Annotated in this window: 51 protein-coding genes (1 of these 51 running past the window's edge); 20 read left to right on the top strand and 31 right to left on the bottom strand. The window is 64.2% G+C overall.

Going from position 1 to position 56,695, the window contains the following annotated elements; all coding sequences use genetic code 11:
- Positions 1-81: 81 nt before the first annotated feature.
- From BLV60_RS21545 to BLV60_RS21535, 3 genes are all read left to right on the top strand, one after another.
- Positions 82-1,068 carry a nucleoside hydrolase gene (locus BLV60_RS21545; protein ID WP_371127393.1) on the top strand — a complete coding sequence of 329 codons (987 nt, stop codon included), beginning with the start codon at positions 82-84 and terminating at the stop codon, positions 1,066-1,068.
- Between the two features lie 158 nt (positions 1,069-1,226).
- Positions 1,227-2,042: a class I SAM-dependent methyltransferase gene (locus tag BLV60_RS21540; protein WP_093057311.1), complete on the top strand. Its 816-nt coding sequence runs from the start codon at positions 1,227-1,229 to the stop codon at positions 2,040-2,042.
- A 145-nt stretch (positions 2,043-2,187) separates the two neighbouring features.
- Entirely contained in the window at positions 2,188-3,231 is a 1,044-nt protein-coding gene (locus BLV60_RS21535) for an alpha/beta hydrolase family protein (protein ID WP_093057310.1), read from the top strand.
- Between the two features lie 58 nt (positions 3,232-3,289).
- On the opposite strand, the gene BLV60_RS21530 is transcribed toward BLV60_RS21535, so the two are convergent.
- The 6 genes from BLV60_RS21530 to BLV60_RS21505 form a co-directional block, all read right to left on the bottom strand.
- A complete protein-coding gene (locus BLV60_RS21530) occupies positions 3,290-4,027 on the bottom strand; it encodes an amino acid ABC transporter ATP-binding protein (protein ID WP_093057334.1) in 738 nt (245 codons plus the stop codon).
- Positions 4,028-4,070: 43 nt separating this feature from the next.
- Positions 4,071-4,760, bottom strand: coding sequence for an amino acid ABC transporter permease (locus BLV60_RS21525; protein WP_093057309.1), 690 nt, complete (start codon positions 4,758-4,760; stop codon positions 4,071-4,073).
- 1 nt (position 4,761) lies between these two features.
- Positions 4,762-5,493: an amino acid ABC transporter permease gene (locus BLV60_RS21520; RefSeq protein WP_093057308.1), complete on the bottom strand. Its 732-nt coding sequence runs from the start codon at positions 5,491-5,493 to the stop codon at positions 4,762-4,764.
- Positions 5,494-5,591: 98 nt separating this feature from the next.
- Positions 5,592-6,491: an amino acid ABC transporter substrate-binding protein gene (locus BLV60_RS21515; protein ID WP_093057307.1), complete on the bottom strand. Its 900-nt coding sequence runs from the start codon at positions 6,489-6,491 to the stop codon at positions 5,592-5,594.
- A gap of 168 nt (positions 6,492-6,659) precedes the next feature.
- Positions 6,660-8,126, bottom strand: coding sequence for an aspartate ammonia-lyase (locus BLV60_RS21510; protein WP_093057306.1), 1,467 nt, complete (start codon positions 8,124-8,126; stop codon positions 6,660-6,662).
- Positions 8,127-8,300: 174 nt separating this feature from the next.
- Positions 8,301-9,290 carry a LysR substrate-binding domain-containing protein gene (locus BLV60_RS21505; protein ID WP_093057305.1) on the bottom strand — a complete coding sequence of 330 codons (990 nt, stop codon included), beginning with the start codon at positions 9,288-9,290 and terminating at the stop codon, positions 8,301-8,303.
- Positions 9,291-9,351: 61 nt separating this feature from the next.
- Here BLV60_RS21505 and BLV60_RS21500 point away from each other — a divergent pair, with 61 nt between their 5' ends.
- Entirely contained in the window at positions 9,352-10,794 is a 1,443-nt protein-coding gene (locus BLV60_RS21500) for an amidase (protein ID WP_093057304.1), read from the top strand.
- Between the two features lie 4 nt (positions 10,795-10,798).
- On the opposite strand, the gene BLV60_RS21495 is transcribed toward BLV60_RS21500, so the two are convergent.
- Positions 10,799-11,737, bottom strand: a complete 939-nt coding sequence (locus BLV60_RS21495; RefSeq protein WP_093057303.1) for a 2-hydroxyacid dehydrogenase — start codon at positions 11,735-11,737, stop codon at positions 10,799-10,801.
- A 42-nt stretch (positions 11,738-11,779) separates the two neighbouring features.
- Entirely contained in the window at positions 11,780-13,612 is a 1,833-nt protein-coding gene (locus tag BLV60_RS21490; RefSeq protein ID WP_093057302.1) for an ABCB family ABC transporter ATP-binding protein/permease, read from the bottom strand.
- Positions 13,613-13,653: 41 nt separating this feature from the next.
- On the opposite strand from BLV60_RS21490, the gene BLV60_RS21485 reads away from it, so the two are divergent.
- Complete coding sequence (locus tag BLV60_RS21485; RefSeq protein ID WP_093057333.1) at positions 13,654-14,079, top strand: acyl-CoA thioesterase; 426 nt, start codon at positions 13,654-13,656, stop codon at positions 14,077-14,079.
- Positions 14,080-14,094: 15 nt separating this feature from the next.
- Here the strand turns inward: BLV60_RS21485 and BLV60_RS21480 are convergent, their stop codons facing one another.
- From BLV60_RS21480 to BLV60_RS21425, 12 genes are all read right to left on the bottom strand, one after another.
- Positions 14,095-15,201 (bottom strand): ABC transporter substrate-binding protein, encoded by a 1,107-nt coding sequence (locus BLV60_RS21480; protein WP_093057332.1) that lies wholly within the window; start codon positions 15,199-15,201, stop codon positions 14,095-14,097.
- 183 nt (positions 15,202-15,384) lie between these two features.
- The gene (locus BLV60_RS21475) at positions 15,385-16,149 is read right to left on the bottom strand and encodes an enoyl-CoA hydratase (protein ID WP_093057301.1); all 765 of its coding nucleotides are present in this window, start codon (positions 16,147-16,149) and stop codon (positions 15,385-15,387) included.
- A gap of 38 nt (positions 16,150-16,187) precedes the next feature.
- On the bottom strand, positions 16,188-16,781 hold the full coding sequence (locus tag BLV60_RS21470) for a 2-hydroxychromene-2-carboxylate isomerase (protein WP_093057300.1): 594 nt from the start codon (positions 16,779-16,781) through the stop codon (positions 16,188-16,190).
- Between the two features lie 17 nt (positions 16,782-16,798).
- Positions 16,799-17,548, bottom strand: a complete 750-nt coding sequence (locus tag BLV60_RS21465) for an SDR family oxidoreductase (protein WP_093057299.1) — start codon at positions 17,546-17,548, stop codon at positions 16,799-16,801.
- 6 nt (positions 17,549-17,554) lie between these two features.
- On the bottom strand, positions 17,555-18,391 hold the full coding sequence (locus BLV60_RS21460; protein WP_093057298.1) for an acyl-CoA thioesterase: 837 nt from the start codon (positions 18,389-18,391) through the stop codon (positions 17,555-17,557).
- A 29-nt stretch (positions 18,392-18,420) separates the two neighbouring features.
- Entirely contained in the window at positions 18,421-19,332 is a 912-nt protein-coding gene (locus BLV60_RS21455; protein WP_093057297.1) for an alpha/beta hydrolase family protein, read from the bottom strand.
- 13 nt (positions 19,333-19,345) lie between these two features.
- Entirely contained in the window at positions 19,346-20,545 is a 1,200-nt protein-coding gene (locus BLV60_RS21450) for an acetyl-CoA C-acyltransferase (protein WP_093057296.1), read from the bottom strand.
- Positions 20,546-20,556: 11 nt separating this feature from the next.
- On the bottom strand, positions 20,557-22,956 hold the full coding sequence (locus BLV60_RS21445; protein WP_093057295.1) for a 3-hydroxyacyl-CoA dehydrogenase/enoyl-CoA hydratase family protein: 2,400 nt from the start codon (positions 22,954-22,956) through the stop codon (positions 20,557-20,559).
- 39 nt (positions 22,957-22,995) lie between these two features.
- Positions 22,996-23,430 carry a DUF2147 domain-containing protein gene (locus BLV60_RS21440; protein ID WP_093057294.1) on the bottom strand — a complete coding sequence of 145 codons (435 nt, stop codon included), beginning with the start codon at positions 23,428-23,430 and terminating at the stop codon, positions 22,996-22,998.
- 43 nt (positions 23,431-23,473) lie between these two features.
- Positions 23,474-25,270: an acyl-CoA dehydrogenase C-terminal domain-containing protein gene (locus BLV60_RS21435; protein WP_093057293.1), complete on the bottom strand. Its 1,797-nt coding sequence runs from the start codon at positions 25,268-25,270 to the stop codon at positions 23,474-23,476.
- A 75-nt stretch (positions 25,271-25,345) separates the two neighbouring features.
- Complete coding sequence (locus tag BLV60_RS21430) at positions 25,346-26,032, bottom strand: TetR/AcrR family transcriptional regulator (protein WP_093057292.1); 687 nt, start codon at positions 26,030-26,032, stop codon at positions 25,346-25,348.
- A gap of 145 nt (positions 26,033-26,177) precedes the next feature.
- Positions 26,178-26,936, bottom strand: a complete 759-nt coding sequence (locus BLV60_RS21425) for an SDR family oxidoreductase (RefSeq protein WP_093057291.1) — start codon at positions 26,934-26,936, stop codon at positions 26,178-26,180.
- A gap of 114 nt (positions 26,937-27,050) precedes the next feature.
- Between BLV60_RS21425 and BLV60_RS21420 the strand changes: the two genes are divergently transcribed.
- Complete coding sequence (locus BLV60_RS21420; protein WP_093057290.1) at positions 27,051-27,938, top strand: LysR family transcriptional regulator; 888 nt, start codon at positions 27,051-27,053, stop codon at positions 27,936-27,938.
- Between the two features lie 3 nt (positions 27,939-27,941).
- Here BLV60_RS21420 and BLV60_RS21415 read toward each other — a convergent pair whose 3' ends face one another.
- The 4 genes from BLV60_RS21415 to BLV60_RS21400 are packed head-to-tail and all read right to left on the bottom strand — an operon-like array spanning position 27,942 to position 31,175.
- On the bottom strand, positions 27,942-28,772 hold the full coding sequence (locus BLV60_RS21415) for an AraC family transcriptional regulator (protein ID WP_093057289.1): 831 nt from the start codon (positions 28,770-28,772) through the stop codon (positions 27,942-27,944).
- Positions 28,773-28,799: 27 nt separating this feature from the next.
- On the bottom strand, positions 28,800-29,648 hold the full coding sequence (locus tag BLV60_RS21410; RefSeq protein WP_093057288.1) for a fumarylacetoacetate hydrolase family protein: 849 nt from the start codon (positions 29,646-29,648) through the stop codon (positions 28,800-28,802).
- A 31-nt stretch (positions 29,649-29,679) separates the two neighbouring features.
- Positions 29,680-30,444 carry an SDR family NAD(P)-dependent oxidoreductase gene (locus BLV60_RS21405; RefSeq protein WP_093057287.1) on the bottom strand — a complete coding sequence of 255 codons (765 nt, stop codon included), beginning with the start codon at positions 30,442-30,444 and terminating at the stop codon, positions 29,680-29,682.
- Complete coding sequence (locus BLV60_RS21400; RefSeq protein WP_093057286.1) at positions 30,441-31,175, bottom strand: SDR family oxidoreductase; 735 nt, start codon at positions 31,173-31,175, stop codon at positions 30,441-30,443. Before BLV60_RS21400 ends, BLV60_RS21405 begins: the two co-directional genes overlap by 4 nt.
- A 134-nt stretch (positions 31,176-31,309) precedes the next feature.
- Between BLV60_RS21400 and BLV60_RS21395 the strand changes: the two genes are divergently transcribed.
- From BLV60_RS21395 to BLV60_RS21380, 4 genes are read left to right on the top strand one after another with little or no spacing between them, the layout of a single operon-like run.
- Positions 31,310-32,026, top strand: a complete 717-nt coding sequence (locus BLV60_RS21395; RefSeq protein ID WP_093057285.1) for a FadR/GntR family transcriptional regulator — start codon at positions 31,310-31,312, stop codon at positions 32,024-32,026.
- 30 nt (positions 32,027-32,056) lie between these two features.
- Positions 32,057-33,583, top strand: coding sequence for a UxaA family hydrolase (locus tag BLV60_RS21390; protein WP_093057284.1), 1,527 nt, complete (start codon positions 32,057-32,059; stop codon positions 33,581-33,583).
- Between the two features lie 30 nt (positions 33,584-33,613).
- On the top strand, positions 33,614-34,546 hold the full coding sequence (locus BLV60_RS21385) for an SMP-30/gluconolactonase/LRE family protein (protein WP_093057283.1): 933 nt from the start codon (positions 33,614-33,616) through the stop codon (positions 34,544-34,546).
- Positions 34,547-34,549: 3 nt separating this feature from the next.
- Positions 34,550-35,608 (top strand): malate/lactate/ureidoglycolate dehydrogenase, encoded by a 1,059-nt coding sequence (locus BLV60_RS21380; protein WP_093057282.1) that lies wholly within the window; start codon positions 34,550-34,552, stop codon positions 35,606-35,608.
- A gap of 17 nt (positions 35,609-35,625) precedes the next feature.
- Here the strand turns inward: BLV60_RS21380 and BLV60_RS21375 are convergent, their stop codons facing one another.
- From BLV60_RS21375 to BLV60_RS21360, 4 genes are all read right to left on the bottom strand, one after another.
- Positions 35,626-36,513, bottom strand: coding sequence for a DMT family transporter (locus BLV60_RS21375; protein WP_093057281.1), 888 nt, complete (start codon positions 36,511-36,513; stop codon positions 35,626-35,628).
- Positions 36,514-36,644: 131 nt separating this feature from the next.
- A complete protein-coding gene (gene slmA, locus BLV60_RS21370) occupies positions 36,645-37,295 on the bottom strand; it encodes a nucleoid occlusion factor SlmA (protein ID WP_093057280.1) in 651 nt (216 codons plus the stop codon).
- Positions 37,296-37,360: 65 nt separating this feature from the next.
- Positions 37,361-38,254, bottom strand: a complete 894-nt coding sequence (gene argB, locus BLV60_RS21365; protein ID WP_093057279.1) for an acetylglutamate kinase — start codon at positions 38,252-38,254, stop codon at positions 37,361-37,363.
- Between the two features lie 56 nt (positions 38,255-38,310).
- Entirely contained in the window at positions 38,311-39,408 is a 1,098-nt protein-coding gene (locus BLV60_RS21360) for a glycosyltransferase family 4 protein (RefSeq protein ID WP_093057278.1), read from the bottom strand.
- A 45-nt stretch (positions 39,409-39,453) separates the two neighbouring features.
- Between BLV60_RS21360 and BLV60_RS21355 the strand changes: the two genes are divergently transcribed.
- Positions 39,454-40,200, top strand: a complete 747-nt coding sequence (locus tag BLV60_RS21355; RefSeq protein ID WP_093057277.1) for a glycosyltransferase — start codon at positions 39,454-39,456, stop codon at positions 40,198-40,200.
- A gap of 13 nt (positions 40,201-40,213) precedes the next feature.
- Here the strand turns inward: BLV60_RS21355 and BLV60_RS21350 are convergent, their stop codons facing one another.
- Together BLV60_RS21350 and BLV60_RS21345 are read right to left on the bottom strand one after the other, a co-directional pair.
- Positions 40,214-41,197, bottom strand: coding sequence for a glycosyltransferase family 2 protein (locus BLV60_RS21350; protein ID WP_093057276.1), 984 nt, complete (start codon positions 41,195-41,197; stop codon positions 40,214-40,216).
- Complete coding sequence (locus BLV60_RS21345) at positions 41,197-43,059, bottom strand: glycosyltransferase family 2 protein (protein ID WP_256329405.1); 1,863 nt, start codon at positions 43,057-43,059, stop codon at positions 41,197-41,199. Before BLV60_RS21345 ends, BLV60_RS21350 begins: the two co-directional genes overlap by 1 nt.
- Positions 43,060-43,274: 215 nt before the next feature.
- Here BLV60_RS21345 and BLV60_RS21340 point away from each other — a divergent pair, with 215 nt between their 5' ends.
- The 3 genes from BLV60_RS21340 to BLV60_RS21330 are packed head-to-tail and all read left to right on the top strand — an operon-like array spanning position 43,275 to position 46,198.
- On the top strand, positions 43,275-44,693 hold the full coding sequence (locus tag BLV60_RS21340) for a mannose-1-phosphate guanylyltransferase/mannose-6-phosphate isomerase (RefSeq protein WP_093057274.1): 1,419 nt from the start codon (positions 43,275-43,277) through the stop codon (positions 44,691-44,693).
- Entirely contained in the window at positions 44,690-45,493 is an 804-nt protein-coding gene (locus BLV60_RS21335; protein WP_093057273.1) for an ABC transporter permease, read from the top strand. Before BLV60_RS21340 ends, BLV60_RS21335 begins: the two co-directional genes overlap by 4 nt.
- Before the next feature lie 3 nt (positions 45,494-45,496).
- Positions 45,497-46,198 carry an ABC transporter ATP-binding protein gene (locus BLV60_RS21330; RefSeq protein ID WP_093057272.1) on the top strand — a complete coding sequence of 234 codons (702 nt, stop codon included), beginning with the start codon at positions 45,497-45,499 and terminating at the stop codon, positions 46,196-46,198.
- A 20-nt stretch (positions 46,199-46,218) separates the two neighbouring features.
- Here the strand turns inward: BLV60_RS21330 and BLV60_RS21325 are convergent, their stop codons facing one another.
- Positions 46,219-48,306 carry a glycosyltransferase family 4 protein gene (locus BLV60_RS21325; protein WP_256329404.1) on the bottom strand — a complete coding sequence of 696 codons (2,088 nt, stop codon included), beginning with the start codon at positions 48,304-48,306 and terminating at the stop codon, positions 46,219-46,221.
- 229 nt (positions 48,307-48,535) lie between these two features.
- Here BLV60_RS21325 and BLV60_RS21320 point away from each other — a divergent pair, with 229 nt between their 5' ends.
- The 6 genes from BLV60_RS21320 to rfbG form a co-directional block, all read left to right on the top strand.
- The gene (locus tag BLV60_RS21320; RefSeq protein ID WP_093057271.1) at positions 48,536-49,855 is read left to right on the top strand and encodes a class I SAM-dependent methyltransferase; all 1,320 of its coding nucleotides are present in this window, start codon (positions 48,536-48,538) and stop codon (positions 49,853-49,855) included.
- Positions 49,855-53,571, top strand: a complete 3,717-nt coding sequence (locus tag BLV60_RS21315; RefSeq protein ID WP_093057270.1) for a glycosyltransferase — start codon at positions 49,855-49,857, stop codon at positions 53,569-53,571. The genes BLV60_RS21320 and BLV60_RS21315 overlap by 1 nt, the downstream gene beginning before the upstream one ends.
- A 135-nt stretch (positions 53,572-53,706) precedes the next feature.
- Positions 53,707-54,744 (top strand): GDP-mannose 4,6-dehydratase, encoded by a 1,038-nt coding sequence (gene gmd, locus BLV60_RS21310; RefSeq protein WP_093057269.1) that lies wholly within the window; start codon positions 53,707-53,709, stop codon positions 54,742-54,744.
- Positions 54,741-55,610 carry a GDP-mannose 4,6-dehydratase gene (locus BLV60_RS21305; RefSeq protein ID WP_093057268.1) on the top strand — a complete coding sequence of 290 codons (870 nt, stop codon included), beginning with the start codon at positions 54,741-54,743 and terminating at the stop codon, positions 55,608-55,610. Before gmd ends, BLV60_RS21305 begins: the two co-directional genes overlap by 4 nt.
- Positions 55,611-55,831: 221 nt before the next feature.
- The gene (gene rfbF / locus BLV60_RS21300; RefSeq protein WP_093057267.1) at positions 55,832-56,602 is read left to right on the top strand and encodes a glucose-1-phosphate cytidylyltransferase; all 771 of its coding nucleotides are present in this window, start codon (positions 55,832-55,834) and stop codon (positions 56,600-56,602) included.
- Positions 56,602-56,695, top strand: the beginning of a protein-coding gene (gene rfbG, locus BLV60_RS21295; protein ID WP_093057266.1) for a CDP-glucose 4,6-dehydratase. It continues 989 nt past the right edge of the window; only the first 94 of its 1,083 coding nucleotides appear in the window; the start codon lies at positions 56,602-56,604; its stop codon lies off the right edge, out of view. The genes rfbF and rfbG overlap by 1 nt, the downstream gene beginning before the upstream one ends.

Below are 56,695 nucleotides of genomic sequence, written 5' to 3'. Positions count from 1 at the left end.
AGGTCCACCGCATCGACCGTCGCAACAACACGGCCATCGCGCTTCGCGATCTTTTCGGTTCTTCTCGCAGCACTCGTTTTCTTGACCACCAGCTTCATCACCCCGAAGGCACATGCAGCCGACGCCACCGTGCACACGCTGATCATCGACACCGACCCCGGCGCCGACGACGTGATTGCGCTGCTGTTTGCCATGGCCTCGCCCGAGCAGCTGAAGATCCAGGCGCTGACCACCGTGGCCGGCAACGTGCAGCTCGCCAAGACCTCGCGCAATGCGCGCCTTGCGCGCGAGTGGGCGAAGCGGCCCGACATTCCGGTCTACGCCGGCGCGCCGCGCCCCCTGCTGCGCACGCCCATCTATGCAGCCGACATCCACGGCAGCGAAGGCATCACCGGCGTCAAGGTGCACGAGCCGAGCCAGCCGCTGGCTGATGGCAATGCGGTCGACTACCTGATCCGCACGCTGCGCGCGGCGCCCGAGAAAAGCGTGACGCTCGCCATGCTCGGGCCCGAGACCAACCTCGCGCTGGCGCTGACGCAGGCACCCGACATCACGCGCGGCCTGCGCGAGCTGGTGCTCATGGGCGGCGCGCATTTCAATGGCGGCAACATTACGCCGACCGCGGAGTTCAACGTGTTCGCCGATCCGCATGCGGCAGAGATCGTGCTCAAGAGCGGCGTGCCGATCACCATGCTGCCGCTCGACCTGACGCACAAGGTGCTGACCAGCCCCGAGCGCATTGCCAGGCTGCGCGGCATCGGCAACCAGGCAGGCAAGACGGTGGCCGACATCCTCGATGCCTATGTGCAGCACGACATGCAGTACTACGGCCTGCCCGGCGGCCCGGTGCACGACGCCACCGTGATCGCCTACCTGCTGCAGCCCTCGCTGTTCAGGGGCCGGAAGGTGAACGTGGAAGTCGACAGCCGCGAAGGGCTGGGCTTCGGCCAGACGGTGGTCGACTGGTACGGCGGTTTGAAGAAGCCCGCCAACGTGAACTGGATTGCCGAGGGGGATGCGCAGGGGTTCTTCGATCTGCTGACGCAGCGTATTTCCCGCCTGCCTTGAGCTGCATCGCCCCAGAACGACGTTGACGGCGGTGGCATGCGGGGCCACCATGGTGCACCGTCGCCAATGCCCGGCTAGGCGGCGGACTCGTCGGGGAGGCCTGCCCGCTCTGGAATAGGTGATCAAACGCGCCATTTCAGGGCTTCCGAGGAGGTCTCATGGCTGAAAGCGACAAGGTGTTCGCAGGCTCGATCCCGAAGTTCTACGACACGCTGATGGTCCCCCTCATCTTCGAGGCCTACGCCACCGACATGGCAGAGCTTGTTGCGGCTTCCTCGCCCGGCTCGGTGCTTGAAACGGCGGCCGGCAGCGGTGTGGTTACGCGGGCGCTTGCGCCAAAACTCGGCGCCGGCGCGCGCTACGTGGTGACCGACCTCAACCAGCCCATGCTCGACTATGCAGCCACCCGGCAGGGGCCCGATGGCCGTATCGAGTGGCGGCAGGCGGACGCGCTCGCCCTGCCGTTCGAAGATGCATCGTTCGACGTTGTTTGCTGCCAGTTCGGCGCGATGTTTTTCCCCAACCGGGTTGCCGGCTACGCCGAGGCGCGTCGCGTGCTGAGGCCAGGCGGGCGCTTTGTCTTCAGCGTGTGGGACCGCATCGAAGAGAACGCCTTTGCCGACGACGTCACGAACGCCGTCGCCACGGTGTTTCCGCATGACCCTCCGCGATTTCTCGCCCGCACGCCGCACGGCTATCACGACACCGCACTGATCCGCGAGGATCTGAGCCGCGCAGGGTTCACCAACATCGGGATCGAGACGCGCGAGAAGCTGAGCCGCGCCCCCTCGGCACGCGACGTTGCCACCGCCTATTGCCAGGGAACGCCGCTGCGCAATGAAATCGAGACGCGCGACGCCACCCTGCTTCAGCTCGCTACGGAGCGCGCAACGGAGGCGATCGCCAGCCGCCATGGCAAAGAGGGCCCGGTGGCCGGCAAGATTCAGGCACATGTGATCGTGGCGGCGGGATAGCGGGGTAGCGGGATAGCGGAGTCCCGGCGCGCGCTTCATCCGGTCGTCTCGCGCCGCCTTTGGCGCACTTCATCGCATTCGCATGGAAGTTGCGCCGCGGCGCGGCAACCATGCGCACTCCATAACCATGTGATGGAGATCCGCGATGCGCACTGCCTTCTTCTTTCGCCAGACCCTGCTGCTTGCCTCGGGCCTGCTGCTGTCCTTCCAGCTCCTGGCCGCCCAGGCCGGCTGGCGGCAGCTGCGCATTCCGGGCGACACGCCCGACGCCGCACCCACGGTGGTCGCGCTCTACTACCCGACGAAGGCGACCGAGCGCACGACGGCCATGGGCCCATTCACGGTACAGGCGGCCATCCAGGCGCCGCCCGAGGACAAGTTCAAGGGATTGATCGTGCTGAGCCACGGTATCGGCGGCACCGAACTGGGCCACAGCAGCCTCGCCGAGGCCCTCGCGCGGGACGGCTACATGGTCGCGGCCCTTCGCCATCCCGGCGACAACTGGCAGGACGGGTCGCTGCTGCAGAAAGGCGGCAGCGTCTACTTCACCGAACGGCCGCGGCAGGTATCGCGCGTGATCGACGCCTTGCTGCAAGACCCGCAGTGGAAGGATCGCATCGCCAGCGACGCCCAGGGCTTGCGCATTGGCGCGGTGGGGCATTCGGCCGGCGGCTATACCGTGCTGGCACTGGCGGGTGGACAGGTCGACCTGTCGCGCATTCGCAGGCACTGCGAGAGTGAGCGCGAGGCCGATCCGGTTTTTTGCGGCGTGGGCCGGAACGCCCCAACGACGGCTGGCTCGCCTGCTGCATCAGCATCGGTGCTGCCTTCGCTGCGCGACCCGCGGGTGCGTGCAGTCGTGCTGCTGGCGCCGGCGGGTGTTGTCTTCACGGCGTCTTCGCTGGCGGAGATCAGGATCCCGACGCAGATCTATGAGGCGGAGCTGGACCGGTTCCTCGTCCCGCGTTTTCACGCCGAATGGATTGCGCAGAACATGCCCCGCGCCGAACTCCACCGGGTTCCCAACGCCTGGCATTTCGCATTCATGGACACCCCAGCCAGCGCCATTCCAAGCGACGACGGAGACATCAGGAACGACCCGCCGGGCTTCGATCGAAAGGCCTTCCTGGCGCGGCTGGGCCGCGAGATTCCGGCCTTCTTCGACAAGGCATTGCCCGGTCGAGAATGAAAAAAGCCACGCTGCAGAACAGCGTGGCTTTTTGACTTTCTTGCGCGGCAGCAGCGAATCAGTGCTGCAGGATCTTGTTCAGGAAGTCCTTGGTGCGCGGCTGGCGGTTTTCCGGGTGGCTGAAGAACTCGTCCTTCGGGCAGTCTTCCAGGATCTTGCCGCCCACGTCGATGAAGATCACGCGGCTCGCGACCTTGCGGGCGAAAGCCATTTCGTGCGTGACCACCATCATGGTCATGCCTTCCTTGGCCAGGCTCACCATCACGTCGAGCACTTCGCCGACCATCTCGGGGTCGAGCGCCGAGGTGGGTTCGTCGAACAGCATCACGATCGGGTCCATCGACAGCGCACGGGCAATGGCCACGCGCTGCTGCTGGCCGCCCGACAGCTGGCCCGGGAACTTGTCCTTGTGCGCCATCAGGCCCACGCGGTCGAGCATCTTCAGGCCACGGGTCTTGGCTTCATCGGGCGTGCGGCCCAGCACCTTGATCTGCGCGATCGTGAGGTTCTCGGTCACCGACAGGTGCGGGAACAGCTCGAAGTGCTGGAACACCATGCCGACCTTGGAGCGCAGCTTGGGCAGGTTGGTCTTGGGGTCGTGCAGCGGAATGCCGTTGACGGTGATCTCGCCCTTCTGGAAGGGCTCCAGCGCATTCACGGTCTTGATGAGGGTGGACTTGCCCGAGCCCGAGGGCCCGCACACCACCACCACGTCGCCCTTGGAAATGCTCACCGAACAATCGTTGAGCACCTGCACCGGGCCATACCACTTGGATACGTTCTTGATTTCAATCATTTTTTCGGACATTTCTTTCTCTCCGGTTCAGCCACTCAAACAATCAGCGAATGATGGCGATCTTCTTGTGCAGGCGCTTGACCAGCCAAGAAAGGGCGTAGCACATGACGAAGTACACGACGGCCGCGAGCAGGTAGGCCTCGATCGGGCGGCCGAAGTTCTTGCCCGCGGTCTCGAAGCCCTTGAGCATGTCGTAGGCACCGATGGCGTAGACCAGCGACGTATCCTGGAACAGGATGATGGTCTGCGTGAGCAGCACCGGCAGCATGTTGCGGAAGGCCTGCGGCAGCACGATCAGGCGCATGTTCTGGCCGTAGGTCATGCCGACCGCCTGGCCGGCATTCACCTGGCCGCGCGGGATCGACTGGATACCGGCACGCATGATCTCGCTGAAGTACGCGGCCTCGAACGCCACGAAGGTGATCACGGCCGAGATTTCGGAGCGGTAGTTGGAGCCGACCGAACCGAACAGCGAATAGAACGACGCCGGCACGAGCAGGAAGAACCACAGGATCACCATCACCAGCGGGATGCTTCGCATGCCGTTGACGTAGATGGCCGCTGGCGCATCGAGCCACTTCTTGCCCGACAGGCGCATGAGCGCCAGGATCGTGCCGAAGATCACGCCGCCGATCGTGGCGACTATCGTCAGCATGATGCTGAAGTAGAAGCCCTTGACGACGAAGTTGCTGATGACGTCCCAGTTGTAGAAGGACAGGTCGAGATTCATCATGTCAGTGTCCTCCGCCGCCCGCGCTTGCAGACACGATGAAGCCCGGCACGCGGGTCTTCTTCTCGATGAATGCCATGAGGCGGTTGATGATGAGGGCCGAGATCACGTAGCAGCCCGTCACCGCAAGGTAGACCTCGATGCCGCGCGAGGTTTCTTCCTGCGCCTGCATGGCGAACATGGTGAGTTCGGTGACCGACACGGCGAACGCGACGGACGAGTTCTTGAAGATGTTCATCGTCTCGCTCGTGAGCGGCGGGATGATGATGCGGTAGGCCATCGGCAGGATCACGTAGCGGTAGTACTGCACGGTGGTGAAGCCCACCGCCATGCCCGCATAGCGCTGGCCCTTGGGCAGCGCCTGGATGCCCGAGCGCACCTGCTCGGCGATACGCGCGGAAGTGAAGAAGCCCAGCGCCAGCACCACGAGGATGAAGCTCGGCACGCCCTTCATGACGGGGATGAGCGCCGGGATCACGTGGTACCAGAGGAAGATCTGCACCAGCAGCGGAATGTTGCGGAACAGCTCGACCCAGGCATTGCCCAGCCGCACCAGCCACGGGCTGTCGGGCAGCGTGCGGATGATGCCGATGAGCGAGCCCAGCACCAGCGCCACGATCAGCGCCAGCAGCGCGACCGACACGGTCCAGCCCCACGCCGAGAGCATCCATTGAAGGTAGCTCGGATATTCCCCCCCGGGGTCTTGCAGGAATACCTGCCAATCCCAGTTGCCCATTTGTGTTTACTCCTTCTTCACCGTCTCTTCGAAAACCAGTCCCTTGAAAAGAAACGCCCACCGCGAAAGGTGGGCGTCATCACGCAGCGACGCAGCGCTTATTCCTTGGTGACGTAGTCTTCAGCAGGCTTGTCGTTCGGGTTGGCCCAAGCGTTCTTGGTGGCTTCGCCCAGCGGCAGGCCGATGGTCACGCCTGCGGGCGGAATCGGCTTGAGGAACCACTTGTCGTACAGCTTGGCGAGTTCGCCAGACTTGGCCTGTGCCTTGATGCTGTCGTCCACGGCCTTCTTGAAGGCGGCGTCGTCCTTGCGGATCATGATGGCGATGGGCTCGACGGCCAGCACGTCGGACAGGATCTTGTAGTCCTTGGGCGACTTCGACTTGGCGGCCAGTGCAGCCAGGATCGAGCCGTCCATCACGAAGGCGTCGGCGCGGCCGGTTTCGAGCAGCAGGAAGCTGTCGGAGTGGTCCTTGCCGTAGACCTCCTTGAAGGTCAGGTTCTCGGCGCGCTTTTGCTTGCGCACGGTCTGCAGCGGCGTGGTGCCGGTGGTGGTTGCAACCGTCTTGTCCTTCAGGTCGGCCAGCGAGTTGATGCCCGAGTTGGCCTTGACGACGATCTTGGTTTCTTCGACGTAGGTGGTCACGCCGAAAGCCACGTCCTTCTGGCGCGTGGCGTTGTTGGTGGTCGAGCCGCACTCGATGTCCACGGTGCCGTTCTGCACGAGCGGAATGCGGTTCTGCGAGGTCACGGGCTGGTACTTGACTTCGAGCTTCTTGCCGGCGGCCTTCTCGAGGTCCTTGATGATGTTGGCGCAGACGTCGTAGTGGAAGCCCGTGTATTGGCCATTGCCCAGTGTGTACGACAGGCCCGACGATTCACGCACGCCTTCGGTGATGACACCGGAAGCCTTGATCTTGGCCAGCGTGTCATTGGCTTGCGCCATCGCGCCGCCAGCGGCCAGTGCCGCGACTGCCAATGCCAATACTTGTTTTTTCATACGGAAAACTCCTGAGGGTGACTGAAACAGATACAACTAAATTCTAGACATTTACATTTTGCGTGATACCCGGACCAACCCGGTGCATACACACACACGCTGCACCGGGCATGCGCATGGCGGCGCCAGCCTGGTGCGATCCTGCCTCCTGGCATTGTCCGACTTTCACTAAGCAGCCTTTATGCCCGAAGCCTGGCCCGAAGGCTCGGCAGCCGGCGGAACCGGTGCGGCCGACAGGCGCACCGGCTGCGTCAGGTTCTCGGGCACGAGCAGGGCCTCCATCTCGGCGCGCGTCATGATGCCCAGCGATTCGGCCACCAGGTCGATCGGCCCGCCGGTGGCGAGCGCGGTCTTGGCGATGAGCGCGGCCTTTTCGTAGCCGATGAGCGGGTTGAGCGCCGTGACCAGCGTGACCGACTCGCGCACCCTCTTCGCAAGGAACTCGCGGTTGGCCTCGATGCCGTCGACGCAGTTCACCTGCAGCGTGATGCAGGCCCGGCTCAGGTGCTGGATGCTCTTGAACAGGCTCCAGCCCATGATGGGCTCGAAGGCGTTGAGCTGCAGCTGGCCGGCCTCGGAGGCCATCGTCACGGTGACGTCGTTGCCGATGACCTCGAAGGCCACCTGGTTCATGACTTCCGGAATCACCGGATTGACCTTGCCCGGCATGATCGACGAGCCCGCCTGCCGCGCCGGCAGCCGGATTTCGCCGAAGCCGGCCTGCGGGCCGCTGGACAGCAGGCGCAGGTCGTTGCAGGTCTTGCTGAGCTTGGTCGCCACGCGCTTGAGCACGCCCGACAGCTGCACGAAGGCGCCCGTGTCCTGCGTGGCCTCGATGAGGTTGGCGGCCTGCTTGAGCGGCACGCCGGTCTGCTCGGCGAGGTACTGGCAGGCCAGGTTCGCGTAGCCGTGCGGCGCGTTGATGCCGGTGCCGATGGCTGTGGCGCCGAGGTTGATTTCTTCGATGAGCGCGCGGGCCTCGCCAAGGCGGGCCTCGTCTTCCCCGATCATGATCGCGTAGGTCAGGAACTCCTGGCCCAGCGTCATCGGCACGGCGTCTTGCAGCTGGGTGCGGCCGATCTTGAGGATGTCCTTGAACTCGAGCGCCTTGGCCTCGAAGCTGCGACGCAGGGTGGCCATCGATTCGAGCAGCCGGCCGATGGCGAACCACAGCGCCAGCCGCACTGCCGTGGGGTACACGTCGTTGGTGCTCTGCGAGGCGTTGACGTGGTCGTTGGGATGCAGCACGTCGTAGCGCGCCTTCTCGTGGCCCAGCTTTTCGAGCGCGAGGTTGCAGATGACCTCGTTGGCGTTCATGTTGGTCGAGGTGCCCGCGCCGCCCTGGATGACGTCGACCACGAACTCGTCGAGCAGCTTGCCGTCGATGATGTCTTCGCAGGCCAGGATGATGGCCGCCGCGCGGTCTCGATCGATGGCGCCGAGGTCGGCATTGGCGCGCGTGGCGGCCTTCTTCACGTAGGCCAGCGCTCGCACCAGGTCGGGCATGGCCGAGATGCGCGTGCCGGAGATGGGGAAGTTCTCGACCGCACGCGCCGTGTGCACGCCCCAGTAGGCGACGGCAGGGATCTGCTTGTCGCCGAGGAAGTCGTGTTCAGTCCTGAAATTGGGGCTCATACAGGTTCCTCGGCTTAAAAAAAAGCACGCGCAGGGCGCGTGCCGGAGATGTTGCTGTGACAGCGACTAAAAGCAGCCGCGACTGTAGAGGCGCCGGGTTCGGGGCGCCAATGCCGTTTGCGGGGAGTCCTATGCGCGGCATTTATAGATTGTGCGGTGCACAAATCTCCGTTGTCAGCGGTGCGGCTGGGTGCCGACCAGGTAAGACCATAGCGCATCGGCGGTGCGTTTGGGTTGCAGGCTGTCAGCGGCTGCAGCCTTGCTGGCGGCACGGCTGGCGCCAGCCTTGACCGGCACCGGCGCACCGGGCCGCTCGCGGTAGGCGCGGATTTCCATGGTCGCCTCGAGGCTGTCGATTTCGGGCGGCAGCGCGCTCACGAGCTTGCGGGCCTTGATCTCCTTGCGCACCGCGCTCTGCGGCAGGAAGGCGATGCCGTGGCCTTCGAGCGCCATGACCTTCAGGCCTTCGGCCATGTCGGTTTCGTAAACGCGGTCGAGGTGGATGGCAGTGCCCGACTCCTTCAGCAACTGGTCGACCACCCGGCCCAGATAAGCGCCGGGCGCATAGCCCAGGTAGGGCAGCGGCTGGCCGGGACGCCCCGGCAGCCGGTAGCGCGGCGCGCCTTCGGCATCGGCCTTGACCCAGGGGGCCACGGTTTCCTCGCCGAGGCTGACCATCTCGTACTTGTTGGCATCGAGCTGCAGCGGCTGCGAGGGGTGGTGGTAGGCGATCAGCAGGTCGCAGCTGCCTTCGACCAGCCGCAGCACCGCGTCGTGCACGTTGAGCGCGATGAGGCGGCTCTTGATCGGCCCGAAGTGCTCGCGCAGGCTGGTCACCCACGAGGGGAAGAAGGTGAAGGCCAGCGTGTGCGGCACGGCGATCTCGATCACGTCCTGCCCGGCGGCCGAGTGCCCCCGCAGCATGGCCCGGGTGCTCTGCAGCGATTGCAGCATCTCGATGGCCTGGCTGTAGAGCGTCTGGCCCGCTGGCGTGAGTCGTGTGGGGTACGAGCTGCGGTCGACCAGGTCAGTGCCGGCCCAGCCTTCGAGCGCCTGGATGCGGCGGGAAAACGCCGGCTGGGTCACATGCCTCAATTGAGCCGAGCGGCTGAAGCTGCGGGTTTCCGCCAAACTGATGAAGTCTTCGAGCCACTTGGTTTCCATACGCGGCGATTATGCGAGCGCCGCGCCATACTGGGCGCCCCCTCCTTTTCCCGCACTCGCCATGCCTTCAGCCGACCTGCTCGAACTCAGCGCCACCGAACTCTCCCGCCGCATCGCCGCGCGCGACGTGTCCTGCCGCGAGGTGATGCAGGCCTCGCTGGCCCGCATCGAGGCGCTGAACCCGCGCTTCAACGCCATCGTGTCGCTGCGCGATCCGGCGCAGTTGCTGGCCGAGGCCGATGAGCGCGACGCCGAACTGGCGCGCGGCGAACGGCGCGGCTGGATGCATGGCTTTCCGCTGGCGGTGAAAGACCTGAGCCACGCCGCCGGCCTGCCGACCTCGATGGGCTCGCCGCTGTCGCCGCGTTCGCCGGCGCGCACCGACAGCCTGCACGTGGCCCGTGCCAGGGCGGCCGGCGCAGTCGTCATCGGCAAGACCAACACGCCCGAGTTCGGGCTCGGCTCGCACACCTACAACACGGTGTTCGGCATCACGCGCAACGCCTATGCGCCCGAGCGCAGCGCGGGCGGCAGCAGCGGTGGCGCCGCCGTGGCGCTGGCCCTGGGCATGCTGCCCGTGGCGGACGGCAGCGACATGATGGGCTCGCTGCGCAACCCGGCCGCCTTCAACAACGTGATCGGCATGCGGCCATCGCGCGGGCGTGTGCCGGGCAACCCCGACGAGGAACTGTTTTTCCAGCAGCTGGGCTGCGAAGGCCCGATGGCGCGCACGGTGGAAGACGCGGCGCGGCTGCTGGCCGTGCAGGCGGGCTTCGACACACGAGTCCCGCTGTCGTCACCGCACGCCCTGCCCTCGCCCGATACGCTGCAGCTGGACGGCGACGGCAAGGGTCTTCGCATCGGCTGGCTCGGCAGCATCTGGCCCGACCTGCCGCTGGCACCCGGCATCCGCGAACTCGGTGAGAAGGCGCTCGGCACCTTCCGCACCATCGGCTGCGAGGTCGAGCCCTGCACGCTCGACGTGCCGCGCGAGCACAACTGGAGCGCGTGGCTGCGGTTGAGGCAACTGCTGGTGGGCGGCAAGCTCGGTGCCTACCTCAGCGACCCGAAGCTGTTCGGGCAGCTCAAGCCCGAGGCCCAATGGGAAATCGAGCAGAGCCGGCACCTCGATGCGGCTTCGCTGTACCAGGCATCGGTGTACCGCTCGAACGTGTACCGCGCGTTCCTGAAGCTGTTCGAACGTTTCGACTTCGTGCTGGCACCGACGGCGCAGGTGTTTCCGTTCGATGCCGAATTGCACTGGCCTGCCGAGGTGAACGGTGTGAAGAGCGACACGTACCACCGCTGGATGGAGATCGTCACGCCGTTCACGCTGGCAGGGCTGCCGACGCTGAATGTGCGCGCCGGCTTCGGCGAAGGCGGGCTGCCGATGGGGCTGCAGCTGGCGGGGCCGATTCATGCGGACCTCGACGTGCTGCGGCTCGGGCATGCCTATGACCAGGCCTGCGGCTGGGCGGCGCACCGCCCCTCCGCATTGGGCTGAGGCCTCAGATCGGCGTCAACACGCCGCGCCCCGCGAAGTGCCCTTCGGCATTCGCGAGGAAATGGTCCACCGACTTCTGCGTCGCCTCGGGCGACCAGCCGGCCATGTGCGGCGTCAGCAGCACGTTGTCGAGGCCGACCAGCGGCTCGGGCCGCTTCGGCTCGCTCTCGTACACGTCGACGCCGGCCCCGGCGATGCGGTTCTCGCGCAATGCGGCCGCCAGCGCCTCGGTGTCGACCACGCTGCCGCGCCCGATGCTCACCAGGTAGCCCTGCGGCCCCAGCGCGTCGAGCACTTCGGCGTTGACCAGATGCTTGGTCGCCGGCCCGCCCGGTGCGGCCAGCACCAGGAAGTCGGCCCACGCGGCCAGCGACTTCAGGTCGTCGAAGTAGCGCTGCGTTGCGCCTTCGCGCGGCTTGCGGTTGTGATAGCCGACCTCCATGTCGAAGGCCGCCGCACGCTTCGCGATCTTCTGGCCGATGGTGCCCAGCCCCAGGATGCCCAGCTTCTTGCCCGACACGTTCGGCGGCTGCGGAATGGCTTCGCGCCACACGCCTTCGCGGCACAGCCGGTCGAGTTTGCGGAACTCGCGCACGATGCTGATCAGCAGGCCGAAGGCGTGGTCGGCCACGCAGTCGTCGTTGGTGCCCGCGCCGTTGGCCGTCGCGATGCCGCGAGCGCGCGTCACTTCGAGCGGCACGCCTTCGTAGCCGGCGCCCATGCAGCAGATCAGCTCCAGCGCCGGCATCGCCGCGATTTCCTCGGGCGTGATGCCGATGACGCCGATGGTCAGCACCGCGCGAAACTTCTTGCCGTGCTCGGCGATGGCGGCCGCGCGCAGGGCGGGGTCGAAGGCGTAGGTCATGTCATAGACCTCGGCAATCTGGGCCTGGTGGGCACTCGAGAGGCCGCTGAGCACCAGCAGGGGAATCTTGGTCGACACGTCTGAACTCCTGAGATCGATAAAAAGGAATGGATGATCGCGCTACATCAATGGAGTTGCTTCGCTCTTCTGCAAAGCCCACATCTGGGCGTAGCGGCCCTGCTTCGCGAGCAGCTCGGCATGCGTGCCGCGCTCGACGATCACGCCCGACTCCAGCACCAGGATCTCGTGCGCGTCGACCACCGTCGACAGGCGGTGCGCGATGACCAGCGTGGTCTTGTCCTGCGCGGCGCTCTTCAGCTCGGACTGGATGGCGCGCTCGTTGGCCGAGTCGAGCGCCGAGGTGGCCTCGTCGAAGATCACGATCGGAGGGTTCTTCAGCAGCGTGCGCGCGATGGCCACGCGCTGCTTCTCGCCGCCAGATAACTTGAGGCCGCGCTCGCCCACGGTCGTTTCATAGCCCTTGGGCGTGGCGGCAATGAAGTCGTGGATGCGTGCGGCGCGCGCGGCGGCCTCCACTTCTTCGCGGCTCGCCCCCGGGCGGCCGTAGGCGATGTTGTATTCGACCGTGTCGTTGAACAGCACCGTGTCCTGCGGGACGATGCCGATGGCGCGGCGCACGCTTGACTGGGTCACTTCGCGGATGTCTTCCCCGCCGATGGTGATGCGGCCGTGCTGCACGTCGTAGAAGCGGTACAGCAGCCGCGCGAGCGTGGACTTTCCCGAGCCCGAGGGCCCGACCACCGCCACCGTCTTACCCGCGGGAATCTCGAAGCTCACGTGCTTGAGGATGGGCCGTGCGGCCTCGTAGGCAAAGCTCACGTCCTCGAAGCGCACGGTGGCGTCGGCACCGGCCAGCGGCTGCGCGCCGGGCGCATCGCGCACCTCGCGCTCTTTTTCCATCAGCACGAACATCTTGTCGAGGTCGGTCAGGCTCTGCTTGATCTCGCGGTAGATCACGCCCAGGAAGTTCAGCGGAATGTAGAGCTGGATCATGAAGGCGTTGACCATCACCAGATCGCCCAGCGTCATGCGCCCTTCGACCACGCCCGAGGTGGCGCGCCACAGCATCAGCACCAGGCTCACGGCAATCAGCAGTTGCTGCCCGGTGTTGAGCATGCTGAGCGTGCGCTGGCTCTTGATGGCGGCCTTGCGGTAGCGATCGAGGCTGGCGTCGTAGCGGCCGGCCTCGAAGTCTTCGTTGTTGAAGTACTTGACGGTTTCGTAGTTCAGCAGCGAATCGACCGCGCGGCTCTGCGCCACCGAGTCGAGCTCGTTCATGGTCTTGCGGAACTGCGTGCGCCACTCGGTCACCGTCACGGTGAAGGTGATGTACAGCACCAGCGCCGCCGCCGTGATCCAGACGAACAGCGAATCGAACTTCACGCCCAGGATGGTGAGCACCAGCACCAGCTCGATGATGGTCGGCACGATGCTGTAGAGCGACATCGAGATGAGCGAGTGCACGCCGCGCGTGCCGCGCTCGATGTCGCGCGTCATGCCGCCGGTCTGGCGCTCCAGGTGGAAACGCAGGCTCAGCGCGTGCAGGTGACGGAACACCTCCAGCGCGATCTGCCGGGCCGTGCCTTCGGTGGCCTTGGCGAAGATCAGCTCGCGCAGTTCGCCGAACAGCGAGGTCGAGAAGCGCAGCAGGCCGTAAGCCAGCAGCAGGCCGATGGGCACGATGAGCAGCGCCTGCGCCATGTCCGGCTTGGGCGTCATCGTGTCGACCAGGTTCTTCAGCAGCACCGGCACGCCGACGTTGGCCACCTTGGCGCCCACCATGAAGGCCAGCGCCGCGGCCACCCGCCACTTGTACTGCCAGAGATAGGGAAACAGGCGGCGCAGCGTCGCCCAGTCGGAACGGTCGCTGCGCTCGGGCGGGTGGCCGGAGACGGAGTGGGAGGGGGGAAGGGCTTCGCCGCTGCGGCGCATGGGAGACAATCGTGGTTGCTTGTTTGTTCCAGATTGTGCCCATGTCAGATACTTCCAGCGCTGCCGCTGCCGCCATCCTCAAGAGCCTGCCCACCGACATGGAGCTGGTGCTCAAGGTCATTCCGATGCCGGCGGACTGCAACGCCAACGGCGACATCTTCGGCGGCTGGGTCATGGCGCAGTGCGACCTGGCCGGCTCGGTGATCCCCGCGCGCTACGCCAAGGGCCGCCAGGCCACGGTGGCTGTCAACGAGTTCATCTTCAAGCAGCCGGTGCGTCTGGGCGACATCCTGTCGTTCTATTCGAAGCTGGTGCGCATCGGGCGTACCTCGGTCACGGTGACGGTCGAGGTGTTTGCCGAGCGCTTCCGGGCGCAGGGCGAATACATCAAGGTGACGCAGGCCACGTTCACCTATGTGGCCATCGACGACAACGGCCGCCCACGGCCCATCGAACAGCAGCCCTGAGCAACGCCCCCGGGCTCAGACGCCCGGGTCGCGCACGCGCTCGAAGCGTTCGAATTCGCGGTTGACCCAGCGCCCGTCGCGCCGCTCGACGCGGCGGATGTACACGGTCTGCACGATGTCCCGGGTGTGGGCGTCGATCTCTACCGGGCCGCGCGGGCTGTCGAGCTTCACGCCCCGGAACGCGTCCACCAGCCGCTCCCCGACCACGCCGCCGCGCGCCACGGGCGAGCTCATCGCCGCATCGATGGCGGCAAGCGCATCGTGGGCCGCGACCGCGAAATACCCCGGGCGCAGATGGCTGCCGTACTCCGTCTCGAAGATGCCCGTGAAGCGGCGGTTGGCCGGCGATTCGTGGGCGAACGAATAGTGGTGGCTGGTGACGAGGCCATCGGCCAGCTCCCCGATGCCTTCCAGGTAGTGGTCGTCGGTGGCGTCGCCGGTGGCCAGCAGGCGGATGCCCGTGTCGGCCATGCCACGGTCGCGCCAGAACTTGAGGAAGGTGGCCGGCATCTGCCCCGAGGGCAGGAAGAAGAACACCGCCTGCGGCTTGAGTTCGCGCAGCCGCAGCATGTAGGCCGAGTAGTCGAGCGTGTTCAGCGGCACCCGCAGCATCGCGCCGACCCGGCCGCCGCCCGCGGTGATGCCCGAGACGAAGGCGCTTTCGGCATCGACGCCCGAGGCGTAGTCGGCCACCACGGTACAGACGTCGCGCAGCCCCTGCTGGAGCGCCCATCGCGCCAGCGGCAGCGTGACCTGGCCGATGGTGAAGGACACCCGCACCGCGAACGGACAACGCGCCGTGATGCCCGAAGAGGCCGCATTCATCACCACCAGGGGCAGCTTGGCCTGCGTGGCGACGGTGCCGACGGCGTAGGCGTTGGAGCTGAAATCCAGGCCCGCCAGCATGTCGACGCGCTCGCTTTCGACGAGGTCTTGCGCATGGCGGCGTGCCTGCTCGGGCGCGCTGCCGGGTACATCGCGCCGCAGCAGCTCGACCGGCCGGCCAGCGATGTTCTGGTTGTGCGCCGCCAGCCAGACGGCCATGCCGGCATCGAACTGCCGCCCGCCGCCCGCGTAAGGGCCGGACCATGAGCCGATGACGCCGATGCGTAGCGGTCGCACACGCGCCAAGGCCAGCGAAGGCGCTGCCAAGGCACCCGCCAGCAAGCCGAAAGTACGCCGGCGCGTGAGGTGGATTGCTACTTTTTCAGTAGCATCATTCGCCCGCTGGACGGGCGTTGTGAGCGTTCTTGTCTCTGAAACTTGCACGGCGGCCAGTGTACGCGTGCGAGCCCCGAAAACGCATCAGACCTTGGAGAAGTCCGGCTTGCGTTTCTCCATGAAAGCACCGAAAGCCTCGCGTGCCGCCGGCTCGCGCAGCATGCGACCGAAGCTCGCGCCCTCCTCACCCATGCGTTCGAGCACGGCGGGCATCTGCGCCTTCTTCAGCAGACGCTTGGTTTCCACCAGCGCACTCAGCGGCTTGGCGGCCAGCTTGCGAGCCTGCGTCTGCGCGATGGCGTTCGCTTCGGTAGGCGGCACCACGCGGTTGACCAGGCCCACTTCGAGCGCGGCCTCGGCCATGAAGGGTTCGCCGAGCAGCAGCGCCTCGGCCGCGCGGTGGTAGCCCAGCATCTGCGGCACCAGCAGGCTCGATGCCGCCTCGGGGCACAGGCCCAGGTTCACGAAGGGCATCGAGAAGGCGGCGTTGTCACCCGCGTAGACGAGGTCGCAATGGAACAGCATCGTGGTGCCGATGCCCACAGCCGGGCCGCACACGGCCGCGACGATGGGCTTGGGGAAGGTCGCAATGCCGCGCAGGAAGCGGAACACCGGCGACTCTTCCGTCGACGGCGGGCCATTGAGGAAGTCGCCGATGTCGTTGCCTGCGCTGAAGATCGTCGGGTCGCCCTGGATCAGCACGCAGCGCACGGCTGCTTCGCTTTCGGCTGTAGCCAGCGCGTCGGCCAGCTCGGCATACATGGCGCTGGTGATGGAGTTCTTCTTGTCGACGCGGTTGAAGGTGATGGTCATCACACCGGCTTCGGTGTGGACGAGGATGTCGCTCATGGGTGGTAGTCCTTGGATGAAAAAGATTGGCGCCGCGGTCAGGCGCAAAGGGCTTCGCGGACGAAATCGAGGCGGTCTTGCCCCCAGAACATCTCGCTGCCGACGAACATGGTGGGAGCGCCGAACACGCCGCGCTCCACGGCTTCCTGCGTGACGGCCTTGAGGCGGTCCTTGGTTTCCTGCGCACCGGCCAGCGCAAGCAGGCCCGCGGCGTCGAAGCCCGCATTTTGCAAGACGGCACCGACGGTTGCCGGGTCGTTGAGATTCTTCGGATCGACCCACATCGCGTGGAAAACCGCATCGACGTACGCACCGAAACGCGCCGGCTCCTTCATCTGGACGCCCGTGGCGCCGCGCATCAGCAGCAGCGTGTTGATCGGGAAGTGGGGGTTGTGCACGAAGGGCACGCCGTAGCGCTTGGCAAAGCGCTTCAGGTCGGTCGTCATGTACGGGCCCTTGGGCTTGATCTCGGCGGGCGAATGATTGCCGGTGGCCTGGAACACGCCGCCCAGCAGCATGGGCTTCCACACCAGCTCGGCGCCTGTGTCGGCGCAGATGTGCGGCAGCTGTGTTGCGGCCAGGTAGGCGGCTGGGCTGCCGAAGTCGAAATAGAAGTCGACGGATTTCGCCATGGGGTTGTCTCCTTCTCTCAGAATTTCTCGGACCAGGGCCGCAGGTCGAGTTCGTGCGTCCACGCGTCACGAGGCTGCGAATGCAGCATCCAGTAGCTGTCGGCAATGTGCTCCGGGTTCAGGATGCCGTCGCTTTCCTTCAACGCATAGCGCTCGGGGAAATTGCTGCGGATGAATTCAGTGTCGATGGCGCCATCGACCACAACGTGCGCAACGTGAATGCCCTGCGGCCCAAGCTCGCGTGCCATCGACTGCGCGAGCGCACGCAAAGCCATCTTCGCGCCCGAAAAAGCGCCGAAGTTCGCCGCGCCACGCAACGAGGCCGTCGCGCCGGTGAAGATGATCGTGCCGCGATGGCCGCCCTTCGGCAGTTCGCGCGCCACCATCCGCTTCGCCACTTCGCGTCCATTGAGAAAGCCCGAGAAGCAGGCCATCTCCCACACCTTGAAGTACTTGCGTGCGGTCTCGTTCAGGATGCTCTCGGGCACGTTGGCGCCGATGTTGAACACCATCACCTCGATCGGCCCGATGGTCGATTCGATCTGCTCGACGAGCGCGACCACCTCCTCTTCCTTGCGCGCATCACAGGCGAAGGCGTGCGCACGGCCGCCGTCGGCCTCGATCTGCGCTACCAGCGGCTGCAGCTTGTCGAGGCTGCGGCGCGTAACGCAGGTGGCAAAACCCTCGCGCGCGAAGCGGCGGGCAATGGCGCCGCCGGTGGCGTCACCGGCGCCGACGATGAGTGCGGCTTTCTGCGGAGTGGTCATGTCTCTTTATTCCTTGTAGTAGACGATCTGGTTCGAGGTGGCCAGCAGCACGCCCTTCTCGCTCCACAGATGCGCCGCCTGGTCGAAGAAACCGTTGAAGAACTGCTGCCCCGCCGCGCGGCCCAGGAGATAGCCCGTGCCGACCTCGGCCAGCTGCGCCGGCCCGACGTGGAAGTAGGTGGTGATCGACACCGTGCCCGCGGGCACGTGCTTCGCGCGGCGCAGCCACACGCGCGGATAGAACATGTCGCTCATCGCGGCGAGCGAAGCGAAGTCGAGCGGCCGTGGCTGTGCGTCGCGCAGCCAGATGCGGGTTTCGCTGTGGTGCAGGCTCTCGTCCCACTTCGCGGGAATGCCACCGCTGAAAGGGCGCATCTCGTACTGGTTGATCCACGCCACGCCGGACGGGCCAATGCTCATGCGGTCGACCGTCTCGGGCCTTGGCGCCTCGGGCATCGGCATATCGCTCTCGCCCCAGGTGTCGCGGCGCGCGGCCGTCACCACGGTGGCGGTGGTCGTCATGTTGGGCGCGCCGCTGGGGCCGGCCTGCGTGATCTGCACCGTCCAGTGCTGCGTCGAGCGGTTGGTGCGCACGGCAGTGGCCTGGATGTCGAACGCGCCGGCTTCGATCGCCGCCGCGTAGTTGACGGTGAGCGCGATGGGCGTGCCCAGCACGTCGGGGTGCTGCATCACCGACTGCAGCACCAGGGCCGCAGTGGTGCCGCCGAAGGGCCCGACCATGTTCCAGTAGTCGGGGCTGGTCATGCCGGTGAAGTGCCCCACGCGGATGTCGCTGTGGTGGATCGTCAGGGCTTTGTCGAAGGGGTGCTGCGTGCTCGTCATGATCGGCAGTGTGCCTCCGGAGGATGGCGTCACGCAGTCGTGTGCGGGACGTTGGCGTGCTGCACCGCAGTACGTTCGGTCAACGCAGCCAGCCGGTGCAGCTTGTCGACCGTGCTCGGCCACAGGCTCTGGCTGAACTGCTCGCGGAAGAATCCGAAGTGGCCGATGCGCCGGGCCTGCACATCCGCCGGCGCGATGCGCTCGACCGCGCTCGGTGCGCCGGCATAGAAGCTCACCAGGCTTTCGGTGCCGGCGAGCGTCATGAGTTCGTCGTCGGTGATCGACAGCGCGAGCACGGGGAAGCGCACTCGTCCGTAGCTGTGCGATGCAAGCTCGCCCTCGGCACCCACGCTGTAGCGCGGGTTGAGACACCAGCGCCGCCATTGCAGGATCACGCCGCGCGGCAGGTCGCCGACCTTCTTCAGCTTGCGTCCCGGAAAGTAGCCGAACAGTCGCGTGACCAGCGGCACGAGCACGAACCAGAAGTAGAGGATGCTGCGCCTGAGCTTCGGCGCGTTCTCTCGCCAATAGCCGCTGCCGGCCGCGATGCTGACGAGGCCGTCGACTTGTTCCGGGCGCTGCAGGAAGCCCGGCAACTGCGCACCAAGGCTGTGACCCAGCAGGTAGAGCGGCTGGTCGGGCAGTGCGGCCTTGGCGGCATCGATCACCGCTTCATAGTCGCGCGCCCAGTCGAACAGGTCGGCCTTGAAGCCGCGCAGCGACGCATCGCCGCGCGAATCGCCCGAGCCCCGGTAGTCGAAGGTCCAGACGCGCAAGCCCTGCTGTTCTGCAAGCCACTGCGCGAAGGGTTCGTAGAACGACTGGCGCACGCCCATTGCGCCGCCGATCACGATGCTGGCGCGCGGTGCGCCGGCGGGCTCGTAGCGGCGCACCGCCAGTTGCTGTGCGCCGCCATCGACCGGAAGCTGCTGCGTCTGCATGGGGCTGCGCGGTTCAGACGCGCTCAAAGATCCCGGCAGCGCCCTGGCCCATGCCCACGCACATCGTGACCATGCCGTACTTCAGGTTCTCGCGGCGCAGCGCATGCACCACGGTCGCCGAGCGGATGGCGCCTGTAGCGCCGAGCGGATGGCCCAGCGCAATCGCGCCGCCCATCGGATTGACCTTCGACGGATCGAGGCCCAGCGTGTTGATGACGGCCAGCGACTGCGCGGCAAAGGCTTCGTTCAGCTCGAACCAGTCGATGTCCTCGTGCTTCAGGCCGGCATAGCGCAGCGCGGCCGGAATCGCCTCGATCGGGCCGATGCCCATGATGTGCGGCGGCACGCCCTTGCTGGCGAAGCTCACGAAGCGTGCGAGCGGCGTGAGGCCGTACTGCTTCACGGCCTTTTCGCTCGCCAGGATCAGCGCGCCCGCGCCGTCCGAGGTCTGCGAGCTGTTGCCGGCCGTGACCGTGCCGCGCGCGGCGAACACGGTGCGCAGCTTGGCGAGGCCTTCGATGCTGGTGTCGGGGCGCGCGCCTTCGTCGAGGTTCACGGTGCGGGTCTTGGCAATCGACTCGCCGGTCTCCAGGTTCGGCGTGCGGTCGGTCACTTCGATGGGCGTGATCTCGTCGGCGAACTTGCCGGCCTTCTGCGCGGCCAGCGCCTTCTGGTGCGAGGCGAGCGCGAACTCGTCCTGCGCCTCGCGGCTCACCTTCCACTGCTGCGCAACCTTCTCGGCCGTGAGGCCCATGCCATAGGCAATGCCCACGTCGCCCTCGCGCTCGAAGATCGAGGGCGACAGCGAGGGCGAGTTGCCCATCATCGGCACCATGCTCATGCTTTCGACACCGGCTGCGATCATCACGTCGGCCTCGCCAACGCGGATGCGATCGGCCGCCATCTGCACGGCCGACAGGCCCGAAGCGCAGAAGCGGTTGACCGTGATGCCGCCGACGCTGGTCGGCAGGCCCGCCAGCACCGCGCCGATGCGCGCGACGTTCAGGCCCTGCTGCGATTCGGGAATCGCGCAGCCGCAGATGATGTCTTCGATGGCCTTCGGGTCGAGGCTGGGCACGGCAGCCAGCGCGGCGCGCAGCGTGGTGGCCAGCAAGTCGTCAGGGCGGTAGTTGCGGAAGTAGCCGCGGTGCGACTTGCCGATGGGGGTGCGGGTGGCGGAGACGATGTAGGCGTCTTGTACTTGCTTGCTCATGAAATCTGTCCTTAGTTGCGCACTGGCTTGCCGGTGCTGAGCATCCCCATGATCCGCTCCTGCGTCTTGGGATGCACGATGAGCGAGCAGAACGCCTTGCGTTCCAGCGTCATCAGGTATTCCTCGGTCACGAGCGAACCCGCGTCCACGTCGCCGCCGGTGACCACGTTCGCGATCAGGCTGGCAATGTGGAAGTCGTGCGCGCTGATGAAGCCGCCGTCGCGCATGTTCACCAGCTGGCCCTTGATGGTCGCGGCGCCGCTGCGGCCCGCCACGCGGAAGGTGCGGCGCAGCGGTGCGCGGTAGCCGGCGTCGGCCATGGCCTTGGCCTGCTGCAGCGCCACGTACAGCAGTTCGTCCTTGTTCGGCACGATCACGTCGCTGTCGAGCAGGTAGCCCAGCTTCTTCGAATCGAGCGCACCGGTGCCGACCTTCGCCATCGCCGCAGCAGTGAAGCCTTCGGTGAGGAACGGCAGCAGGTCGCTACCCGTGGAGGCCGCTGCGTTCTCCGCAGCACGACGCGCGATGTAGGTCAGGCCGCCGGCGCCGGGGATCAGGCCCACGCCGACTTCGACCAGGCCGATGTAGCTTTCCATCGCAGCCACGCGCTTGGCCGAATGCACGGCCAGCTCGCAGCCGCCGCCCAGCGCCATGCCGCGCACGGCCGAAATCACCGGCACGCTGGCGTAGCGGATCTTGAGCATCACGTTCTGCAGCTCTTCCTCGGCGCCTTCGACCGCGCCGATGCCTGCGACCACGAAGGCCGGCAGCATCGCCTGCAGGTCGGCGCCGACCGAGAACACTTCGTCGGGCGACCAGATCACCAGGCCCTTGTATTCGGCCTCGGCCAGCTCGACCGCGGCGCCAAGCGCCTCGGCCACGTCGGGACTGATGGCATGCATCTTCGAATGGATGCTGGCGATGAGCACTTCGCCATCGAGCGTCCACACGCGCACGTCGCCTTCGTCGCTGATGGTGGTGCCGGCCGTGTTGGCATCGGCTGCGTTCGCGCCGAGCACGCTCTCGGGGAACAGCTGGCGGTCATGCACCGGCAGCCTGCGCTGCGGCACGAACTTGTTCTGCGATGCGCTCCACGAGCCTTCGGGCGTGTGCACGCCGCCCGCTTCGGCCACCGGACCTTCGAACACCCACTTGGGCAGCGGCGCGTTGCTCAGCGCCTTGCCTGCGTCGATGTCTTCCTGTACCCACTTGGCGACCTGCGCCCAGCCGGCTTCCTGCCACAGCTCGAACGGGCCCTGCTTCATGCCGAAGCCCCAGCGCATGGCGAAGTCGATGTCGCGCGCGCTCTCGGCGATGTCGCCCAGGTGCACGGCGGCGTAGTGGAAGCCGTCGCGCAGGATCGCCCAGAGGAACTGGCCCTGCGGTCCTTCGCTCTCGCGCAGCAGCTTCAGGCGTTCGCCCGCGGGCTTCTTCAGCATGCGGCCATACACCTCGTCAGCCTTGGCGCCGGCGGGCACGTACTCGCCGCTCTTCAGGTCGAAGCGCAGGATGTCGCGGCCGACCTTCTTGAAGAAGCCGGCCTTGGCCTTCTGGCCCAGGTTGCCCAGCTCCAGCAGCTTGGCGAGCACCGGCGGTGTCGCGAAGTTGGCGTAGAACGGATCTGTCTCTGCGTTCAGGTTGTCCTGCAGCGTCTTCACGACGTGGGCCATCGTGTCGAGGCCCACCACGTCGGCGGTGCGGAAGGTGCCGGAGCTCGCGCGGCCCAGCTTCTTGCCGGTGAGGTCGTCCACCACGTCGGGCGTCAAGCCGAACTTCTCGACTTCCTTCAGCGTAGCCAGCATGCCGGCGATGCCGACGCGGTTGGCGATGAAGTTGGGCGTGTCGTGCGCGCGCACCACGCCCTTGCCGAGCGTGCTGGTGACGAAGGCTTCGAGGTCGTCGAGCACCTGCGGCTGCGTGGTGGGCGTGTTGATCAGCTCCACCAGGAACATGTAGCGCGGCGGGTTGAAGAAGTGAATGCCGCAGAAGCGCGGCTTCAGCGCTTCGGGCAGTGCCTCGCTGAGCTTGGTGATCGACAGGCCCGAGGTGTTCGAGGCCAGGATCGAATGCTTGGCAACGTGGGGCGCGATCTTCTTGTACAAATCGAGCTTCCAGTCCATGCGCTCGGCAATGGCTTCGATGATGAGGTCGCACTCGCCGAGCTTGCCAAGGTCGTCTTCGTAGTTGGCCTGTTCGATCAGGCCCGCATCGGCCACGTCGCCGAGCGGCGCGGGCTTGAGCTTCTTGAGGTTGTCGATGGCGCGCGTGACGATGCCGTTCTTCGGGCCTTCTTTTGCGGCCAGGTCGAACAGCACGACAGGCACGCGCACGTTGACGAGGTGGGCCGCAATCTGCGCGCCCATCACGCCGGCGCCGAGCACGGCGACCTTCTTCACTTGAAATCGGGACATGTTGCTTGGTATTTCTTGGATTGGTTGCGCGCAGGCTTGTTACTGCACGCGGTTCCAGGTTTGGGTACGCCAGAAGGGGCCCAGGTAGCCGCGCACTTCGAGCTTCTTGCCGCCGTCGACGGGCGTGTAGCTCGCGCGGTATTCCTTGCCGTTCTCGGGGTCGAGGATCTTGCCGCCTTCCCAGACTTCCTTGCCTTCGGCCTTCTTGCCGCCGCGGATGATGTCCAGGCCCACCATGGGCTTGCCCTTGCGGTCGTCGCTGCATTCGTCGCAGGTGGCGCCGGGCTTGGCGTCCTTGCCCAGTGCCTTTTCGATGCGGCCGAGCAGTGCACCGTTGGTTTCATCGATGCGGATCTCGGCCTTTACCTCACCGGTCTTGTCGTCAACGTTGCGCCACAGGCCGACCGGCGTGACCTGGGCCATGGCCGAGGCTGCGGTGACGGCGAACAGAACGGCGGCGAATGTTTTCTTCATGCGTGTCTCCCGGCGAAGTGAAGGAAAAGGCAAAGGGCCTGCTTCAGGCCAGTGCCGCGTCGGTGTCCATCAGCACCTTGCTGCCGGCGCGCGCGGTGCGCATCAGCGTCGCGGTCTCGGGGAACAGCTTGGCGAAGTAGAAGCGCGCGGTCTGCAGCTTGGCGACGTAGAACGGGTCGGTGTTGCCGGCGGCGATTTCGCGCAGTGCAACCTGCGCCATGCGGGCGAACAGGTAGCCGAACACGAAGTGGCCGGCCACGCGCAGGTAGTCGACAGCAGCGGCGCCCACTTCGTCGGGGTTCTGGAAGCCCTTGAAGCCGATCTCGGTCGTGAACTTGGTGAGCTGGTCGCCCAGGCCCGCGATGGGGTTGATGAACTCGGCCATCTTCTCGTTGACGCCCTCTTCTTCCACCAGCTTCGCAACCAGCTTGCCGAACTTCTTCAGCGAGGCGCCGTTGTTGCCCAGCACCTTGCGGCCCAGCAGGTCCAGCGACTGGATGGTGTTGGTGCCTTCATAGATCATGTTGATGCGGTTGTCGCGCACGAACTGCTCCATGCCCCATTCCTTGATGAAGCCGTGGCCGCCGAACACCTGCATGCAGGCGTTGGTTGCAACGTGGCCGTTGTCGGTGATGAAGGCCTTGACGATGGGGGTCAGCAGCGCGACCAGTTCGCCGGAGTCCTTGCGCACCTTTTCGTCGGGGTGGTTGTGTTCCTTGTCGAGCAGCAGCGTGCAGAAGATCTGCAGCGCGCGGCCGCCTTCGGCATAGGCCTTGGCAGTGAGCAGCATCTTGCGCACGTCGGGGTGCACGATGATGGGGTCGGCTTCCTTGTCCTTGGCCTTCACGCCGGAGAGCGAACGCATCTGGATGCGGTCCTTGGCGTAGGCCAGCGCGTTCTGGTAGGCCACTTCGGTCAGGCCCAGCGACTGGTTGCCCACGCCCAGGCGCGCGGCGTTCATCATCACGAACATCGCGGCCAGGCCCTTGTTGGGCTCGCCCACCAGCGTGCCGGTGGCGCCTTCGATCACGATCTGCGCGGTGGCGTTGCCGTGAATGCCCATCTTGTGCTCCAGGCCGGCGCAGAAGATCGGGTTGCGCTCGCCGAGCGAACCGTCGGCCTTGACCTTGAACTTCGGCACCACGAACAGGCTGATGCCCTTGCTGCCCTTGGGCGCATCAGGCAGGCGGGCCAGCACCAGGTGAATGATGTTGCTCGTCATGTCGTGCTCGCCGGCCGAGATGAAGATCTTGCTGCCGCTGATGCGGTAGGTGCCGTCCGCCTGCGGCTCGGCCTTGGTGCGCAGCAGGCCGAGGTCGGTGCCGCAATGGGGTTCGGTCAGGCACATGGTGCCGGTCCATTCGCCGCTCGTGAGCTTGGGCAGGTAGGTCTTCTTCTGCTCGTCGGTGCCGTGGGCCGCCAGCGCCTCGTACGCGCCGTGCGAGAGGCCGGGGTACATGGTCCAGGCCTGGTTGGCGCTGTTGAGCATTTCGAACAGGCACTGGTTCACAACGAAGGGCAGGCCCTGGCCGCCGAAGGCCGGGTCGCACGACAGCGCGGGCCAGCCGCCTTCGATGTACTTGGCGTAGGCGTCCTTGAAGCCCTTGGGCGTCTTGACTTCATGCGTGGTCTTGTCGAGCGTGCAGCCCTCTTCATCGCCGCTGATGTTGAGCGGGAAGGTCACTTCGGCAGCGAACTTTCCGGCCTCTTCGATCACCGCGTTGATGGTATCGGCATCGGTCTCGGCATGTGCCGGAAGCGCCTTGAGTTCCTCGGCGACGTTGAGCACTTCGTGCAGCACGAACTGCATGTCGCGCACGGGTGGGTTGTAGGTAGGCATCCGGAACTCTCCTGGTCGAAGCTAGATAGAAAAAGAAAAAGGGGAAAACGAAAACGGGGCAGGCCGCGCGCTTCTTCAGCGCACGGTCTTGAGCCGGCGGCCGGCCGGCGCGGCCGTGTCGGCCTTGGGCGCATCGGGCGTGGCGCTGCGCGCAAGGATGTTGTCGAAGCCGACGTTGGCGCGGCCGATGGAGCCGGGAACCTGCAGGAAGCGCGCTTCGTAGTGCAGCGCGAGGATCAGGCCGTGAATCTCGAACGCCACCTGGCGCTCGTCGGCGTCGGCGCGCAGATGGCCTTCACTCTGCGACTGCACGATGGCGCGCAGCACTGCCGCCTGCCAGATGCTGACCGACTCGACCAGCGCATCGCGCACCGGGCCTGGGCGGTCGTCGAATTCGGAAGCGCCGCTGATGTAGATGCAGCCCGAGTCGATTTCGGTCGAGGTGCGCTTCATCCAGTTGGCGAACATGGCGCGCAGGCGCGGCAGGCCGCGCGGCGCCTTCAGGGCGGGGAAGAACACTTCCTGCTCGAAGCGTGCGTGGTATTCACGCACCACCGAGATCTGAAGTTCTTCGCGCGAGCCGAAGTGGGCGAACACGCCCGACTTGCTCATCTTGGTGATTTCAGCCACCGCACCGATCGACAGGCCCTCGAGCCCGATCTGTGCGGCCAGCGCCAGCGCGGCGTCGACGATGACGGCCTTGGTCTGCTGGCCCTTCTGGGCGGCGCGAACGGGCTTGGCGGGAACGGCTGCTGCGGTCATCGTGGAATTTCCATGCAAAAACGAACGGTCGTTCTATTTTGCAGGGCTTTACCACTTTCTCCCGCAAGAAACCTTCAGGTATTGAAGGTTAATTGATGCGGGACGGGGCGCAATCGGCCCCATCCCTACCCCTCGGAAGCTCTCTTCAGAATTCCTGCGACACCGGCCGCAGCACGACTTCGTTGATGTCCACGTTCGCCGGCTGCTCCACCGCGTAGACGATGGCGCGCGCCACCGAATCCGACGGGATCTGGTTGGCGTCGTAGAACGCCTTCACTCCCGCAGCGGACTCGGCATCGCTGCTGCCGAACTTCAGCTCCGATTCGACCGCGCCGGGCGACACGATGGTCACGCGCACGCCGCTGTTGCCCACTTCCACCCGCAGGCCTTCGGAGATGGCGCGCACCGCGTGCTTGGTTGCGCTGTAGACGGTGCCGATGGGCGTGAACACCTTCAGCCCGGCAATGGATGCGACGTTGACGATGTGCCCGCTGCCCTGCGCCTGCATGCGCGGCAGCACGGCGGCAATGCCGTAGAGCACGCCCTTGATGTTGACGTCGATGGTGCGGTCCCACTCGTCGACCTTGAGCTTGTCGAGGGGCGACAGCGGCATGACGCCCGCGTTGTTGACCAGCACGTCGATGCGGCCGAAGGCCTCGACGGTGGCGGCTGCGAGCTTGTCGAGGTCGGCGCGCTTGGCCACGTCGGTGGCCACGGCGATGGCCTCGCCGCCGGCTTCGCGGATCTCGGCGACGACCTTGTCGAGCCGGTCGGTGCGACGGGCCGCGAGCACCACTTTTGCGCCGCGCGCAGCCAGGTGACGCGCCGTCGATTCGCCGAGCCCGCTGCTCGCGCCGGTGACGATGGCGACCTTGCCCTTGATGTTGTCTTGAACGGATGTCATGGGAAATTCCTTTCGGGTGTGTGGAAGAAGTGCCTCCAGTGTGGAAAATCCACATGTTCCCGTAAATGAAACTCTGGCGACTTCAGAATTCCTCAGAAAGGAACTCTCAACACCATGTCCAATCGTCTCGAAGCCCTGCGCGTGTTCTGCGCCGCCGCCGATTCCGCCAACTTCCGCGACGCGGCGGCGCGGCTTTCGGTGTCACCGCAGGTGGTGACGCGCGCGGTGCGCGAGCTCGAAGACGAGCTCGGCGAGCCCCTCTTCCACCGCAGCACGCGCGGCGTGCAGCTCACCGACTTCGGTCGGCAGCTCTCGGAGCGGGCGCGCACCGCCCTGAGCGGAGTCGACGAACTCTTCCATCGCACCGACCGCCGCGCACTGTCGCAGCACGAGGGCACGGTGCGGGTCACGGCGCCGGGCATCTTCGGGCGCCAGCTCATTCCGCAGGCGCTGGCGCCGATGCTCGCCGCGCACCCGGGCCTGGTGCTCGACCTGCGCGTCTCGGAGTCGCATGCCGACGTGGTCGGCGAGCAGATCGACATCGGCGTGCGCGTGGGCCCGCTGCGCGATGCCCGCTTCGTCGCGCGGCCGGTCGGCCGGATGGCGCTGCACGTGGTGGCCGCGCCCTCGCTGATCGCGCGTACCGGTGTGCCGAAGAAGATCGAGGCGCTTGCCTCGCTGCCGCTCACCGCATTGATCGACCGCAAGTCGGGCCGTCCCTGGCCGATGATGTTCCGCAAGGAGCGCCAGCTGGCCGTGAGCTCGCCGGCCTTCGTCACCGACGACTTCGACACCGAGTGCGCCGCGGTGCTCGCGGGCCTGGGCTTCGCCCAGTTGATCGGCTCACTGGCCGAGCCCTGGATCGAGCGCGGCGCGCTGGTGTCGGTGCTGGAGGCCGAGGCGCCCGAGCCGTGGCCGATCTATGTCTACCGCTCGCAGCGCGCACCGGTGCCGGCGCGCGTGCGGCTGGTGTACGACGAGCTGATCCGCGTGCTGCGCTGAGCGCTATGCCCGCTGCCAGGCGCCGGGCGTGAAACCGAAGTGGCGCGTGAAGATGCGCGTCATGTGGCTCTGGTCCGCGAAGCCGCTTGCGGCGGCGGAGTCCGCGAGGCTCGTGCCGCGGCGGATCAAAGCGCGTGCGCGTTCGGCGCGCTGCAGCAAAAGCCATGCGTGGGGCGGCACGCCGTAGGCCTTCTGGAAGCGGCGCAGCAGTTGGAACTTGCCGAGGCCGGCCATCGCTGCAAGCTCATCGAGCGAGGGCGCGGCAAGCAGGTCATCGGCGAGGCGCTCGCGCACCAGCCGCACGTCGCCATCGATCTCGGGCTGCGGCACGGCGGTGGAATGGCCGCCAAGCAGCAGGCCGCAGACTTCGACCAGCGACTCTTCGCAGGCGAGGGCTTCGGCGCTTGCAGAGGTGCTCGCGGCGCGGTTACGCCAATCATCGAGGCGGGTGAACAGGCGGCGCAGTGTTTGGACCAGCCGCAAGTCCTTGAGCACGGGCCGTGTGAATTCAACGCTGCCGTCCATCGCAGCGCCGCCCAGCATGCCCGCCATCACGGCCGCGTCGAAATACACCATGCGCCAACGCCGCGACGGGCCGCCAAGCGGCCGGCCGTCGTGCACTTCCCCGGGATTGGTGGTGATGAGATCACCCGCATAGGCATCGACCTTGCCGCGGCCGCTGGCCGAGCTTTGCGCGCCATGGTCGAGCAGGCCGACGCCGTAGGTCGAATGCCAGTGCCGGCCGTAGTGGCGGGCACTGTCCATCGCGGTGCCGTGGACGCCCTCCCAGGGCGTTCCAAAGACCTGCGAGCGATGGTCCGGCGGCTTCTTCATCCGCCGGATGATCTCAGAGAACCGCGTTCAGAGCTTGAACGGAATCACTTCCTGGCGCTGCTCGCCCAGGCCTTCGATGCCCAGCGTCATCACGTCGCCCTTCTTCAGGAACAGCGGCGGCTTCATGCCCATGCCGACGCCGGGCGGCGTGCCGGTGGTGATGACGTCGCCGGGCATCAGCGTCATGAACTGGCTCACGTAGCTCACGATCTTGGCCACGCTGAAGATCATGGTCTTGGTGCTGCCGGTCTGCACGCGCTGGCCGTTCAGGTCGAGCCACATCGAAAGCTTCTGCGGGTTCTCGATTTCGTCGCGCGTCACCAGCCAGGGGCCGAGCGGGCCGAAGGTGTCGCAGCCCTTGCCCTTGTCCCAGGTGCCGCCGCGCTCGATCTGGTATTCGCGCTCGCTGATGTCGTTGATGGTGCAGTAGCCGGCCACGTAGTCGAGCGCGCTCTTTTGCGACACGTAGCGTGCGCGCGTGCCGATGACCACGCCGAGCTCGACTTCCCAGTCGGTCTTGACCGAACCCTTGGGCAGCATCACCGGATCGTTCGGGCCCTGGATGCAGCTGTTGGCCTTGGTGAACACCACGGGCTCCTTGGGCACCGGCAGGCCCGATTCGGCCGCGTGGTCCGCATAGTTCAGGCCGATGGCGATGAACTTGCCGACGTTGGCCACGGGGCTGCCGAAGCGCGGCTTGCCCTTGACCAGCGGCAGCTTGTCGATCTTCTGCTTGCGCAGCTTGGCAATGGCGGCATCGCCCAGTTGCTCGGGGCCGATGTCCTTGACGACGGCGCTCAGGTCGCGCAGCTGGCCCTTGTCGTCGATGAGGCCGGGCTTTTCCTTGCCGGGGTTGCCATAGCGGACGAGTTTCATGCTTTCCTTTCAGTGCATTGAATTGAATTGATCAGTACGTGGAGCGGCCACCGGAGAGGTCGAAGACCGCGCCGGTGGAGAACGAACAATCTTCGGTGCAGAGCCAGCCGACCATCGCGGCCACCTCCTCCACCGTGCCGAAGCGGCCCATGGGAATCTTCGAGAGCATGAAGGCGATGTGCTCGGGCGTCATCTGGTCGAAGATGGCCGTCTTCACCGCCGCGGGCGTCACGCAGTTCACGCGGATGCCGGTGTCGGCCAGTTCCTTGCCGAGCGACTTGGTCAGGCCGATGACGGCCGCCTTGCTCGCGCTGTAGGCACTGGCGTTGGGGTTGCCCTCCTTGCCGGCCACCGAGGCGATGTTGACGATGCGGCCATAGCCACCGCTACCGCCGGTGCCCTGCTTGCGCATCTGCGCGACCACTTCGCGGCAGCACAGGAACACGCCGTTGATGTTGACGTCCATCACCTGACGCCAGTCGTCCACGGGGTAGTCCCACAGCCTGGTGTTGGGGCCAGTGATACCGGCGCTGTTGACCAGCGCGTCGATACGCGGCGCGTGCGCCAGCGTGGCGGCCACAGCCTTGGCGACAGAGGGCTGCTGCGACACGTCGACCTTCAGCGCAAAGGCCTTGTCGCCGAGCGACTTGGCCGCCTTCGCGGCGGCGTCTTCATCGCGGTCCCACAGCGTGACGCTGCCGCCCGAGGCCACGAGCCGCTGCGCGATGCCGAAGCCGAGCCCCGTGGCGCCCCCGGTGACGACTGCGTGGCGGCCCTTGAAGTCGAGCTGGTTCATATGGTGATGCCGCCGTCGACGGTGAAGGCCTGGCCAGTGGCGAAGACCGATTCGTCGCTGGCGAGGAACACCACCACCGGCGCGATTTCCTCGGCCTGCGCGAGCCGGCCCATGGGCTGGCGCGCGATGAAGGCCTTGCGCGCGGCTTCAGGGTCGGCATTGGCGTTGATGCGGTCGCCGAGCGAGGGCGTGTCGACCGTGCCTGGGCACACGGCGTTGCAGCGGATGCCGCGGGCCACGTAGTCGGCCGCCACGCTCTTGGTGAGGCCCAGCACCGCCGCCTTGGTGGTGCCGTAGACAAAGCGGTTGGGCAGGCCTTTCATGCTGGAGCACACGCTCGCCATGTTGATGATGCTGCCGCGCCCGGCCGCCAGCATGCCGGGCAGCACGGCCTGGATGGTCCACATCTGGGCGCGCACGTTGAGGCTGAAGGCGAAGAGCAGCTCGTCGTCGGTGGCCTGCTCGATGGTGCCGTTGTGCACCACGCCCGCGCAGTTGAAGAGGACGTCGAGCGCGGGCAGCTTCGCCACCACCGCGCCGATGGCGGCCTTGTCGAGCACGTCGAGCTTGAGCGCGGTGACGTTGGGCACGCCCGCGTAGCGTTCGAGCAGCTTCTCGTTGACGTCGGTGGCCCAGACCTGCGCGCCCTCGGCGGCCATGGCCAGCACGCTGGCGTAGCCGATGCCCTGGCCGGCGGCGGTGACCAGCGCGGTCTTTCCCTGCAATCTCATCGGTGTCTCCTCTGGTCGTGTCTTCGGGTTAGGCCCGATGATGGCGCGGGCGGTGTATCGTATTCTGAATTGGCCTTACCACTTGTCCAATTCAGGACAACCCTTAAGCCCCTCGACCTCCTTTTTTCGCTCCCGTGCCGATCCAGACCCTCGAACCCCAGCGCCTCTACCGCCAGATTGCCGAACAGTTGCGTGTGCTCATCGGCAAGGGCGAGTTCGCGGTGGGCGCGCGCATTCCGGCCGAACGCGACCTGGCCAAGCAGCTGGGCGTGAGCCGGCCCTCGGTGCGCGAGGCGCTGATTGCGCTGGAGGTGGAAGGCTGGGTCGAGATCCGCACCGGCTCGGGCGTGTACGTGCTCGACCGCTCGCACCGCACGGCCCCGCCCGCCAACGGAGCGGCCGGCGCCGAATGGGGGCCGCTCGAAATCATCCGCGCGCGCCGCCTGGTCGAAGGCGAGACCGCCGCCACGGCGGCCCAGTACGGCAAGCGCAAGGACGTGGACGCCATCCGCCGCGCAATCAAGATGATGCGCGAGATGGCCGCGCGCAGCGAAGTACCGCACGAGGGCGATCGCGCCTTCCACCTGGCCATCGTCAACGCCTGCGGCAACGTGGTGCTGACCGAGACGGTGCAGGGCTTCCTGGAGTCGCGCCACGGGCCGATCTTTGCGCGGATGATCGATTACTTCGAGACCATGGACTCGTGGCAGGCCGCCATCGGCGAGCACGAAGCCATCCTCGACGCCGTCGCTGCGCGCGACCCGGCAGCGGCGCGCGAGGCAATGCACCAGCACATGGACAAGTTCCACCAGAGATTCAGCGCGAGCTGGCGCCGCGCGAAGGTCTCCTGACAAACAAACAAGCGCCGACAGGCACTCACGATGACTCCCTACATCCGACTCCACCCCGCCGATGACGTCGTCATCGCGCGTTCGCAACTGCTCGGCGGCACCGTCGTCGAAGGCGTGGCCGTGCGCGGCCTGATTCCGCCGGGCCACAAGATCGCGATGCGCGACATCGCCCAGGGCGAGCCGGTGCGGCGCTACAACCAGATCATCGGGTTCGCGAGCAAGCCCATCGTCGCCGGCGAGCACGTGCACACGCAGAACCTGAACATGGGCCCGGACAAGGGAGACTTCGAACGCGATTACGCCTTCGGCGCCGACGTGAAGCCCGCGCCCGCGAAGCGCGAGGCCACCTTCATGGGCATCAAGCGCGCCGACGGCCGCGTGGCCACGCGCAACTACATCGGCGTGCTGACCAGCGTGAACTGCTCGGCCACGGCCGCGCGCGCCATTGCAGACCACTTCTCGCGCAAGACCAACCCGCAGGCGCTCGCGGCGTTTCCGAACGTGGACGGCATCGTCGCGCTCACGCACGGCACCGGCTGCGGCATGGACACGCAGGGCATGGGCATGCAGATCCTGGAGCGCACGCTGACGGGCTACGCCACGCACCCCAACTTTGCGGGCGTGCTGGTGGTCGGGCTCGGCTGCGAGGCCAACCAGATCAACGCCTGGCTCGCGACCGGCCACTTGGCCGAGGGCGAGAACTTCCGCACCTTCAACATCCAGGACACGGGCGGCACGCGCAAGACGGTCGAGAAGGGCGTGGCGCTCATCAACGAGATGCTGCCGCGCGCCAACGCGGCAAAGCGCGAGCCGTGCAGTGCGGCGCACATCACCATCGGGCTGCAGTGCGGCGGCTCGGACGGCTACTCGGGCATCAGCGCCAACCCGGCGCTGGGTGCGGCGGTCGACCTGCTGGTGGCGCATGGCGGCACCGCCATCCTCAGCGAAACGCCCGAGGTGTACGGCGCCGAGCACCTGCTGACGCGCCGCGCGGTGAAGCGCGAAGTGGGGCAGAAGCTGGTGGACCGCATCAAGTGGTGGGAGCACTACACCGAAATCAACGAAGGCGAGATGAACAACAACCCCTCGCCGGGCAACAAGGCCGGCGGGCTCACCACCATTCTCGAAAAGTCACTGGGCGCGGTGGCCAAGGGCGGCACCAGCAACCTCGAGGCGGTGTACGAATACGCCGAGCCCGTCACCGCGCACGGCTTCGTCTACATGGACACGCCGGGCTACGACCCGGTGAGCGCCACGGGCCAGGTGGCCGGCGGCGCCAACCTGATCTGCTTCACGACCGGGCGCGGCTCGGCGTATGGCTGCGCGCCTTCGCCCTCGCTCAAGCTCGCGACCAACTCTGCGCTGTGGCAGCGGCAGGAAGAAGACATGGACATCAACTGCGGCGAGATCGTGGACGGCACGGCGTCGATCCAGGAGATGGGCCAGCGCATCTTCGAGCTGGTGCTGGCGACCGCTTCGGGCGCGCAGTCGAAGAGCGAACAGCACGGCTACGGCCAGAACGAGTTCGTGCCGTGGCAGGTCGGCGCGGTGATGTGACGTGATGTGAATCCATCGACAAGGAACAGCATGGCCAACCTCCCCTTCGGATTTCTCGAGGGCACCGGCTTCGAGCACCGAGACCCACGCTTCAAGTCTTGCATTCCCGGCCCCGAGCGCGTGCAGCGCCTGTGGACCGGTGCGCGCTGGTGCGAAGGCCCCGTGTGGTTCGCCGCGCACCGCACGCTGGTGTGGTCGGACATTCCGAACAACCGCATGCTGCGTTACGACGAAGTCAATGGCACGGTCGGCATCTTCCGTGAGCCGTCGAACAACACCAATGGCAATACGGTCGACCGCCAGGGCCGACTCGTGAGTTGCGAGCACCTCACGCGGCGCGTGACGCGCACCGAGCATGACGGCACGATCACCGTGCTGGCCTCGCACTGGCAGGGCAAGCGTCTCAATTCGCCCAACGACGTGGTCGTGCATTCGGACGGCGCCGTGTGGTTCACCGACCCGAGCTACGGCATCCTCTCCGACTACGAGGGCCTGAAGGCAGACAGCGAAATCGGCGCCTGCCATGTCTACCGCATCGACCCGGCGAGCGGCGAAGTCGAACGCATGGCCGACGATTTCGTGAAGCCCAACGGCCTGGCGTTCTCGCCCGACGAATCGACGCTGTACATCGCCGACACGGGCGCGAGCCATGCGGCGGACGGGCCGCGGCACATTCGCCGCTTCAGTGTCGGCCCCTATGCCAGGAGGCTGGACGGCGGCGAGGTGTTCGCCGAATGCACCAACGGGCTGTTCGACGGCTTCCGGCTCGACACCGAAGGCCGCATCTGGACCAGCGCGCTCGACGGCGTGCACGCCTATCACCCCGACGGCACGCTGCTCGGCAAGATCCTGATCCCCGAGCGCGTGGCCAACGTCTGCTTCGGCGGGCCCAAGCTCAACCGCCTTTTCATCTGCGCGACCACGTCGCTCTATGCCATCACGCTGAACGCGAAGGGAGTCTGATCCATGTCCAGAACACTGGAGGCCAACGGCCTGCAAGCCACCGTCACCCGCATCCTCGAGGCCGCGGGCAGTTCACCAGCCGAAGCACAACAGGTGGCCGCCAACCTCGTGCTGGCGAACCTGAGCGGCCATGATTCGCACGGCGTGGGCATGCTGCCGCGCTACGTCGATGCGGTGGCCGAGGGCGGACTGAAGCCGAACGCAGCAGTGCGCGTCAACCTCGACATCGGTACGCTGATGGGCCTGGACGGCCAGCACGGCTATGGGCAGATCGTCGGCGTGCAGGCGATGGAGCTCGGCATTGCGCGGGCGAAGCAGCATGGCAGCTGCATCTTCACGCTCTCGCACGCGCACCATCTGGGGCGCATCGGGCACTTCGCGGAAATGGCGACGGCGCAGGGGCTGGTGGCCATGCACTTCGTCAACGTGCTGTCGCGGCCGGTTGTCGCGCCGTGGGGCGGCGGCGACGGGCGCTTTGGCACCAACCCGTGCTGCATCGGCATTCCGCTCGCGGGTGCCGAGCCCTTCGTGCTCGATTACGCGACCAGCCGCGTGGCGCAGGGAAAGATGCGCGTGGCGCACAACAAGGGCGAGCGCGTGCCCGACGGCTACCTGATCGACGAGAACGGCGCGCCGACCAACGACCCGGGCGTGGTGGTGGTGCCGCAGGGCAACGGGCTCTTCGGCGCGCTCATGACCTTCGGGGAGCACAAGGGCTACGGGATGGCGGTGGCGTGCGAGTTGCTCGGCGGTGCGCTCACTGGCGGCGGCACGTGGCACCGGCCGGCGGACACGGCGCGCACCGTGCTCAACGGTATGCTGACGGTGCTGATCGACCCGGCGCGGCTGGGAACGCAGAAGTCTTTCGACGAAGAGGCGCGTGAGTTTGTCGAGTGGCTGAGGCAGAGCCCGCCGGGGCAAGGCTTCGACGAAGTGCAGATTGCCGGCGAGCCGGAGCGCAAGGCGCGCGCGGCGCGGCGCAAGGACGGAATCTGGGTGGATGACGCGACGTGGGGAGAAATCGTCGCGGCGGGAGCCAAGGTAGGCGTGGCCGTCGCATAGGGCTTTGGCGCCGGCGGCTATCGGCGGGCACTTCGCGACTTCTGGCTCAGCACCAGCGCGATGCCTCCCAGAATTGCCACCGAAGCAGCTGCCAGCCGCGGCGTGATCGCCTCCGACAGGAACAGCACGCCGCCGAACGCAGCCAGGAGCGGCACCGACAACTGCACGGTGGCCGCGCGCATGGCCGAAAGACGGCTCAGCGCCGCATACCAGACCGCGTAGCCGAGGCCCGATGTCAACGCGCCGGAAGCGACAGCAAGCACAAGGCCGGTCGCGTCCACGCGAGCGCTGGCAGCAAACACCAGGCTCAACGCCAAGGCAAGCGGCACGGCCCGCGTGAAGTTGCGTGCCGTAGCGGCCAGCGGGTCAGCCACCCCACGGCCGCGCAAGGAATACACGCCCCACGCCACACCCGCGATCGCCATCAGCACGGCGCCGAGAAGCGGCGGCGCGGCGATGCCAGGAGACACCAGGTAGACGAGTCCGCTCGCCGCAAGGACAAAGCCGAACCATGCGAGAGCCCCGAAGCGCTCGCCGCCGGAGCGCAAGCCCACGCCGAACATCGTCAGCTGGACCGCGCCGAACAGGATCAGCGCGCCCGTGCCCGCCGACAGGCTGAGGTAGGCGAAGGAGAAGAACGCGACATAGCCGAACAGCATGACGGCGGCCAGCCAGTCGACGCGGGCGGACGAGGCCGGCGGCTGCGCCCTGAACCGCACGATGAGCCCCAGCATGAGCGCTCCCGCCACGAGCCTGACGCTGCCGAAGCTCGCTGCATCAATGCCTTTGTGCTGCAGCGCAAGCCGGCACAGGAGCGAATTGGCCGCGAACGCGAGCATGGCCACCGCCGTGAGGAGGATCGTCTGCAGCGTGGGCTGCCGGTTGTCGCGCGCGTCATCGGGCATGCGCCCTCCGTCGAGGAACCTGCGCAAACATTGGCCTGCCGCCGAGGCCCGGCGGCAAGGGGCGAGTTGATGCTACTCCGCTCGAAGACCCAAGGCGAGCCGGCCGACGCCCCGCAAGGGACGAGCGCGAATCAAACGATCAATGCGATCGTGGCTTCGAGGTGCTCGGATGGTGCGCGGCGGAAACCCGAGCGCGCAAAGCGCTGCAGCTGGCCCACGACGAAGGCCGTGAGCGCAGCGGCGCGCACCTGGGCGTCGACGCTGGGCGTGGCCGAGCCGTCGGCCGCGGCAGCCCCGCGCAACACCTGGCGCAGGGTGGCTTCGATCTTGTCGAAGAACTGGTTCATGCGCTGCTGCAGGCGTTCGTTCTCGTAGACCAGCGCGTCGCCCACCATGACGCGGGTCATGCCAGGGTTGCGCTCGGCGAACTGGACCAGCAGCGTGAGGATCTTGGCGGCCTGCTGGGCGCCGGTGGCGCCCTCGCGCTCGAGGATCTGGTTGACCAGCGTGAAGACGCTCTGCTCGATGAAATCGATCAGGCCCTCGAACATCTGGGCCTTGCTGGCGAAATGGCGGTAGAGCGCGGCCTCGCTCACTTCGAGACGGGCGGCCAACGCGGCGGTGGTGACCCGCTCGGCACCGGGCTGCTCGAGCATGGCGGCAAGCGCCTGCAGGATCTGCACGCGCCGCTCACCCGGCTTCGGGCGCTTCCGCGCCGGGGGAGTGAGCGTGTCCGCGGGGGTCTCTACGCCGGAAGCACTGGTCGTCTCTTCGTTCTGCATGGGAGCGCGTGCAAAGATGTAATCAATTGATTCTCGCACAGCGCAGTGAGCACGCGCCCACCCGTTCAACGGGCGCGGATCATCGTCCCGTAGGCCTGGTCGGTCAGGATCTCGAGCAGCATCGCGTGCGGCACCCGGCCGTCGATGATGTGCACCGCGTTCACGCCGCTCTTGGCGGCGTCGAGGGCGCCTTCGATCTTGGGCAGCATGCCGCCCGAGATGGTGCCGTCGGCGAACAGGTCGTCGATTTCGCGTGCGCTCAGGTTGGTGAGCAGCTTGCCGTCCTTGTCGAGCACGCCGGGCGTGTTGGTCAGGAGCATGAGCTTCTCGGCCTTGAGCACTGTGGCCAGCTTGCCGGCCACGACGTCGGCGTTGATGTTGTAGCTTTCGTTGTCCTCGCCGAAGCCGATGGGGCTGACGACGGGGATGAAGGCGTCGTCCTGCAGCGCCTTCACCACGCTGGGATCGATGGAGACGATGTCGCCGACCTGGCCCACATCATGGTGCACGTTGGGATCGGCGCGGTCGGCCAGCTTGAGCTTTTGCGCACGAATCAGCCCGCCGTCGCGCCCCGTGAGGCCCACCGCCTTGCCGCCGGCCTGGTTGATCAGGCCCACGATGTCCTGCTGCACCTCGCCGGCCAGCACCCATTCGACGACTTCCATGGTCTCGGCGTCGGTGACGCGCATGCCCTGGATGAAGCTGCCCTTCTTGCCCAGACGGTTGAGCGCCGCCTCGATCTGCGGGCCGCCGCCGTGCACCACCACCGGGTTCATGCCGACCAGCTTGAGCAGCACCACGTCTTCGGCAAAGTCTGCCTGCAGCGCCGGATCGGTCATGGCGTTGCCGCCGTACTTGATGACGATGGTCTTGCCGTGGAACTTGCGGATGTACGGCAGCGCCTGGGCCAGGATCTCGGCCTTGTCGCGCGGGGGGATGTTGAGGACGGGGTCGGTCATGGGCGGTCAGGCTCCAAAGCGAAGGACAGGGGAAATTCTCGCAAAGAAAGATGTCGTCAGGGGCGCAACCAGCGGGGCACCTTGAAGCGCACGATCATCAGGTACGCCCCCACATAGGTGGTGACGAACAGCAGGCAGAAGAACATCAGCACGATCGTGTTGTTCCAGAACAGCACGGCCGGCACCACCGACAGCGCGGCGAACATCCAGAGGTACGGCGAGGTGCGGTTGTTGCGCGCCAGCAGTTGCCGGGCCTCGTCGTCCGCGAAAGCCACGCGCACGATGCGCCGGAAGATCAGCTGGTGGAAATGCAGCGCATCGGCCGTGCCGGGCGACTGGCCGCGCGCCAGCTTGCGGTAGATGGAGAACAGCGTCTCCCACACCGGATAGATCAGCAGCAGCATCGGGAACCAGGGCGACACCACGCGGTGCCGCTGCACCAGCGTCACGCAGGCCACGGCGATCACCATGCCCCAGACGTAGGCCCCGCCGTCGCCGGCGAAGATCTTGCCGCGCGGGTAGTTCCAGACCAGGAAGCCGAAGGTGGCGCCGACCAGGCAGATGACCATGGCCGCCAGCTGCCGGTCGCCCACCTGCAGCGCCACGTGGGAGATGGCCAGGCAGACCAGCACGGCGACCGTGCCCGCGAGCCCGTTGTAGCCGTCGATGATGTTGAAGGCATGCGGCAGGCCGCCGATGGCCAGGGCCGCGAACAGCACTGTGGCATACGGAATCATCGCCAGCCAGCCGTCGACCGTCTCGAAGCCGGTTCGCGCCACGCCCAGCCCCAGCAGCCAGCACACAAGCAGCGCCGAACCGATGGTGAGCCCCAGCCGGTAGCGCACCTTCACGTTCTGGGTGACGTCTTCGACGATGCCGCCCAGCACCGCCGGCAAGATGCACAGCAGCGTGAGCATCGAGGTCTTGACCGGCCACGACACATTGAACGGATCGGTGCCGGTGATGCCGGCGGCCAGCCAGGCCACCCCCATGCCCACCAGGATGCCCGCACCGCCCAGGCGCGGCACGTGGCCTTTGTGGAAGCGCTGGGGCATGTCGGCGCCGTAGAGGCGGGCATGCCTGCGCGCGCGGCGCATGAACAGCTGGACCGAGAAGGCAGCGACGAAGAAACTGATGACGATCAGAGCAATCATGTGTGGGGGTTGGGGAACCCTAGAATTCCCGAGCGAAATTAGACCATGCCCACGCCCCCCTCCCCCCGCCCCCCGATCACCATTTCAATCGTGAGCCACGGCCAGCTCGCGCTGGTGCTGCCGCTGCTCGAGCAGCTGGACCGGCACAGCCGCGAAGTCATCGACAAGGTTTTGCTCACATTGAACATTCCCGAGCCCGATGTGCTCGCTGGCCGCAACTGGGGCTTCGAGGTGGAGCGGATCGAGAACGCGAGCCCCAAGGGCTTCGGTGCCAATCACAACCAGGCCTTCGAGCGCTGCGGCACGCCGTGGTTCCTGGTGCTCAACCCGGACATCCGCTTTGACAGCGACGTGCTGACGCCGTTGCTCGCGCAGGCCGCGGCCGACGCCGGCCTGCTGACGCCGCGCATCCTGGAGCCCGGCAAGGCCGAGCCGGAGCCGCACCGGGCGATGCTCACGCCGCTTGAAATCGTAGGAAGAAGGAAGCCCGGCTATGTGCGGCCGACGGTGCCCGCGTGGATTCCGGGGCTGTTCATGCTGTTTCGCAGCGAGGTCTACCGGCAGCTCGGTGGCTTCGACGAGAAATTCTTCATGTACGGCGAAGACTTCGACATCTGCGCCCGCACCCGGCTCGCGGGGTGGAAACTGCAGGTCGGCGAAGACCTGGTCGCCCGGCACGACGCGCAACGAGAAAGCCACCGGAGCAAGAAATACCTGTACTGGCACGTGACCAGCCTGCTGAAGGTGTGGCTGTCGGGGTCGTTCTGGCGGTACTGGCGGCTTCGCGGTTGACCGATCAAGTCTGTCAGCCGCGTTCGAGCAAGTCTTGCGCGATGGCGTGCCCGCCGCGGCCGAAGCGCGCATAGCGGCCGCGCGCCGCCTCGATCAGGATCGGCAGCAGACGCAGCGGCCGCGCCGCCGGAAGCTCGGCCCGGAACCGCTGATGCTCGACCTTGGCGCGCTGTGCCTCCAGGTAAGCGGCCGGCACCCGGGCGCCAAGCTGCTGCAAGCGCTGCAGCAGCGCTTCGGCCCTGCGCAGCCGTGCCACGTGCTTGTCGCCGCGTTCGGCAAAGGCCTTGGCCATCTTCTCGGACAACGTGAGCCGCCGTGCGCCGATCTGGTTGCTGGCGTGCTGGCGGTAGTCGATGGTCGGCTCGGGCAGCACGTCCATGCGGCCGATGGCTGCCGCCACGGCGGCCAGCCATTCGTCGTGCACCCACTCCGGTGCGAACGGCAGCGCTGTGTCGAGCAGGGTCTTGCGGAACATCGTGGTGGCGCCGGTCACGAGATTGCGCCGCAGCAGGACACCGAAGGCCTCGCCGCCCGCGATGGCCGCCAGTTCGGCAGGCTGCACCTCCAGCGCGTGGAAGAGCGTGGAGCCCAAGGGCTTCAGTTCGGCATCGACGAGGCGTGCGTCGGTGTGCAGCAGCAGCAGGTCGGGCCGCGCCTCGAACTGCGCCACCATGCGCGCGAGCCGGCCTGGATGCCAGGCGTCGTCCTGGTCGCACAGGGCGATGAGTTCATGGCTGCAGGCCCGCACGGCCTGCTCGAAGTTACGCGTGACGCCCAGGGGCGGCGTATTGCTGAACACGCGCAGCGCGACCTGGTCCGCCACGCCGCACTGCGCGAGGGTGTCGCGCACGACGGCCAGGGTGTCGTCGGTCGAGCCGTCGTCGGACAGCACGATCTCCCGCGGCAACGGCGTCTGCGCGCAGATGCTTCGGACCTGCTCGGGAAGATAGCGCGCGCCGTTGCGGGTGCAGAGCGCGACGGAAAGGTCGAGGGCCATCAGACCGGAGGCAGGCGGGGCGGCCAGGCGTAGCTGAAGTCTTCGCGGGCCAGCATGAGGTTGGGGCTGTAGGCGGGGTCGTTCTGGATGAGGGCGCCCCAGCGCTGGTGCATGTAGGCGGCTTCTTCCTGGAACTGTGCCTGCTTCTGCGACGAGACATCCTTGGCGCGGGTAGCGGACTCGTAGTGGAACAGCTCCGCGTAGGGCGTCCAGACGTTGCGCAGGCCCGCTTCGCGCAGCCGGAGGCAGAAGTCGATGTCGTTGAAAGATTCCTTCAGATGCACTTCGTCAAGGCCGCCGACTTCGAGGTAGTGGCACTTCTGGATCACGAGGCAGGCCGCGGTGACCGCGGAGAGCGTCTGGATCAACGCCGCGCGGCCAGCATAGCCTTCGCGGCCCATCGGCATGCGGCGGTGCGAATGCGCGGCAATGCCCCCCACGCCCAGGATCACGCCGGCGTGCTGCAGAGTCTTGTTGGGGAACCACAGCCGCGCCCCCACGGCGCCCACGCCCGGCTGCACCGCAAGGCTCACCATCTCACTGAGCCAGTCCGGCGTGATGACCTCGATGTCGTTGTTGACCAAGGCCACTAGTTCGCCATTGGCCGCGGCAACCGCGCCGTTGTTCAGTGCCGCGTAGTTGAAATCGCGGTCGTCGCGCAGCACGCGGACATTCGGCTTCTCTGCGGCAATGCGCTTGAACCAGGCCAGCGTGTCCGGATCGTCGGAGCCGTTGTCGACGATGATGATTTCGTAGTTCGAATAGCTGGTTTTCTCCAGAATCGACTCGACGCATTGCCGGGTCAGCTGCAAGGCGTTGCGTGTCGGGATGATCACGGAAACCAGCGGTAAGACATCAGGCAAGGCGTAATGCACGCGGTACCCGAAATCGAGGTGTTCGGCTGTGGCACGCACGCCGGTGCGCATGAAATGCTCGTTCAGCGCGCGCTCGCCTGCAAGGGCAGCATAGGGCTTGGCGCTCATCGAACGGGCCGTGCTTTCGACGTGCACGCGCCAGTGGTACAGCACGCGCGGAATGTGCTGGATCTGGCTGGGCTGTATCCGCTCCATGCAGCGCAGCACCAGATCCCAGTCCTGCGAGCCTTCCATGCCGACGCGGAAGCCCTCGACAGAACGCATCAGTTCGGTCGAAAGCACGCCCAGATGGCTGAACATGTTCTGCGAGCGGAAGAGATCGACGTTCCAGTCCGACTTGAAATAGGGCCCGAACCGGTGCCCACCCTCATCGACCTTGTCTTCGTCGGAATAGATCAGCTTCACGTCAGGATGGGTCGCGATGCAATCGGCCACCCAGAAAAGCGCGTGGGCCGGCAGCAGGTCGTCGTGGTCCATGAGCGCAACCCAGGAGCCCGAGACCAGTTCCAGCGCACTGTTGGAAGCGGCCGAGATGTGACCGTTTTTCGGGCGAAATACCACCTTGATGCGCGGGTCGCTCTCGCTGTACAACTTGAGGATCTCGCGCACCTCGGCCGAAGGCGATGCGTCATCGGCAATGCAGAGCTCCCAATTCGGATAGATCTGGCTGCGCACCGACTCGATGGCCTCGCGCAGCCACGCGGGGTTGGGGTTGTAGGTGGGCATCACGACCGAAATCAGCGGCCGGTCTTTCAGGGCAGCCACGCGCTGGGCGATCTTGTCGCGCAATTCGGGAGTAAGGGTGTCATAGCGCTGCACCCACTTCGTATAGTCGTTGTAGCCGCCGAAGCGCCGGCCCAGTTCCCAGCGGATGCCCGCCCAACCCGACTTCTTGAACATTCGCAATGCCCGCTGCACGCGCCCCATCATTCCGGGGCCTTGCCAGAGTCCGGCCAGGCCGAGGATGAATCGATAGACAGATTTCATAGAAATTGCGCACCCGCGAGGCGGATGAGGCGGAGCTTGTGAGGAAATACCTGAAATAGACAGGGCGATGCCGAAACATGGCGTCGCTGGCCTTGCGGGAGGGGATTATCTTCGCAACCAGCCGCCGCAAAGGACGGCGGCGGCCGTTTCACTCCTACGCCGGACGTCGGAGGGCTGCCCGTAAAATTGGTCGGTCAAAAAGCTAAAGGAAAACAATGAGGCTACTCTCTGTGGTGCTCTCGGGAGGCGCCGGCTCCAGGCTCTGGCCTGCTTCGCGTCAGGCTTTTCCCAAGCCATTCATGAAAATCGGCGACTCCACGCTGCTTCAACAGGCTGTCGAGCGTGGACAGGCCTGCGGGACCGGTGACCTGATGGTCGTGACCAACAAGGACCATCTGTTCCTCACGAAGGACGTGCTCGGGCAGATGAGCGACCCGCCCACCACCACCTTTCTCCTCGAGCCCAAGGGGCGCAACACCGGTCCGGCCATTGCACTGGCAGCGCTTCAGTGTGTTCGGCAGTTCAGCGGTGACACGGTGATGCTTGTCCTGTCCGCGGACCACCTCGTGCCGGACGTGGAAGCTTTCGTCGCCAGTGCAACAGAAGCCTTCCGCCTCGCCCAGGAAGGCAATCTCGTGGTTTTCGGAGTGAGCCCGACGAGCCCAGATACGGGCTTCGGCTACATCGAGGTCGAACATGTCTCGCGCGAGAGCCAGGAAGTCAAGCGCTTCGTCGAGAAGCCCGACCTCGAGACGGCGCAGAAGTACCTGGCCACCGGCCGTTACTACTGGAACAGCGGCATGTTCGCGTTCACTGCCGACACCATCATCGCGGCGCTCGAGAAGCACGCCCCCGAGGTGATAAGGGCGGCAAGGCGCGCACTCGAAACCGCCAAGACCTCCGGCGCATCGGTCAATTTCGATCTGCATGCGTTCGGTTTGCAGCCGGACATCAGCATCGACTACGCGGTGCTGGAGCACGCCTCGAATGTCCATGTGGTGCCAGCCAAGTTCAGCTGGAGCGACGTGGGTTCGTGGCCCGCGGTGTCCAACGCTCTGACGCCTGACGCCAGCGGTAACACGCTTCCCGACGACGTCGTCGCCCTCGACACGACGGGCACGCACGTGCAGGTCGAAAGTTATGGCCCCAAGGTCGTTGCCACCGTTGGCGTTCACGACCTCGTGATTGTCGACACGCCCGATGCGCTGCTGGTTCTGCACAAGGACAGCGCGCAAAAGGTGAAAAAGGTCGTCGACGTGCTCAAGGCTCGCAAGCACGACACGGTGCACCTGCCGCCGGTGGTCCACCGTCCGTGGGGCACGTATGCCTCGCTCAAGGAAGAGGAAGGCTACAAGGTCAAGCGCATCACCGTCAGACCCGGCGAAGCGCTGTCCCTGCAATACCATCACCAGCGCGCGGAACACTGGGTGGTCGTACAGGGGCGCGCCATCGTGCAAATCGGAGACACCGAGCACGAGACGCTCCCGGGCCAGTATCGGTACATTCCCCTGAAGGAAAAACACCGCCTGACCAATATCGGCGACGAGGAGCTCGTGCTCATCGAAGTCCAGTGCGGCGGCTACCTGGGCGAAGACGACATCGTCCGCCTCGCAGACACTTACGGCCGTACATGAGTCAAGTCCATTCCAATCTTCACCGAAGCGCCCTGTCCGACTGGTGGCAAGGCACCCGCCGCACCGATATCTGGTGGACCCTTGCCTGGTTCGACATCGTCCTGCGCTATCGCCGCTCCATGCTCGGCCCGATGTGGCTCACCTTGAGCATGGGCGTGATGATCGGTGGCATGGGGCCGCTGTACAGCTCGCTGTTCGGCACCGAGCTCTCGCGCTTCTTTCCTCACCTGGCACTGGGCATCATCTTCTGGGGCTTTTTCTCCAGCATCGTGACGGATGCATGCAACGCCTTCGTCGGGTCGTCGAACTACCTCAAGCAGGGCTACTTTCCGATCAGCCTGTTCGTCTGGCGAAGCCTGGCACGCAACCTGATCCAGTTTGCACACCAGATCGTGCTCTACATCCCCGTGGCGATCTGGGCCGGCATTTCGCTGTCCTGGTCAGTCCTGCTCGTCCTTCCTGCCTTCGCCATCCTGATCGTCAACGCGCATGCGCTGGGCCTGCTGCTGGGACTGATCTGCACCCGCTATCGCGACGTCACGCAGATCGTCACCAGTGTGATGCAGATGCTGATGTTTCTGACGCCGGTGTTCTGGCTACCCGAGAGTCTTCCCGGCCGCGCCAAGTACGTGCTGTGGAATCCGTTTGCGCAGATGCTGGACCTGCTTCGCACGCCTCTGATGGGCGGCGTTGCACATATCCACAGCTGGATCGGCATCCTGTTCTGGACGGTGTTGTGCCTGACTCTTGCCATCCTTCTGTTCTCGAAGTACCGCCGCCGCGTCGTCTACTGGCTCTGATCCATGGCATTCATCTCACTCAAAAACGTCGCCGTCAACTTTCCGATCTATGGCGCTGGCGCCAACTCCCTAAAGAAAACGCTTGCAGCCTCCGTGACCGGTGGGCGCTTCGGCAAGGAAACTGGCGTGACCGTGGTGCAGGCGCTCAGCGGCATCAACCTCGAGCTCAAGAGCGGTGACCGGCTCGGCCTGGTAGGCCACAACGGTGCGGGCAAGTCGACATTGCTGCGCACGCTGGCCGGCGTCTATGAGCCATCCTCAGGAGAGTTCGCGCGCCAAGGCTCAGTAGCCAGCTTGATCGACCCTTCGCTGGGCATCGAAATGGATGCGACGGGCGTGGAGAACATCATGCTGCGCGGCCTGGTGATGGGCATGAGCAAGAAGGAGATCGATCGCCTTACGCCTGACATCTGCGAATTCAGCGGCCTGGGCGAGTATGTGAACATGCCCGTGCGCACCTACTCGACCGGCATGATGATGCGTCTGGCGTTCTCAATCTCTACCAGTGTCGAAGCCGACATCCTGCTCATGGACGAATGGCTCTCGGTGGGTGACGCGGAATTCACCGAAAAGGCCGAAAAGCGGATGCGGGACGTGGTCTCGAAGTCCGGCATCCTGGTGCTCGCATCACATTCACCGGAACTCATTGCCAAGGAATGCAACCGAGTGATCCACCTCGAACACGGGCGAATCGTCGAGCGCTAGCAGGTTCGGGCTGACTACAGTCAGCGCGACGAACGTCTGGCTGCATTGATTTCAACAAGCCGCTCCCTAATGCGCCCGCCAGCAGCTTGGAGCGAAAGGCGATCTTGCGCGCTTCTTTGGGCTGCAGCACCCAGGTCGCGCGCCCACTGCGGGTCATCGTAAACTTTGCGCATCAGTTGCGCCGCGTGCTCGATAGAAGGCTCCGCCCAAAGATCGTTGGCTGAATAAGGCGGAATATTCTTGCCGACAGTCACCAGTTGATAGTCAACCAACAAACTATTCGAGTCGTCCATGAAGTCGACGTTGCCGGAGTAGTTGGTGGCGATGACTGGCTTACCCATCAACATCGCCTCAGCCATGGTTAGCCCAAGCCCCTCGCTGCGATGCAGAGACGTGTAGGCATCGCAGGCATTCATCAACGAGAGAATTTCATCGGATGAGTAAACCTCATTAATCAATCGAATATTCAGGCCCTTGGCAGCAGCACGCAGCATCTCGAACTGCTCAGGGTGCCTCTCTCCGAAGGATGTCTTGAGCACAAGCGTCACTGGCTCATCTTCGGCAAATGCCATTTGAAATGCGCGGATGAGGCCCAGCGGATTTTTTCGCTCCATCACACTCATCATGTGGAAGGTGAAAAGAAACGTGAATGATTGCTCAGGTAGATCGAAGTGCGCTCGGGGTCGCGGCGCAAATGGTTGAAGTTGGGCACCGGGAAAGAGCGTTTTGACCGGGACGGAAAGACGCGCACGCAACCCCTGCGCCACGAAATGCGTTGCGGCCCAGACTTCATCGACCGCATGGGTATTCCAGTCCGCGGGCACCGACGGAAATTCCCAATACCAGTAAGCAATCTTATAGGGCCGAGGCACTCGCTCTATCAGGTCTGCCCGGCGATATGCATCTTCGAACAACGGGTCAGGTTGTACGTGCACGAGGCTGACGTCGTAGATCTCGGTTCCCGAGAAATTCACGTGGAAAGGGTCGTCGTTAATGTCCGTTCGCATGTCGCGCAGCGACGTCGGCGTACCTGCAAGACGTAGGCCCTCGACGATCGACTCGGTCGACACGCGCAGCCCTGACGGGTAGCAAAAATGACCGATAACATTCAAACCAGGAGAGGCCAGTTCCGTAGCGACTTCGCCCACGTCCAAATTGCAGCACCATTCGAGCGCTGATTCAGGCAGCCCCGCGTCCGTCGTAAGCAGCCAGTTCAAGAGCCTGATCGCTTGCGATACATCACTCATCGCAAGCGGAAACATCTCCTGCCAGATCGGTCGTGCCCAATAGGCCCTGCGGAGCTGTACGACTGGAGCATCACTCGATGGCCAGTGCGTCGAGTGCAACCAGCTCGATGCGCCTGGGTAAGACAAAGCAAACCATTCCAAAAACCGCGACTCTCCGAACACAGTCAACGCCTCGGGATTTTCTTGTTGCCAAAGCGGAGTAAACAGGTAGGCCAGCTTCAGTTCATGAAGAGGATCCTCTCGACTTTGTAGGAACAACCACCACACCTCTTCCGGTCTCAGTTGCCCTTGGTTGAGCTCGAAGTTCATGAACCAGAAAAAGAGCGCCGGCTGACCTGACGGGGTCAGCCCGTGAGGAAGCACCGACCTCACCTCCTCTCTGACCATGAGGACTTGCCGCGCGCGCGCCGCCACCTGCTGATCCAGGACGTTTACGACCATTCGCTGCGCTTCACCGGAAAGCCCCAGTGCCAAGGCTGCGTCCGGAGTTCCAAGCCAGACGCCGAAAGGGCCGCTCGCCCCATCAGAGAGTGCCCTGGGAAATCTGACCCGCAAGTTCTTGTCCGACCGAAGTAGATCGATGCAGAAGCGCGCGGCCGACCATGGATCCGACACGGCTGCAACAGCTTGTTTGGGCCACAGGAAATTGGTGACCGGCAAGCGGGCAACCGCCTGAACACTGTCATCGTCGAAGAGATCGAACATCGACGGGAAATAAGGCATCTTCTGGTCAAACCGCCAGACCTCGAGACGTGATCGCTCACGCTGCAGAAAATCTTGTCGCAGGCGCCCTTGCTCTTCAATCAGGGCTCTCTGCCTCAAGGCAGCCAGCCGGCGCCGCGCATGCCAAGGCGTGATCAACCACCAAAGCGCCTTAACGGCACGCCTTCCATGGTGGCGCAACAGACTTCCGATTTTCAACACAACTTTTACTGGCCGAAGCCGCCTCTTGACACGAATTTGTAGTTTAAGTTGCCGGCCAGTTCGAAAAGCTGGCACACGCTCATAAAATGTGCAGGACAGATACGCGTCACTCGGACGATTCTCGGTAGCGGCTGAAGCCGGACCCGGGAGATGAATAACTTGCTCAATGAATCAACCAGACTTTTATCGTGCGTTTGAAGATCGCCATCGCGGCTCGCGCGAATTGATTAAAGCCCGATTAGAGGTATACAAGCCCTTTGTCCAACCCTTGCGCGACCTGATGCAGTCTTCTCGCGCGCTGGACTTGGGTTGTGGCCGCGGTGAATGGCTCGAGCTTACAGAACAATGGGGATTCGACGGTCAAGGCGTTGACTTAAGCGAGGGTATGCTGGAAGCGTGCCGACAAAGGGGGCTGAAGGTTGAGCGCGACGATGCACTACAGAAGCTGCATAGCATGGCGCCTGGAAGCCTGGTTCTCATTACCGCCTTCCATTTGATAGAGCACATTCCTTTCGATCAGGTTCGCGAACTTATCGATGCATCGCGACACGCGCTGTGCCCTGGTGGACTGCTGATTCTGGAAACACCCAACCCGGAAAATCTTATTGTAGGAGCGACCAACTTCTACCTCGATCCAACGCACATCCGACCTGTTCCTCCTTTACTGCTGAGCTTCGCAACGGAACACGCCGGCTTCACTCGCAACAAGGTGGTCCGCCTGCAGCAGCCGGAACTTGCTCCCGGAAGGCTTGGCATCTCAGACGTCTTGGGGGCGGTCAGCCCGGACTACAGCGTGATCTGCCAAAAAGCCGCGGATTCAGACGTCATGCAGCGGTTTGACGTTGCGTTTGAAGGCGAGCACGGCGTCTCGCTCGAGTCACTTGCTCACGACTACGACGCGCGATGGGTGGCAAAATTTACCGCGTACGACAGCCAGATCGACATACGTATGCGCCAGATGCACGCTCATGCACGCCAAGCTGACGCACGCGCGCGGCAGGCGCGCATTTGGGCGCAGAACGCCGAAGCACGATCCGACCTCACCGAATTCAAGCTCAGTGAAGCGACCGCACTTTTGTTGCGGATCGAGCAGCAATTAGGCGTCGCGCAAGCGCATCTTCATGCGGTTTTGGAAAGCAATTCATGGCGCTTGACCGCGCCACTCCGCGCGCTGATCAAGCCTGCGCGCCGGTTAACCCACGCGGCACGAGAAGGGCGACTGGGCAGCGGTATCAAGCGCCGTATCAAATCGCTCATCAGAGCCACCGCCGCTCAAGTCAATCGCCGTCCACTCCTGAAACGGAGTGCTCACCGAATACTCAATTGCGTACCGCCTTTGAAACGTCGCTTAGCAGCCATGTTGGCACCGGTACAGGCCGCCGCTTGGACCGACAACATGACACAGGCACCGGACACCTTATCGCCGGATGCATGCGCCATCCTTCGTCAACTCAAACAAAGCCAGCGCGGACTGGAAAAAATCTGATGCGGATAGTGCTCGACCTTCAAGGCGCCCAATCGATCGGCAGCAGAACGCGAGGTATTGGAAGATATACATCCTCGTTGGCGCAGGCAATAGCGCGCCGCTCGCACGATCACGAAATCGTGTTGGCGCTCAATGGCTGCTTCCCCGAAGCGATCGACGAGATAAGGACAAACTTTGACGGGCTAGTCGATCCGAAGAACATGCGAGTTTGGTATGCAGCTCCGCAATCCACCAGCGCCAACGGTAGACAAGCACAAGAGAAAATCTACGAGGCATTCTTGGCGAGCCTCCAACCTGATGTTGTCCATGTTGGCAGTCTGTTCGAAGGCTTAGGCGACGCATCTGTAACGAGCGTGGGCAGCTTCGCTGCGATGCCGACTGCGGTCACCTTGTATGACCTCATTCCGTTGATTCACCCCCACCCATACCTTGACAACACCTCGGTGCGTGCTTGGTATATGAAGAAAATTACGGCACTTCAGCGCGCTGACATGTGGTTTGCGATATCGGAGTCTTCGCGCCAAGAAGGGATAACGCAGTTGGCGTTGGATCCAGACCGGTGCGTCAATGTTTCGACAGCAGCCTACGATCACTTCAAGCAAGTTGTAGTCACTCCAGATCGCGAACAAGATCTACGGCAGCGCTATGGCTTGCACAAGCCGTTCGTGATGTACACCGGTGGCATTGACCACCGAAAGAACATCGAAGGTTTGATCAAAGCCTTCGCACGTCTTCGCGGGGATTTGCGTCGCAACCATCAACTGGCCATTGTGTGCTCCGCACGGCCAGAAGATCGCAGTCGACTATTGCAACTCGCCCGTGAGCAAGGGCTGGATGATGGTGCGGTGGTCGTTACAGGGTTTGTGCCCGAACCAGATCTCGTGAATTTCTACAATCTGTGTGCGCTGTTCGTCTTTCCGTCTTGGCACGAAGGATTCGGGCTGCCTGCGCTCGAAGCCATGCAATGCGGTGCTGCTGTGATCGGCGCCAATACGTCAAGCCTCCCAGAGGTCATTGGTCGCGATGACGCCCTTTTCGACCCGCGTGACGAAGTGTCGATCGAGAGGAAGATGGCGGAGGCACTGACCGACCAGGCCTTTCGCGCGGCCTTGGTCACCCACGGCCTTGAGCAAGCAAAAAAGTTTTCGTGGGACAAGTCCGCCAAGCGCGTACTTGCGGGACTGGAAGCTCTACATGCATCCTCGTCGTCCCGCGGCTCGGCTGAAATAAAAAGACGCCAACTACGCCCGAGGCTCGCCTATATTTCGCCGCTTCCTCCAGAGCGAAGTGGCATTGCGGACTACAGCGCGGAGCTTCTTCCGGAACTTGCCCGATATTATGAAATAGATCTAATTACGGAATTAGAGGGACTCGAAGACACCCCCTTGGCACAGTCATTTGCCATAAGGGATATCGAATGGTTCAGGCAGAATGCAAATGCATTTGATCGCGTCTTATATCACTTCGGCAATTCCGACTTTCACGAGCACATGTTCGCGCTCGCAGCAGAAATACCTGGCGTAGTGGTATTGCATGATTTCTTTTTGGGCAACGTTCAGATTAACAGAGAGCGTTTTAGCCACCAACAGAATAAATGGACCGAGACGCTGTACGAATCACACGGCTATTCAGCAGTCAAAGAGCGTTTTGAAACCCTGAATATTGCGGAGGTTGTATTCAAATACCCGAGCAATTTTGATGTGATCCGTCATGCCCAGGGAGTCATCGTCCATTCGCCATATTCTTTGCAACTTGCAGATAAATGGATTGAAAAATCCGCAACGGCAAACTGGACATTGATTCCGCTTTTGCGAAAACCGACTACCAATACCGCCATCCAACGTTCGGAGGCGCGCGCGCGGCTAGGACTTAGAGACGATGATATTCTGGTGAGTGCGTTTGGCATGCTGGGCCCAACGAAACTCAATCATCGCCTCATTCAATCTTGGCTTGCATCATCCTTGGCCAAAGACCCGCATTGTAGGCTTGTATTCGTTGGCGACAACGACAAGGGTGAGTACGGAGTGCAGATACAGCATGATGTGACTACCGCGCAATCGAATATTGATATCACCGGCTGGGTGGATAAAGGAGAATTTCAAGACTATTTGCGCGCGACCGATGTAGCCGTTCAGTTAAGAACCAACTCCCGCGGAGAAACCTCGGCCGCAGTTCTGGACGCGATGAACTATCAAGTGGCAACAATTGCAAACGCCAATGGATCTATGGCTTTTTTGCCGGAAAATTCTTTATGGCTGTTGCCAGATGAATTCACTGATGCACAGTTAATTGATGCCATTGAAACACTTAGGGCCGCACCCGAAGAACGCAAAAAAATAGGCAAAAAAGGACACGACTCGGTTTGCGAACTGCACGCTCCGGAAATCTGTGCGCGGCGCTACTTTGACGCAGTCGAGGCATTTGCATCCAAGGCATCGCGCGCGCGCGATGGCCTTATTCGATCCATCGGGCAAAACAACAAGCTGACGCAAACTGAATTTGTGGAAATCGCGAAAAGCATCGCAGCAACACTACCGCTGGCAGCTCCGAAACGCCAATTACTCGTAGACGTGTCCGAATTGGTTCGCCGGGACTCGCAAAGTGGCATTCAGCGCCTTGTGAAATCGATGTTGCAGGCGCTATTCGCAGCCCCACCCGATGGTTATCGAATTGAGCCGGTCTACGCAGTCCTTGGAGAAATGGGCTATAAATACGCAAGGCAGTTCACACTGAATTTTCTTGGCTGCCCCGCAGAGGGTCTTCAAGACGCAATCATCGATGCGCGTGCAGGTGATATTTTTGTAGGCCTCGACCTTCAGCCCGAAATCGTGCCTTTGCAAGGTGAATTCTTCCAGCGCTTGCGGCACATCGGGGTACGCGTCGAATTCGTTGTATACGATTTGTTACCCGTCATTCTGAGTTCTAGATTCGCCAAAAATTTAAGTGACGGGCATGAGCGATGGCTCAAAGCAGTAGCTGAAAATCACGGTGCACTTTGCATTTCCCAAGCTGTTGCCGATGAGTTCGCCTCCTGGCTTGCGGATAATGCAACTGCTCGCGATAGGGGCCGTTTCGATATTCGAGCATTCCACTTAGGTGCTGATCTTGCCTCTTCAAAGCCAAGCGTCGGCCTCCCCGCAAATGCGTCCGCCACGCTAGACATGATCACATCGAAACCGAGTTTTTTGATGGTCGGCACCGTCGAGCCCCGAAAGGGGCACGAACAAGTCCTGGACGCCTTTGAGAAACTGTGGTCCGTCGAGGGATTGGATGTCAGCCTTGTGATCGTCGGCAAGCAGGGCTGGATGGTTGACGAATTGGTCAAGCGCCTGCACAACCACCGTGAGCAAGGCACGCGTCTGTTCTGGTTGGAAGGCATCAGCGACGAGTACCTCGAGCGCGTATATGCGTCCGCTTCTTGCCTGATTGCAGCCTCCGAAGGGGAAGGCTTTGGTCTGCCGCTTATCGAGGCTGCACGACACAAATTGCCCATTATTTCGCGCGACCTACCCGTCTTCAGGGAGGTGGCCGGCACCCATGCGATGTACTTTACCGGCAACGAAGTTGCAATCGCAAAAGTCGTCACCGAATGGATTCAACTGTCCAAAACCGGAAGCCACCCCTCCTCCGACAACATGCCCTACCTCACTTGGCAGCAAAGTGCCGAGCAGTTCAAAGCCGCGCTATTTGATCGACCCCCGATGACCCGGCAGTGAAGCATCTGCAACGAAGATCGCTCGGGGGTGTTCAGTTCTCATAGGAGCATGCTTCAGAATATGGCCCGTCGTTGAGACGCTCGACTCAGTCTGCACATCCATGTGCACCACCACGAAACCAGGAAAGAAATTAGTATGAAGAAGCGCGCTGTTGTCACAGGCATCACTGGCCAGGACGGTGCCTACTTGGCGGAATTGTTGTTGGCCAAGGGCTACGTGGTCTACGGGACCTATCGCCGCACGAGCTCCGTCAACTTCTGGCGCATCGAAGAACTCGGACTGCAGAACAATCCCGACCTTCACCTCGTGGAGTACGACCTGACCGATCTGGGCAGTTCGATCACGCTGCTCAAGGACGCAAGGCCGGATGAGGTCTACAACCTGGCGGCGCAGAGCTTCGTCGGCGTGAGCTTCAACCAGCCCGCAGCCACGGCACAGATCACGGGCATCGGCGCGCTGCATCTGCTCGAGGCCATCCGCCTGGTCAACCCGAAGATCCGTTTCTACCAAGCATCGACGTCCGAAATGTTCGGCAAGGTGCAGGCCATTCCACAAATTGAAGACACCCCCTTCTACCCGCGCAGCCCGTACGGCGTGGCCAAGCTGTACGCACACTGGATGACCATCAACTACCGCGAGAGCTACGGCATCTTCGGTAGCAGCGGCATCCTGTTCAATCACGAGAGTCCGCTACGCGGTCGCGAGTTCGTCACGCGCAAGATCACCGACAGCGTCGCCAAGATCAAGCTCGGCAAGCTAGACGTGCTGGAGCTGGGCAACCTCGACGCCAAGCGCGACTGGGGCTTTGCGAAGGAATACGTCGAAGGCATGTGGCGCATGCTGCAGGCCGATGAGCCCGACACCTTCGTGCTCGCGACTAACCGCACCGAGACCGTCCGCGACTTCGTCAAGCTCGCGTTCAAGGGCGCCGGCATTGCCGTCGACTTCAAGGGCTTGGGCGAATCCGAAACCGCAGTCGACACTGCCACCGGCAAGACCGTGATGCGCGTGAATCCCAAGTTCTATCGCCCCGCCGAAGTCGAACTGCTGATCGGCGACCCCGCCAAGGCCAAGGCCAAGCTCGGCTGGGCTCCTGCCACGACGCTGGAACAGCTGTGCCAGATGATGGTGGAAGCCGACCTGCGGCGTAACCAGCAGGGCTTCTCGTTTTGAAGATCTTGTTGACAGGCGCGCAGGGCTTCACGGGACGCGTGTTCGCGAGTCGTGCAACAGAAGCAGGGCATGAGATCGCGCCACTTCGCGCAGACCTCACCGATGACGAAGCGTTGCGAAGTGAAATTGGTGTTGGAAGCTATGACGCGGTCGTTCATCTGGCCGCGATCAGCTTCGTGGGTCATGCGGAGGAACGCGCGTTCTACGACGTGAATGTCGTCGGGACAACGAGCCTGTTGGATGCCCTGCTCGAACTGCCCGCGCCTCCAAGGCGCGTGTTGTTGGCAAGCAGTGCGAACGTGTATGGCAACAGCACCGAGTCACCCTTGACGGAAACCCATCCGCCGGCGCCGGTCAACCACTACGCGACAAGCAAGCTCGCCATGGAGTACATGGCGCGCACTTACAGTGATCGACTGAACATCGTCACAACGAGGCCGTTCAACTACACCGGCCCCGGGCAGGACGTGAACTTCGTGATTCCCAAACTGGCAAAGCACTTTGCGGAACGCGCGGAATCCATTGCCTTGGGAAACCTCGACGTCGAGCGCGAATTCAACGATGTGCGAATGGTGTGCGACGCATACCTGATGCTTCTAGACCATGGGGAAGCAAGCGAGATATACAACGTATGCTCGGGCCAGCCCTATATGTTGCAGCACATCATCGACGTGTTCACGCGAATATCCGGGCACAAAATCCAGGTCAACGTGAATCCAAAGTACGTTCGCCCTAACGAGGTACATCGCCTTTGCGGCAGCCCCGACAAGCTTGCGACAATGCTGGCCGGGCACGGTCTCTCCCTAAAGGCGCCGCCGCTTGAAGATACGCTGAGACGAATGTTGGATAGCTTCTTGATCGCTTAGGCATCCGCGGCAAAATGCGCGGATCAGAATCGCTGTTTCGTGCAAAGAACGCTTCCGACGATTTGGCACAATTGGCGCTTGCAGGGGTCGGTCGACTACAGTGATCCGACCCACGATCCGGGCCGCACGACAAGGTCCGACTTCGCATCAACTCTCCACCATACGAGCGCGTAGTGCGAATGTCATTCTCGAATTACTACAGTTGAGCCAGGAGAAGCAAGTTGAAAACGGTCATCCTCGCCGGAGGGCTAGGCACTCGGATTTCCGAGGAAACCCACCTGAAGCCAAAGCCCATGATTGAGATTGGGGGTAAGCCGATCCTGTGGCACATCATGAAGATCTATTCCGCTCACGGAATACGCGACTTCATCATCTGCTGTGGCTACAAGGGTTACGTCATCAAGGAGTACTTTGCAAATTACTTCCTTCACATGTCGGACGTGACCTTTGACATGGAGCACAACCGCATGGAAGTGCACCAGCGCTATGCAGAACCGTGGCGTATCACTTTGGTCGACACCGGGGATGAAACGATGACCGGCGGGCGCCTGAAACGAGTCGCCGAACACATCCAGGACGAAGAAGCATTTTGCTTCACGTACGGCGACGGAGTCGGCGATATCGACATCACCAAACTCATCAAGTTTCATCGCACCAACGGGCTGCAGGCCACGTTGACCGCGACCTCGCCGCCAGGCCGCTTCGGCGCACTCGACCTGCGCGATCACAAGGTCATGGCTTTCAAGGAGAAACCCAAGGGTGACGGGGGCCTCATCAACGGTGGTTTCTTCGTTCTTTCACCCAAGGTGCTCGAGCTTCTTGATGGAGACAGCACCGTGTGGGAACGTGAACCGTTGGAGCGACTGGCTCAAAATCAGCAACTCGGCGCATTCGAGCACAAGGGTTTCTGGCAACCTATGGATACGCTGAGAGACAAGGTTCATCTTGAAGAGTTGTGGCAAAGTGGCAAGGCGCCCTGGAAGGTCTGGTAATGGACTCGACTTTCTGGGCTGGCAAGCGCGTATTTGTCACCGGGCACACCGGCTTCAAGGGCAGCTGGCTATCGCTATGGCTGCAGCGGCTCG

This window comes from Variovorax sp. YR634, assembly GCF_900106655.1.
In the GTDB taxonomy this organism is placed as follows: Bacteria; Pseudomonadota; Gammaproteobacteria; order Burkholderiales; family Burkholderiaceae_C; genus Variovorax.
The sequence above is the reverse complement of the archived record's forward strand: the minus strand, read 5'-3'. Positions and strand labels throughout refer to the sequence as shown.

Excerpts from the sequence above, each read along its gene's own strand:
- BLV60_RS21315 (WP_093057270.1), top strand. The coding sequence starts at position 49,855 with ATGCGGATAGTGCTCGACCTTCAAGGCGCCCAATCGATCGGCAGCAGA.
- BLV60_RS21525 (WP_093057309.1), bottom strand. The coding sequence starts at position 4,760 with ATGATGAATCTCGACCTGTCCTTCTACAACTGGGACGTCATCAGCAAC.
- BLV60_RS21475 (WP_093057301.1), bottom strand. The coding sequence starts at position 16,149 with ATGAGCGACATCCTCGTCCACACCGAAGCCGGTGTGATGACCATCACC.
- BLV60_RS21540 (WP_093057311.1), top strand. The coding sequence starts at position 1,227 with ATGGCTGAAAGCGACAAGGTGTTCGCAGGCTCGATCCCGAAGTTCTAC.
- slmA (WP_093057280.1), bottom strand. The coding sequence starts at position 37,295 with ATGCAGAACGAAGAGACGACCAGTGCTTCCGGCGTAGAGACCCCCGCG.
- gmd (WP_093057269.1), top strand. The coding sequence starts at position 53,707 with ATGAAGAAGCGCGCTGTTGTCACAGGCATCACTGGCCAGGACGGTGCC.
- BLV60_RS21400 (WP_093057286.1), bottom strand. The coding sequence starts at position 31,175 with ATGAGATTGCAGGGAAAGACCGCGCTGGTCACCGCCGCCGGCCAGGGC.
- BLV60_RS21520 (WP_093057308.1), bottom strand. The coding sequence starts at position 5,493 with ATGGGCAACTGGGATTGGCAGGTATTCCTGCAAGACCCCGGGGGGGAA.
- BLV60_RS21460 (WP_093057298.1), bottom strand. The coding sequence starts at position 18,391 with ATGACGAGCACGCAGCACCCCTTCGACAAAGCCCTGACGATCCACCAC.
- argB (WP_093057279.1), bottom strand. The coding sequence starts at position 38,254 with ATGACCGACCCCGTCCTCAACATCCCCCCGCGCGACAAGGCCGAGATC.
- BLV60_RS21455 (WP_093057297.1), bottom strand. The coding sequence starts at position 19,332 with ATGCAGACGCAGCAGCTTCCGGTCGATGGCGGCGCACAGCAACTGGCG.
- BLV60_RS21385 (WP_093057283.1), top strand. The coding sequence starts at position 33,614 with ATGGCCAACCTCCCCTTCGGATTTCTCGAGGGCACCGGCTTCGAGCAC.
- BLV60_RS21515 (WP_093057307.1), bottom strand. The coding sequence starts at position 6,491 with ATGAAAAAACAAGTATTGGCATTGGCAGTCGCGGCACTGGCCGCTGGC.
- BLV60_RS21330 (WP_093057272.1), top strand. The coding sequence starts at position 45,497 with ATGGCATTCATCTCACTCAAAAACGTCGCCGTCAACTTTCCGATCTAT.
- BLV60_RS21340 (WP_093057274.1), top strand. The coding sequence starts at position 43,275 with ATGAGGCTACTCTCTGTGGTGCTCTCGGGAGGCGCCGGCTCCAGGCTC.
- BLV60_RS21435 (WP_093057293.1), bottom strand. The coding sequence starts at position 25,270 with ATGCCTACCTACAACCCACCCGTGCGCGACATGCAGTTCGTGCTGCAC.
- BLV60_RS21510 (WP_093057306.1), bottom strand. The coding sequence starts at position 8,126 with ATGAGCCCCAATTTCAGGACTGAACACGACTTCCTCGGCGACAAGCAG.
- BLV60_RS21440 (WP_093057294.1), bottom strand. The coding sequence starts at position 23,430 with ATGAAGAAAACATTCGCCGCCGTTCTGTTCGCCGTCACCGCAGCCTCG.
- BLV60_RS21430 (WP_093057292.1), bottom strand. The coding sequence starts at position 26,032 with ATGACCGCAGCAGCCGTTCCCGCCAAGCCCGTTCGCGCCGCCCAGAAG.
- BLV60_RS21505 (WP_093057305.1), bottom strand. The coding sequence starts at position 9,290 with ATGGAAACCAAGTGGCTCGAAGACTTCATCAGTTTGGCGGAAACCCGC.
- BLV60_RS21445 (WP_093057295.1), bottom strand. The coding sequence starts at position 22,956 with ATGTCCCGATTTCAAGTGAAGAAGGTCGCCGTGCTCGGCGCCGGCGTG.
- BLV60_RS21375 (WP_093057281.1), bottom strand. The coding sequence starts at position 36,513 with ATGCCCGATGACGCGCGCGACAACCGGCAGCCCACGCTGCAGACGATC.
- BLV60_RS21380 (WP_093057282.1), top strand. The coding sequence starts at position 34,550 with ATGTCCAGAACACTGGAGGCCAACGGCCTGCAAGCCACCGTCACCCGC.
- BLV60_RS21420 (WP_093057290.1), top strand. The coding sequence starts at position 27,051 with ATGTCCAATCGTCTCGAAGCCCTGCGCGTGTTCTGCGCCGCCGCCGAT.
- BLV60_RS21390 (WP_093057284.1), top strand. The coding sequence starts at position 32,057 with ATGACTCCCTACATCCGACTCCACCCCGCCGATGACGTCGTCATCGCG.
- BLV60_RS21485 (WP_093057333.1), top strand. The coding sequence starts at position 13,654 with ATGTCAGATACTTCCAGCGCTGCCGCTGCCGCCATCCTCAAGAGCCTG.
- BLV60_RS21350 (WP_093057276.1), bottom strand. The coding sequence starts at position 41,197 with ATGGCCCTCGACCTTTCCGTCGCGCTCTGCACCCGCAACGGCGCGCGC.
- BLV60_RS21425 (WP_093057291.1), bottom strand. The coding sequence starts at position 26,936 with ATGACATCCGTTCAAGACAACATCAAGGGCAAGGTCGCCATCGTCACC.
- BLV60_RS21470 (WP_093057300.1), bottom strand. The coding sequence starts at position 16,781 with ATGGCGAAATCCGTCGACTTCTATTTCGACTTCGGCAGCCCAGCCGCC.
- BLV60_RS21335 (WP_093057273.1), top strand. The coding sequence starts at position 44,690 with ATGAGTCAAGTCCATTCCAATCTTCACCGAAGCGCCCTGTCCGACTGG.
- BLV60_RS21355 (WP_093057277.1), top strand. The coding sequence starts at position 39,454 with ATGCCCACGCCCCCCTCCCCCCGCCCCCCGATCACCATTTCAATCGTG.
- BLV60_RS21410 (WP_093057288.1), bottom strand. The coding sequence starts at position 29,648 with ATGAAACTCGTCCGCTATGGCAACCCCGGCAAGGAAAAGCCCGGCCTC.
- BLV60_RS21535 (WP_093057310.1), top strand. The coding sequence starts at position 2,188 with ATGCGCACTGCCTTCTTCTTTCGCCAGACCCTGCTGCTTGCCTCGGGC.
- BLV60_RS21450 (WP_093057296.1), bottom strand. The coding sequence starts at position 20,545 with ATGAGCAAGCAAGTACAAGACGCCTACATCGTCTCCGCCACCCGCACC.
- BLV60_RS21345 (WP_256329405.1), bottom strand. The coding sequence starts at position 43,059 with ATGAAATCTGTCTATCGATTCATCCTCGGCCTGGCCGGACTCTGGCAA.
- BLV60_RS21405 (WP_093057287.1), bottom strand. The coding sequence starts at position 30,444 with ATGAACCAGCTCGACTTCAAGGGCCGCCACGCAGTCGTCACCGGGGGC.
- BLV60_RS21415 (WP_093057289.1), bottom strand. The coding sequence starts at position 28,772 with ATGAAGAAGCCGCCGGACCATCGCTCGCAGGTCTTTGGAACGCCCTGG.
- BLV60_RS21320 (WP_093057271.1), top strand. The coding sequence starts at position 48,536 with ATGAATCAACCAGACTTTTATCGTGCGTTTGAAGATCGCCATCGCGGC.
- BLV60_RS21490 (WP_093057302.1), bottom strand. The coding sequence starts at position 13,612 with ATGCGCCGCAGCGGCGAAGCCCTTCCCCCCTCCCACTCCGTCTCCGGC.
- BLV60_RS21530 (WP_093057334.1), bottom strand. The coding sequence starts at position 4,027 with ATGATTGAAATCAAGAACGTATCCAAGTGGTATGGCCCGGTGCAGGTG.
- BLV60_RS21465 (WP_093057299.1), bottom strand. The coding sequence starts at position 17,548 with ATGACCACTCCGCAGAAAGCCGCACTCATCGTCGGCGCCGGTGACGCC.
- BLV60_RS21360 (WP_093057278.1), bottom strand. The coding sequence starts at position 39,408 with ATGATTGCTCTGATCGTCATCAGTTTCTTCGTCGCTGCCTTCTCGGTC.
- BLV60_RS21500 (WP_093057304.1), top strand. The coding sequence starts at position 9,352 with ATGCCTTCAGCCGACCTGCTCGAACTCAGCGCCACCGAACTCTCCCGC.